Genomic DNA, 57,671 nt, shown 5'->3' with positions numbered 1-57,671 from the left:
GCCGGCGGAGGTGGCCGAGGCGCTGCGCCGGCACCCCGATGTCCGGGACGCGGTGGCGACGGTACGCGACGGCGTCGCCGGGCCCCGCCTGGTCGGCTACTACGTCGCCGGCACCGGGGCGCCGTCGCTCGACGCGCTGCGCGAGTTCCTCGGGGAGCGGCTGCCGCCGTACATGGTGCCGGCGGTGCTGGTGCCGATCGACGCGATTCCCACCACGCGCGGCGGCAAGGTCGACCGGGCGGCACTGCCGGCCCCGGACAGCAGCCGGCCGGAGCTGACCGCCGCGTACCAGGCGCCCCGGTTCCCGACCGAGGATGTGCTCTGCGCGGTCTGGGCGGCCGCGCTCGGCGTCGACCGGGTCGGCATCGACGACGACTTCTTCGCCCTCGGCGGTGACTCGATCCGGAGCATCCAGATGCGGGCGGTCGCCGCCGAGCGCGACGTCGCCTTCTCGGTGCAGCAGTTGTTCGAGCACCGGACCGTGCGCCGGCTGGCCGCCGCGATCGCCGCCGCACCCGAGCGGGCCGATCCGACCGCCCCGGCCCGGCCGGTCGGCCCGTTCGAACTGCTCGACGACGCGGACCGGGCGGCGCTGCCGGACGGCGTCGTGGCGGCGTACCCGCTCGCGGCGACCCAGGCCGGGATGGTCTTCGACAGCGAGTACCGCCCGGGCGCACCGGTCTTCCACAACACCCGTACCGCGCACCTGCGGGCGCCGCTCCACCCCGACCTGCTGCGCGAGGTACTCGACCAGATCGCGCGGGAGCACCCGATCCTGCGTACCTCCTTCGCCCTCACCGGATTCCGCGAGCCGCTCCAGTTGGTGCAGCAGACCGCGCGGGTGCCGCTGGAGGTGTACGACCTGCGGGACCTGCCGGCGGACGAGCGGGAGCGGGCGCTCGCCGATTTCGTCGCCGCCGAGCAGGCCCGGCGCTTCGACTGGGCCCAGGCCCCGCTGGTGCGCTTCGCGGTGCATCGCCGCACCGACGAGACGTTCCAGTTCACGCTGACGATGCACGAGGCCGTACTCGACGGCTGGAGCGTGGCGACGCTGCTGACCGACCTGTTCGGCCGCTATCTCGCCGCGGTCGGCGGCGCGCCGGTGGCGGAGCGGCCGTGTCGAGCCGCCTTCGTCGACTTCGTCGCGGCGGAACGCGACAGCGTGGCCCGGGAGGCCGACCGCGACTTCTGGCTCGACCGGCTCGCCGGCACTACCGGCACGCTGCTCTCGCCCGGGCGCGGCGGGCGCGGCGACCGGCACCGGCTGGTCGACGTGCCGGTGGACCCGAAGGTCGCGGAGGGGCTCGCCGGGGTGGCCCGGTCCCTGGCGGTGCCGCTCAAGAGCGTGCTGCTCGCCGCGCACGTCCGGGCCACGACGCTCGCCACCGGCGAGGCCGACGTCGTCACCGGGTTGGTCGCCAACGGCCGGATGGAGGTGGCCGACGGCGAGCGCGTCCTCGGCCAGTTCCTCAACACCTTGCCGCTGCGGGTCCGGGTCGGCGCGGGTAGCTGGGCCGAGCTGGTGCGCGCGGTCTTCGCCCTGGAGACCGCGCAACTGCCCCACCGGCGGTACCCGCTGACCCGGATCACCCGCGACCTGGGCGTCGCCTATCTGCTGGACACCGCGTTCAACTTCACCTCCTTCCACGTGTACCGGCAGATGGAGCAGGCCGGCGTCGAGGTGATCGAGACGGATCTGCGCGACCAGACCGGCCTGTCGCTGCTGGCCGACTTCGGCGTCGACCCGTACAGCGGCGCGATCCGGTTGGAGCTGAGCTGCACCGGCCTGGACGACGCCGAGGTGGACCGCCTGGTCGGCTACTACCGCGACTGCCTCGCGGCGCTCGCCGCCGACCCGGCCGGGCGGCAGGACCGGCTGCGCTCTCCGCAGGCCCGACCCAGCGGCGAGCCGGCGGACCGGGCCGGCGGCGAATCCTTCGCCCTCCGCTTCGGGCGGCAGGCCGCGCGCACGCCGCAGGCCCGGGCGGTCTCCTGCGGCGACCAGGTGCTCAGCTATGCCGAGCTGGACGAGCGCACCGCCGCCCTGGCGGCCCTGCTGCGTGGCCGGGGCGTTGGCCGGGAGAGCGTCGTCGGCGTGCTCGCGCCGCGCGGCGTGCAACTGCTGGTCGGTGTCGTCGCGGTGCTGCGGGCCGGTGCGGCGTACCTGCCGCTGCATCCGGGCGATCCGGCCCCGCGCCTGCGCGCGGTGCTCGACGGCAGCGCCCCGGCCCTGGTCCTGACCGGACCGGACTGCGCGGCGGTACTCGCGGAGGTCACCGACGGCGTCGCGACGCTCCCGATCGACAGCGGCGCAGCGGCCCCGATCGCCGGGGCGCCGCCGGCAGCCGTACCCGACCCATCGCTCGGGCACCCGGGTGACCTGGCCTGCGTCCTGCACACCTCCGGCTCCACCGGCCTGCCCAAGGGCGTACTGCTGGAGGCGGGCGGCGTGCTCAACCACCTGCTCGCCAAGATCGACGAGTTCGGGCTCGCCGGCGGCGACCGGGTGGCGCAGACCGCCCGGTCCACCTTCGTGGTCGCGGTCTGGCAGCTGCTGGCCCCACTCCTGGTCGGCGCCGAGGTGGTGGTGCTGCCCGACGAGGTGGTCGAGGACCCGACCGCGCTGGTGCCGGTGCTGGCGCGCGAGCGGATCACCGTCGCGGAGGTGGTCGCCTCGTATCTCGACGCGGCGCTGCGGCCGAGCGCCGAGCCGGTGCCGCTGCCCGACCTGCGTTTCATGATCTCCACCGGCGAGGCGCTGCCGGCCCACGTCGCCCGGCGCTGGTTCGAGCGCTACCCGGCGGTCCCGCTGGTGAACGCGTACGGGCAGACCGAGTGCAGTGACGACGTCGCCAGTTGGCACCTCGGCGCCGCGCCGGAGGGCGACAACTGCCCCATCGGCAGCGCCTACCCGCATGCCGGGCTGCACATCCTCGACGACGCGCTGGAGCCGGTCCCCACCGGCACGGTCGGTCACCTCTACGTCGGCGGCTTCGGGGTCGGCCGGGGCTACCTCGGCGATCCGGCGGGCACCGCCGCCGCCTTCCGGCCGGACCCGAGCGGGTCGGGGCGCCGGCTCTACGCGACCGGTGACCTCGCCCGGGAGCGGTTGGACGGCCTGGTGGAGCATCGTGGGCGGTCGGACCGGCAGGTGCAGGTCCACGGGGTACGGATCGAACCGGGCGAGATCGAGGCGGTACTGGCGGCGCACCCCGCCGTCGAGCGGGTCGTGGTGGCCACCGGGGCGGCGGTGGACGGTACGCCGAGGCTGGTGGCCTTCGTCGAGACCGGCGAAGCCGACGCGGCGGAGCTGACCGGACACGTACGAAGGCATCTTCCGGCGGCGTTCGTGCCGGCGGTGGTGGCGGTGACGTCGCTGCCGAGCAACGCCAACGGCAAGGTGGACCACGCCGCCCTGCCCTGGCCGTCGGCCGCGCGGCCGTCCTCCGCCGTCGCCGCCCCGCGTACCCCGACCGAGCGCGCCGTCGCCGACATCTGCGCCACGGTCCTGCGGCGCGAGTCCGTCGGTGTGCACGACGACTTCTTCGAGCTCGGCGCGGACTCTCTGACGGTAACGGTGCTGGCGTTCGAGTTGCGGTCGGTGTTCGGCGTGGACGTGCCGGTACACGAGGTCTATGACCAGCCAACGGTCGCCGGTATCGCGGAGTTTATGGAACGCGGCGGTCTCGAAACAGGGGCCGATGGTTGACGCGGCGCGGCGTTGGTGATAAAGCCGATAATCGACTTGGTGCTTTCCTAACCTGTCGTCTCCGAAACGCGCGTGTTATCGTCGGATCAGCACGGGGGTTAGGCTCTAGTCAATACTTCGTAACGGCAAAGCCGCTTTATAGTGGCGTTTGCCGCGACGCCGTGCCGTCGTTTCCAGCCACGGTCCTTCGGGGGGAGTAACGGTGGAGCAGAACGGCAGGAAGATCGTCGATCTTGCCCAGCGTATCGGGGCGGTGCCAGATGCCCTGCGTACCGATCTGGTCCGCATCGAGGAACTGAGGTCGGCGGACTCGCCCCGGCTGTCCGGCCTCAACATGGAGCACAGCCGGATGCTGGCGGAGATCGACGCGACACTGCCGCCGATCCTGGTCAGCCGCCGGACGATGCGGGTCATCGACGGGATGCACCGCCTGCACGCGGCGATGCTGCGCGGCGAGGAGTACATCGAGGTCGAGTTCTTCGACGGCAGCGAGCGGGAGGAGTTCGTCGCCGCCGTCCGCGCCAACACCGCGCACGGGCTGCCGCTCTCGCTGGCCGAACGGCAGGCGGCGGCCGCCCGGATCATCTGCTCGCACCCCGAGTGGTCGGACCGCGCGGTCGGCAAGGCCACCGGCCTCGCACCCGGCACCGTCGCCAGCGTCCGGCACCGGGCCGGCGCCGCCACGGTCTCCGCCCGGGTCGGCCGCGACGGCCGCACCAGGCCGGTGAGCAGCGCCTCCGGGCGCGTCCTGGCCAGCGAAATCATCGCCGCGCGGCCCGAGGCGTCGCTCCGGGAGATCGCCCGGGAGGCCGGCATCTCCCTGGCGACGGCCCGGGACGTGCGCGCCCGGGTGCGCCGTGGCGACGATCCGGTACCCCCTCGCGAGCGCCGCAACAACCACCTGATCGACGCCACCCGGCGCCCCCAGCCGGTCCCCGCCCGGGAGCCCTCCCGCGAGCCGACGAACATGCACCCGCAGTCCGCGCCGGAGTCCAGCCGGGCCGCCATCCTGCAGGGGCTGATGAACGACCCGTCGCTGCGCTTCACCGAGTCCGGCCGGAACATCCTGCGCTGGCTCAACCTGCGCGCCGGTGGCACCGAGGGCTGGGAGGAGGTCGCCGCCGACGTGCCCCCGCACAGCATCTACGTGCTGGCTGACCTGGGCCGTCAGTGCGCCGCCGAGTGGAGCGGCCTGGCCGACCAGCTCGAGCAGCGGGTCCGCCGGATGGCCTGACAGGCCGTCGCCGGCACACCCCGCAGCCCTCCGGGCAGCCGCCCGGCACGACGCACCCCACCACCCCTCGCAGCAGCCCGCCCGGCGCGTCGACGCCGAGCGGGCTGAGGTGTCTGGCGCCGCCGACGTCGAGTCCGGCTCGCCGATCGGGCCACCTCCGGCCGCGCTGAGGTCGTACCCGCCGGGGCGTGGACCACGCCCGGCGCACAGCTCTCCCGGTCGCCACGGATGGCCGGTCACCCTGGTCCGGCATGGTCGTGTCGTGGCCGATTTGCGGGCCGGTCACCGGCCCGAACGCGTTTTGCGACGTCCCGGATCGGGCGGGTCGAGAAGCGCGCTGGACCGGTCCGTGATTGCGGGTTAGGGTTCGGCAAGTCGCGTAACTGCCGTTGCAAGTCCTTTCGCAAGCGTATGCGCCAGTGGTCGCCGCCAACTTTGCTTGCACCTTTCACCGTCTGCATGGAGATAACGCATGCCGGATTCTGCCGTTGGATTGCAGGGCGTAACCGAAACTTTCGCTGACAATACGTATCAGTATGCATTCGGGGTGCAATCGCGAAAGGGTGCGTCATTGTGAGCGGCGAGTTGCCACCACCGGCGGCCGATCCACCAGGCATTTCGGTCGTGGTCCCGGTACGCGGGCGGGTGGCCGAACTCGCCGACCTCCTGGAGAGCCTCGCCGTGGCGGCGGCCCGCTGCCCGGCACCGGTGGAGGTGGTCGTCGTCGACGACTCCTGCGCCGAGGACGCCGCCCGGCACCGGGCCAACTGCGAGCGCGCCGGCGCCCGGTACGTGACCGGTCCCCGGCACGTCGGCGCGAAACGCAACCTCGGGGTCGCGCTGGCCCGCCACGACCTCGTGCTCTTCACCGACTCCGACTGCCAGCTCGCGCCCGACGTGTTGCAGCGGCACGTGTCGCGGCTGCACAGCGCGCCACGGCACGTCGCGGGCGTGGCCGGCCCGACCCGGGTCCGGGACAGCGACACAGCGGTCTTCCGCGTGGCACGCCGCTCGCCGTACCTGAACACCGCCTTCGACCGGCCGATCAGGTACACCCGGGTCACCTGGGCCACCACCTCCAACCTCGCGCTGCGCAAGTCGGCCTTCCAGCAGGTCGGCGGCTTCGCCGAGGACACCCTGACCGTGGTCGCCGGCGAGGACGTCGACCTCGGGCTGCGACTGAGCGCGGCCGGCTACGTCATCGAGTGCGACCCCAAGGCAGAGGTGATCCACCACCCGGGCAACAGCGAGTCGCTCCGCGCGGTGTGCCAGCGGCTCTACACGTACGGCCGGTCGGGACAGTGGCTCTCCCAGGTGCACCCGGGCCGGCGCCGCGCCAAGACGAACGCCGTCAGCGCCGTCGGCGTGGCTGCGGCGGCCGGTATAGCCGCCGCCCGGGTCACCCGGGGGCGCAGCCTGCTGGCCGCCCCACTCGTCGCCGCCGCGTTGCTGGCCCGGGACGCCTACCGCCGGTACCGGCCGGGCGACGGACCCCACCCGGTCCGCGACGCGGTGGCCTGCGCGCTGCTGGACTGGTCGAACGATGCCGGCAAGGCCGTCGCCGCCATCCAGCTCGGCCGGCCGGACTACCTGTTCGGCGAGTTCGAGTGGGTCGACGAGCCGACCCGCCGGGCGGCGACCAACGCCGATCCGTCGAGCCCCGACGGCGCGGCGGACGGGCAACCGCGATGAGTTCCGGCGCTCCCACCCCGCTGGCCCTGGCCCCGAGCCAGGAGACGGTGTGGGAGTTCACCAAGTACTTCGCGCCGGACGACCCCGGGCAGGCGAAGTTCAACGTCGTCCAGACCGTCGAACTCGACGTCGACCTGGACAGCGAGGTGCTCGCCGCCGCCCTGGCCGACGTGGCGGCGCGACACGACTCGCTGCGTACCCGCTTCCTCAGCACCGGCTGCGACCCGTGGGTCCGGGTCGACCCGGCCGTCGAGCCGCCGCTGCGGGTCGTCGACCTGCGCGACCTGGCCGGAGACGAGCAGGAGCGCGACCTCGCCGAACTCGCCTTCTCCGAGCGGTACCGGGACTTCGACCTCCTCGCCGGACCGCTCTGGCAGGTCACCCTGGTCCGCCTCGCGGCCGACCGGAACATCCTGCTCGTCTGCATGTTCCACGTGATCGCGGACGGCTGGTCGATAAGCGTGTTCCTGGACGACCTGGACGCGGCGTACCGGACGAGGAGCGGGTTGCGACCGCCGCAGCCGCCACCCGTGATCGGCTTCCAGGAGGTGGCCGAACGGCAGCGACGGCTGCGCGACCGGACGAACGGGCGGGCCGCGTACTGGCGGGCGGCGCTGACCCCGCTGCCCGGGCCGCTGCCGTTCCCGGTCGAGCACCGGAGCACCGACCTACAGGGCGAGGGACAGTACCGGTTCAGCCTCCCGCCGGAGGTCGCCGACGCGGTACGCGCCGTCGCCACCACCGCCCGCACCACGCCGTTCACGGTGCTGCTCGCGGCGTACCATCTGGTGCTCGCCGGTCGGACCGGCCAGCGGCGCCTGGTCCTCGGCAGCACCACCCTCGGCCGGGACACGCCCGACAGCACCGGCGTGATCGGCCAGTTCACCACCAACATCTACCTGCCGCTTTCGGCCGATCCGGGCCGCTCGTTCCTGGAACACGTGGCCACGGCGCACCGGGCCAACGTGGACGCGCTGCGGCACGCCGCCTCGTTCACCGAGATCGCCGACGCGGTCAACCCGACCTTCCGGCAGCAGCGACCCTGGCCGTTCATCCATCTCTTCGACGCCTGGTTCCAGTCGGCCGTACCGGCGCGGGGGGCGGTCCCGGAGGAGGGGGAGCGGGCGACCGCCGCACCCCCGGACGGCGGCGTGGAGAGCGTCCGGCCCGAGTGGTCGCCGACCGCACCACCCGAACGAATTCCACTGTGGATCCGACGGGGCGCTCCCGGCGTCGTGATCGACGCCGATCGCCGGGGCGGGGTGCTGCTCTACAACCCCAGCTTCTTCCGCCAGGAGATGGTCGCCGAGCTGGTCGGCCAGTACCAGAGCGCCGTGGCGACGCTCGCCGTGGCGCCCACCCGCCCGGTCGGCCCGACCGGCCTGCTCTAGCGCGGCCACCCGGCCCGGACGGCACCGGAGGAGACAGAAGACATGACGTTGTCGGAACGGACGCTGACGCTGGACGGTGCCCGCGTGCCGTACCGGTACGGCATCGACTGCGCCGCCGCCGTCGCGCAGTCGGTCGAGGCGGAGTGCGGCGGCAGCGGCTCGGTGCTGTTCGTCGTCGACCGGCACGCCCTGCCGCACGCCGAGCCGGTCATGCGACGGCTGGCCGGCCGGGCCCGGCTGGAGCGGTTCGTGCTGGACGCAGTCGAGCCGCGCAAGACCCTCGCCGCCGTGCAGGAGATCCTGGAGTTCGCGGTGGAACGGCGGGTCCGGCGCGGCTCGCTCGTCGTCGCGATGGGCGGCGGCCTGGTCGGCAACGTCGCCGGCCTCACCGCCGCGCTGCTCTACCGGGGTACCCGCCTGGTGCACCTGCCCACCACCCCCGTGGCGGCGTTCGACTCGGTGCTCTCCCTGAAGCAGGGGGTGAACCTCAGCGGTGGCAAGAACCTCTGCGGCACCTACTTCCCGCCCTCGCTCATCGCCTGCGACCTCGGCTGGCTGCGCTCGGTGCCGCACCCGCAGATGCTCACCGGGCTGGCCGAGATGGCCAAGAACGTGCTGATCGCGATGCCCCGCCTGGAGGACCAGTTCGTCGGGGCGGTGAAGGCGTTGGTCGACCGGCCGACCGACGGGCTGCTGGACCTGCTGGACATCGGGATCACCGCCAAGGCCTCCTATCTGGAGACCGATCCTCGGGAGCGGCGGCAGGCGCTGATCTTCGAGTACGGGCACACGGTCGGGCACGCGTTGGAGTTCACCTCCCGGGGCGGGATGGGGCACGGCGAGGCGGTCGCCTGGGGCATGCTGGTCGCCGCCACGATCAGCGCGACGGCGTACGGCCTGCCCGACCGTGAGCTGGATCGGCACCGTTTCCTGGTGTCGCTGCTGGAACTTCCCGACCCGGCGCGCCGCTTCCACGCCCTCGACCTGGCCGCCGTACGGGCGGTGCTGGCGATGGACAACAAGCGCGGCTACATCCGCTGTGCACAGCACGAGATTCCGATGGTGTTGCTCGGGGCGGACGGGCGACCGGTCTCCGCGCCCGACGGGCACCCGCTGGTGGCGGTCCCCGAGGCGATCGTCGGTACGGCACTGCGGGCGGTGGCGGGCCGGGCCGGCACCGGATGGGAGGCTTCGTGACCATGGAGACGCTGCGCTTTCTCGACCGGGCCGCGGTGAGCGCGTGCCTGCGCGAGATCGATCCCGTGGAGGTCGTCGCCGACCTGGTCCGGGCGCACACGCTGGGCCGCACCACGATGCCGGCCGAGGGCTACCTGAGCTGGACGAACGGGGAGGGCGCCTACAGCCGGGCGATCGCCATGCTCGGCGCGGTCCCGGCGGCGGGCGGCGGCACGGCGTACGGGATGAAGCTCATCAACGCCGCCGTGAGCAATCCGAAACACGGCCGTGAACGGGCCGGCGGGCTCAGTTTCGTCTTCGACCCGGAGACGGCACGACCGGTGCTGGTCGCCGAGGCGGCCCGGCTCAGCGCGGTGCGTACGGCCGCCTACACGCTGCTCAGCCTGCGCGAACTCGGCCCCGTCGAGCCGGACGCGGTCACCTTCCTCGGTGCCGGCGTACTCGCCAGCACCCACCTCGAACTGATGGTCGCCGGCTTCCCCACGCTGCGCCGGGTGTACGTCTTCGACGTCGTACCCGACCGGGCCGAGGCGTTCGCCGACCGGGCCCGTGCCGCCTATCCGCGGCTCTCGGTCGAGGTGGCGCCGGACGCGCGCCGGGCGGTCGGCGCGGCACCCGTCCTGGTCACGGTGACCACCAGCGACACGCCGTACATCCCGCCGTCGTGGTTGCCCTCGGGCGGCTTCGTCGCACACGTCTCACTCGACGACCTCACCGAGGAGGCGATCCTCGGCGCCGAGGCGATCTTCGTGGACGACGCCGACCTCATCCGGGAGAACCCGCGCCGGATCATGGGCCGGCTGATGCAGGACGATAAGCTACTGTGGACGGACGAGGACGGTTCCGCCGGCACGGCGTCGACCGGCCGTCCCCTGGACGGCAGCCTCGGCCAGGTCCTGCTCGGCCACCGACCCGCCCGGCGCCCCGGCACCGGATACGTGGTCAGCAATCCGTTCGGCATGGCCGTCCTGGACGTCGGGCTGGTCGACGCGGTCGCCACCGTGGCGGCCAGAACCGACGCGGGCGTGCGGCTGGAGCTGTTCTGAGAGTCGCGTCGACGTTGGAGGCTGCCCGTGTCGATGTCCGCGCCGTTCGTCGGTCCGCCACCGCACCGGTCCGCGCCGAGCCTGCTGTCCCTGGCCGATCTGCCGTTCGCCGCCCTCGACCGGCTGGTCACCCGCTCGGTCGAGCTGTACCGCGACCCGGATGTGGTGGCCACCGGGCCGCTGCGCGGGCGCAGCGTCGGCCTGCTCTTCACGAAGACCTCCACCCGGACCCGCACGGCCTTCACCGTCGCGGCCGGGCGGCTCGGCGCCCAGGTGGTCAGCTACGGCCCGGACGACCTGCAACTCGGCACCGGGGAATCGCTCGCGGACACCGGCCGGATGTTCGGCCTGATGCTCGACGGCCTGGTCGTGCGGACCGCGGGACCCCTGGCCGACATGCGGCTGCTCGCGGCGAGCAGCGGCATCCCGGTGGTCAACGCGATGGCGGCCGAGGAGCATCCGACCCAGGCCGTCTGCGACCTGGCCACCATCGTGCTGCACCGGGGCGACGTCGCGGGCGTGCGGCTGCTCTACGTCGGGGAGGCGAACAACACCGCCACCGCGCTGGCGCTGGGCGCCGCGGCGTTCCCCGGTGTCGACCTGACGTTCCTGACCCCGCCCGGGTACGCCCTGCCGGCCGCCGTACTCGACCGGGCCGCCGAGTGCGCCGCGGCGGGCGGTGGGCGGCTCACGGAGTGCCACGACCCGGCCGAGGCGCCGCGCGGCGTGGACTTCGTCTACACGACCCGGTGGCAGACGACCGGCACCAGCAAGGCGGATCCGGCGTGGCGGGAGACGTTCCGCCCGTTCTACGTCGACCAGGCGTTTCTGGAGCGGTCGCCCGGAGCGCTGTTCCTGCACGACCTGCCGGCGCATCGCGGCGACGAGGTGGCCGGGGCGGTCCTGGACGGCCCCCGGTCGATCGCCTGGTCCCAGGCGCGGATGAAGCTCTACAGCGCGATGGCGGTGCTGGAGTCCCTGTTGGGAGCCGTCGAGGATCGTGCCGCGAGCGACGGAGGGTCAGGGCGTCGGCTCGGACCGGCCGGCTTGACGACCCCGACCGGATCGGCGCAGCAGCCTGGCCCCGACCAGGGGCAGCAGGTGCAGCACGACGACGAGCACGGCCGTCAGCGAGGCGATCTGGCCGACTGAGAGTCCCTGCGGGGCCAGCACCAGGCCGGCGCAGGCGGCGGTGAGCAGCGCGTGCAGCGCAAGGCGCAGCGCGATCTTCCGGGCCGTGTCGTCCGGGTCGGCCGCCTCGCGCTCGGCGGCACTCCGCCGCAGTGTGCCGAGCATCGCCGAGATCGCGATCAGGACGGCGAACTGTAGCGCCCAGAGGGCGGTCCGCCCGACACCGGCTCCGTCGGTCAGCGACGGCACGACGATGGTCGTGACCGCGAACGCGACGAAGACCGGCGGCCAGGTGAGGACGAAGGCGTACGTCCCCGTCAGTGTCACCCTTCGGGTCGGGCTTACCTTCGGCAGGACCTGTTGCTCGATGCGGGCGATGACCTCGTCGGAGGCCCGCACCAGCTTGCCGGTCGAGCGCCCCTCGGGCGTCGGGCGGGACATGCCGACCAGACTAGTACCCCGACGAAAGTCCACTGTGGCCGACTGCGACGCCCCGGCCACCGGAGCGCCGGGGGCGGGCGGGGGTCAGGAGGCTGTGCCGGGCTTTTCGGCCAGCTCGGTCGAGGCGGCGCTCGGCGTGGGGCGGCGGGTCAGGACCCGGGGGCCGGCAGCCGTGATGGCGACCGTGTGTTCGGAGTGCGCGGTGCGGGAGCCGTCGGCGGAGCGGATCGTCCAGCCGTCCTCGTCGAACCTGATCTTGTCGGTGGAGCGGCAGAACCAGGGCTCGATGGCGATGGTGAGGCCTGGTTCGAGTTTCAGGCCGCGCCGGGGCCGGCCCCTGTTGGAGACGTGCGGGGCCTCGTGCATGGTGCGGCCGATGCCGTGGCCGCCGAACTCGCCGTTGACGCTGTACCCGTACGAGTCGGCGACCTCGCCGATCGCGGCGGAGATGTCGCCGAGCCGGCCGCCGGGCTGGGCGGCGGTGATGCCGGCCTCCAGCGCGACCTCGGTGGCCTCGATCAGCTTCAGGTCGGCCGGGTCGGGGGTGCCGACGATGACGGAGAGCGCGGAGTCGGCGACCCAGCCGTCGATGCCGGCTGCCATGTCGATGCTGAGCAGGTCACCGTCGCGCAGAACGTAGTCGTGCGGCAGGCCGTGCAGCACCGCGTCGTTGACCGACAGGCACAGCACGTTGCGGAACGGACCGCGACCGAACGACGGGGCGTAGTCCCAGTAGCAGGACTCGGCGCCGCGTTCGGAGATCCGACGCCGGGCGTGGTGTTCGAGGTCCAGCAGGTTGACGCCGACCGCGGCGACATCGCTCAGTTCGGCGAGCAACTCGCCGACGAACTGGCCGGCCACCGCCATCCGGCCGATCTCCTCGGCGGACTTGAACTCGATCACCACAGCCTCCCTCTCCACGTGCCGGTATTTTTATACCACGCCGGGTCGGGGTTGCTCCGGGGGTATCCTGCGGGCATGGTTCGCCAGCCGCTCACCGCCGAACAGATCGCCGCCGGCCAGCGCCTCGGAGCCGCGCTCCGGGCCGCGCGGGCCGACCGCAGCCTCGTCGAGGTGGCCCTGGCGGCCGGCATCTCTCCGGAGACACTGCGCAAGATCGAATCCGGTCGCCTTCCCGCACCGGCCTTCGGCACCGTGGTCTGCCTCAGTCAGGCCCTCGGCGTCCCGCTCGGCGACCTGGCCGACGTCTGGCTGGCCGACATGCCGGTCCGCCAGGCGTCCTGGAGACCGGCCGCCGCCCAGGCACTCGGGTAGGAAATCTGGTTCAGGAGTACCTGGGCGGGCCCGCCGGATTCGGGTCCGCATTACCGGCCCGGCGGCGGACGATCAGGAATCCTGCTCCCGTGAGGTGCGGGGAGCCGGAACGTGCGCGGAATATCCGAGAAGCTCGACGAGGTCACCCGTCGCCGCGACAAAAGCCTCCTGGACGTCGTCGTCGAAGTGATTGCGCCAGTCGCCGGAGCGTCCCTTCCGGTAGTGCGAGATCGTTCCCGCGCCCTCCGGGGCACTGCGCATCTTGGAGAAGCTGTAACGGGACAGCAGCGCCTCCAGCTCGGGCGGTGGAATGGCGATCCCGCAGTGCCGCATCAGCCGGCCCATCTCGTCCATCTGCCGCTCCCCGGTCAGGTCCTCGTACCGGAACAACTGGATGGTCTCCGCGTCCGGGGCGGTCGCCCAGGCACGGAGCGATCTGAAGGTGCCCTTCTCGGCGAGGTGGCTGATCATGTGCAGCAGCCCCTCCTTCGGAGACTTCTCCTGCAGAACCCGCCTGACCTGCAGGATGTCGCCCATGGCGGTGTGCGAGTTCCGGTAGGAGAAGTAGCTGGAGACGACGATGTCGCGCGGATCCCGCATCACGAAGAAAGCGCGGTATCGGTCCGGCTTCGGAATGTTCATGAAGCCCTTGTAGGACACGAACAGGGAGGAGACCACGCGGCCGGGTGGGAACGCCTGCGGATAGCGCCACTTGTAGGGGCGCGGATCGTAGGGGAGCAGGCCAGAATATCGATACACGGCGGGGTCGTTGAACACCGCCTTGACCCACTGGCTGGCTGATTTGCGAATGGTGCAGTGGTACAGGTTTTCGTACTCACTGCGGGACTCCACCGGGACCGCGACTCGCAGTCTGGCGTTGTGCGCGTCACACATGACCCGTCGCGCCACCACGCGTACGGAATTGGGTGTGTGACGCTTGGTGAACGTAACGGCACGACTCATCATCGCCTAAATCCTCTCCACACCTGCGCGGCCGGGGGACCGCCAGGACTGTCGGGGCGTGTATTCAGGTGGTCCGGGTCGGGGCACGATCCAAGCTGCTGGGCACCGCAGATGCGCCTCCGGCGGTCGCGCCGGCCGACCGGCAGCTGGCCCGGGGTACGCCACGGCGGGCTACTCCCCGGCCGTCGAGCCGGGCAGTACGCCCGAGGCGCAGCAGGTGAGCCACACTCCGCCACCGTCGGATGCCGCATCTTCGCCCAAGAGATTACATCGGGTTCACATCACGTTCATCGGCCCACCGGCGTCCCTCGGCCGCCCGCCCGGAGCATCCGCTGTGGATCGTCCCCGGTTCACAGGCATGCGCGGCCGCCGGACGGGCACATGACGGCATGGCGGTGATACTGATGACCGGCGCCTCGGGATCGATCGGGCGGATGCTCCGGCAGCGGCTGGGCCAGCACGAGCTGCGGCTCACCGACGTACGCGCCGGGGAGGGTGTCGAGGCGCTCGACGTCACCGACGCCGCCGCGGTCGACCGGGCATGCCGGGGCGTCGACGCGGTCGTACACCTCGGCGGGATCTCCGGGGAGGGCCCGTTCGAGGAGGTGCTCGCGGTCAACGTGCGCGGCACCGAGCGGATCCTGCAAGCCGCGCACCACAACGGGGTACCCCGGGTGGTGCTGGCGTCGAGCAACCACGCGGTCGGGCTGTACGAGCGTTCCGACGCCGGCCCGGACGGCCTGCCCGACGACGTACCGCCCCGCCCCGACTCCTACTACGGCTGGAGCAAGGCGGCGATGGAGGCGCTGGGCAGGCTGTACCACGACCGGCACGGCCTGCACGTCGTCTGCCTGCGCATCGGCTCCTGCGCCGAGCGGCCCGCCGACCCGCGTGACCTGTCGGTGTGGCTCTCCCCGGACGACGTGGCGCGGCTGGTGGAGGCGTCGCTCACCGCCACCGGCTGGCGGCTCGTCTGGGGCGTCTCGGCGAACACCCGCCGCTGGTGGTCGACCGCCGGGGGCCGGGCGATCGGCTACGTCCCGCGCGACGACGCCGAGGAGTGGGCGGCGGAGGTCGGCGAACCGGACCCTGCCGCGCCGGAGCACCGCCTGGTGGGCGGCACGATGCCGACCGGGCCGCTCGGCGCGGCCTGACCGGACGACCCCACCGGCGTACCGCCGAGACCGGACCCGGCTCGCGTTACCAGCGTGCCGGGTGTGGTTGTCGAGTTTGTCGCGGGGGCCGGGGGGTAGTTCGGGCGTACGGCCTCGGTGGACGTGGCCGTCGACGGCGTTGAGCAGCGGCGAGATCCAGGGGAGTGGTATGAAGGCGATGGTCTACCGGGGCCCGTACCGGATCCGGGTCGAAGAGAAGGAACAGCCCTCGATCGAACACCCCAACGACGCGATCGTCCGGGTCACCCGGGCGGCGATCTGCGGATCCGACCTGCACCTCTACCACGGGATGATGCCCGACACCCGGGTCGGGATGACGTTCGGGCACGAGTTCATCGGCGTCGTCGACGAGGTCGGGCCGTCGGTGCGGAACCTCAAGCCGGGCGACCGGGTCATGGTCCCCTTCAACATCTACTGCGGCTCCTGCTTCTACTGCGCCCGGGGCCTCTACGCCAACTGCCACAACGTCAACCCGAACGCGACCGCGGTCGGCGGCATCTACGGCTACTCGCACACCTGCGGCGGCTACGACGGCGGGCAGGCGGAGTACGTCCGGGTGCCCTTCGCCGACGTCGGCCCGAGCCTCATCCCGGACTGGCTGGACGACGAGGACGCGGTGATGTTCACCGACGCGCTCGCGACCGGTTACTTCGGTGCCCAGCTCGGCGAGATCGCCGAGGGCGACGTGGTGGTGGTGTTCGGGGCCGGCCCGGTGGGGCTGTTCGCCGCGAAGTCCGCCTGGCTGATGGGCGCCGGCAGGGTGATCGTGATCGACCACCTCGACTACCGGCTGACCAAGGCGGCCGAGTTCGCCCACGCCGAGACCTACAACTTCACCGAGTACGGCGACATCGTCGTGCACCTCAAGAAGATCACCGAGTTCCTCGGTGCCGACGTCGCGATCGACGCGGTCGGTGCCGAGGCCGACGGCAGCTTCGTCCAGCAGGTGACCGCCACCAAGCTGAAGTTGCAGGGCGGATCACCGGTGGCGCTCAACTGGGCGATCGACTCGGTACGCAAGGGCGGCACGGTCTCGGTGCTCGGCGCGTACGGCCCGATGTTCAGCGCCGTCAAGTTCGGCGACGCCCTGAACAAGGGGCTGACCCTGCGGATGAACCAGTGCCACGTCAAGCGGCAGTGGCCCCGCCTGTTCGAACACGTGCGCAACGGCTATCTGAAACCGAGCGACATCGTGACGCACCGGGTCCCGCTGGAGCACATCGCCGAGGGCTACCACATGTTCTCGGCGAAGCTCGACGGCTGCATCAAGCCCATCATCGTGCCCGACGGCGCCTAGACAGACCGGAGACGAGCAATGGCGTACACGCCGGAGAAGCCGAAGCTGACCGAGTCCAGCGACGAACTCCGTAGCCGGATCCCGGGCTGGGGCGTCGACCTCGATCCGCGCGACCGGCCCTCGGTACCGAAGGAGAAGTTCGACCCGAACCTCAGTGGCGCGCACTGGACGTTCCCGGAGCGGCAGCCGGAGAGGTGGCCCCGGGAGCGGTCGGTGGAGCACCGGTTCCTGACGCCCGTCTTCGGCACCTCCTGCCCGCCGAAGGGGATCTCCGGGGTGATCCGCCGGCACGCCTACCGGCGGTACAGCGAGGGGCGGGCGGCGCACTGGCTGCTGCTGCTCGCCGCCGACCGGGTCGACGTGGCGGAGAACAGGGTGCAGGCGCTGCTGCGGGGACGGCCGGACAATCCGATCACCGAGAGCGGGGTGCTCAGCGAGTTCAAGCGGCACGGGGTGGCCTCGCGCTTCGGCCGCAAGCGCGCGGACCTCTCGCACCAACCGATCGACGTGATCATCAACGTCGCACCGTGGCTCGTCGTCGGATACGTCGGCTACCGGGCCGTCAGGCTGGTCACCACGCGTCGACGCTGACCGGGCGCCGGGACGCGCCGGCACCGGACCCGCATCGAGAGCCATGGATTGCGCCGGGGGGCGGCGCGGCGTACCGTGCGTCCACGAGCCGGATCATCCAGTAACGAGCCAGCGGACTGTGCCCACCCACCCCCGAGAGCAGGGCAGCGATCGTCGGGGGCTCAGGCCCGTGGCCACCCCGCCCTGCCCCGGTACCCGGGGCCTCAGTTCGAGGTAGGTCATGAGAAGACGACTCGCTGCCTTCGGCGCCGTCCTGCTCGCGGTAGCCGGATCAGTCCTGCTCTCCGTCGGGCCGGCGGATGCCGCCGTCGGCCTGCACGTCAGCGGCCGGAACATCGTCGAGGCGAACGGCCAGACGTTCGTCATGCGCGGCGTCAACCACCCGCACGTCTGGTTCACCGGCCAGACCCGATCGTTCGCCGACATCAAGGCGCTCGGTGCCAACACCGTGCGCGTCGTACTCGGCAGTGGCAAGCGGTGGGGTCCGTCCACCGACGTCGCCGAGGTGATCTCGCTCTGCAAGCAGAACCGGCTGATCTGCGTACTGGAGGTGCACGACACCACCGGCTACGGCGAGGAGGCGGCGGCCGCCTCGCTCGACGAGGCGGTCGACTACTGGATCAGCCAGAAGAGCGCACTGGTCGGCCAGGAGAACTACGTCGTCATCAACATCGGCAACGAACCGATCGGCAACACCAACGCCGGGCAGTGGACCGCCGCCACCGCCTCGGCCATCGCCAGGATGCGCAGCAACGGCTTCCAGCACCTGCTGATGGTCGACGGGCCGAACTGGGGCCAGGACTGGCAGTACGTCATGCGGGACAACGCCCAGACGATCCTGGACGCCGACACCCAGCGCAACACCGTACTCTCGATCCACATGTACGCGGTGTTCAACACCGCCGCGAGCATCACCGACTATCTCAACCGCTTCCAGGCCAACGGCTGGCCGCTGGTGATCGGCGAGTTCGGCTGGCGGTTCAACTCCGGCGAGGTGGACCACGAGACGATCCTCGCCGAGGCGAACGCCCGCGGCCTGGGCTATCTCGGCTGGTCGTGGAGCGGCAACACCGACCCGATCCTCGACATGGCCACCAACTTCGACCCGAATCAGCTCACCACCTGGGGCCAGCGGATCTTCAACGGCGCCAACGGCATCCGGGCGACCGCCCGGCAGGCCGCCGTCTACGACAGCGTGACACCGGGTCCGACCACTCCGCCGGTCACGCCCACCGCCACTCCGCCGGTGACCCCCACGACCACCCCGCCGGGCGGGAACGGCGCCTGCACCGCCACGTACGCCGTGACCGGCCAGTGGTCCGGCGGCTTCCAGGCCGAGGTACGGGTGACCGCGGGTTCCCGGGCGGTCACCGGCTGGACGGTGACCTGGACCTTCGGCAACGGCCAGCGCGTCTCGCAGGCCTGGAACGCGACCGTGACCAGCAGCGGGTCGAGCGTGACCGCCCGGAACGTGAGCTACAACGGCAACCTCGCCGCCGGGGCGAGCACCGCCTTCGGCTTCCTTGGCTCGTGGACCGGCACCAACAGCGCACCCACGCTGTCCTGCGCCGCGAACTGAAGCCCCCGGCCGGTACGGCGAGGCTCTCCCGGCCCCGCCGTACCGGCCCTCGGGGTCGAAAGCCGCGAACGTCCCGCCGCCGCCCCGGCTACCGGTACGGCTGCTGCCGCCCGCCCGCCGCCGGGTAGACCCGGGTCTCGGTGGCCTTGACCGCGGCCCAGAGCGGCTGCCCCGGGGTGAGCCGCAGTTGCGTGGCGGCCGCCGGGGTGATGTCGGCGGCGACCTGGATCGGCCCGGCCAGTTGGATCCGCAGGTTGTCGCCGTGGCGTTGGATCGCCGAGATGGTGGCCGGCCAGATGTTGCGGGGGCTGCCCTCGGGACGGCCGGGATAGAGGGCGACGGCGGAGGGCGGGAACGCGACGAAGACCTCCCCGCGCGGGTGGTCGGTGGTGGTGAGGGCGAAGCCGTCGCTGATCCGTACGGCCTCCCCGTCGGCGACGCCGCGATAGAGGTTGAGCCCGACCAGTCGGGCGACGTAGTCGGTGCGGGGCTGTCCGGTGATGGTGGCGGCGTCGCCCTCCTGGACGACCCGGCCCTCCTCCACGATCACCAGCCGGTCGGCGAGGACGAGGGCGTCGAGCGGGTCGTGCGTGACCAGCAGCGTGGCGCCGGGGTGCTCGCCGAGGTGGCGTTGCAGTTCGGTACGGGTGTCGAGTCGGGTCCGGGCGTCGAGCGCGGCGAGTGGCTCGTCCAGGAGCAGGAGCGCCGGGTCGACGGCGAGGGCACGGGCCAGGGCGACCCGCTGGGCCTGGCCGCCGGAGAGCTGCCGTGGTTTGCGCCGGGCCTGCCCGGCCAGGCCCATCCGGTCCAGCCACTCGGTGGCGCGTCGTCGGGCCTGCCGGCGGTCGACACCGTGCCGGCGCGGCCCGAAGGCGACGTTGTCGAGGGCGGTGAGGTGCGGAAAGAGCAGGTAGTCCTGGAAGACCACCCCGATCGGTCGCCGCTCGGGCGGCGTCCAGCCGTCCCGGTCGGGCCGGTCGAGGTCCCGGCCGCCGAGGGTGATGTGCCCGTCGGTCAGCGGCAGCAGCCCGGCGAGCGCCCGCAGCGCGGTGGTCTTGCCGGCGCCGTTCGGACCCAGGAGTGCGACGACCTCGCCGGGGCTGATCCGCAGCGCGACGTCGAGCCGGAAGGCGCCCCGGTCGACGACCAGGTGCGCGTCGAGCAGTGGCGTGCCGGCCTCGACACCGGCCCGGGCAACCGAGACGGCGGTCATGGGCTGGTGATCCAGCGGTCCCGGAGGCTGGCCAGGATGGCCACCGAGACGGCGAGCAGCAGCAGGCTCAACACGATCGCCGCCTCCAGGTCGGTCTCCAGCGCCAGGTAGACGGCGAGCGGCATGGTCTGGGTCCGGCCGGGGAAGTTGCCGGCGAAGGTGATGGTGGCGCCGAACTCGCCGAGCGCCCGCGCCCAGCACAGTACCGCCCCGGCGGCGATGCCGGGGGCCACCAGCGGCAGCGTGACGTGGGTGAAGGTCGTCCACCGGCCGGCGCCGAGGGTGGCCGCCGCCTCCTCGTAGCGGGTGTCGGCACCGCGCAGCGCCCCCTCGACGGCGATGATCAGGAACGGCATCGCGACGAACGCCTCGGCGAGGACCACTCCGGCGGTGCTGAACGGCAGGGTGATCCCGAAGCTGCTGTCGAGCCAGCCGCCGAGCAGTCCCCGGCGACCGAAGACCAGCAGCAGGGCGACGCCGCCGACCACCGGCGGCAGCACCAGCGGGACGGTGACCAGCGCGCGTACGACCCGGCGGCCGGGGAACTCGACCCGGGCGAGCAGCCAGGCCAGCGGTACGCCGAGGAGCAGGCAGAGCAGGGTGGCGAGGGTGGCGGTCTGCAAGGAGAGCCGGAGCGCGGTGACCACCCCCGGCTCGGTGAGCCGGTGCGGGAGGGTGCTCCACGGTGCGCGTACCAGCAGGCCGATCAGGGGCAGTACCAGGAAGAGCAGGCCGAGCGCGGCCGGGAGCAGGAGTGCCGCCGGGACCCGACCGGTACGCCGACGCCGCCGTGCCACCCCGCCCCCGCCCACCGGGGTCGTCGAGGGAGCGTCACCGGGGAGGGACACCGGCTACGGCGCCTGGAATCCGGCGGCGGTGAGTACGCCCCGGCCGGCGTCGGAGAGCACGTGGTCGACGAACGCCTGCCCGGCCGCCTTGTTCGGTGCCTCCCTGCACACCACGATCGGGTAGTCGTTGACCGCCTCGGCCGACTCGGGGAACTCGATCCCGTCGACCTCATCGGCGGCGGCCCTGGTGTCGGTCCGGTAGACCAGCGCCGCGTCGACCTCGCCGAGCCGCAGCTTGGACAGCGCCGCCTTCACGTCCTGCTCCAGGGTCACCGGCGTGACTCCCACCCCGGCCGAGGTCAGCGCCTTCTTCGCCGCCGCTCCGCACGGCACCTGCTCGGCGCAGAGCGCCACCTTGACGCCCGGCCGGGTCAGGTCGGCCAGCCCGGTCACCCCGCCGGGGTTGCCCTTCGGTACGGCGATCACGAGCTGGTTCCGGGCGAAGGTGGTCGGGGCGCCGGCACCGTTACCGGCGTCGGTCACGGTCTTCATGTTTGCCGGTGCGGCGGAGGCGAACACGTCCGCCGGTGCCCCCTGGTTGATCTGGTTGGCGAGCGCGGAGCTGCCGGCGAAGCTGAAGCTCACCCGCAGACCCGGGTGGGCCGCCTCGAAGTCCCGGCCCATTCGGGTGAACGACTCGGTCAGCGACGCCGCCGCGAAGACGGTGAGGGTTCCGCTGAGCCGGGTGCCGCTGCCCGACGGCGGCGCTTCCGCGGTGCCGTCGCCGTCGCCGCAGCCGGAGAGTCCCAGCACCGCCAGCGCGGTGAGCGTGGCCAGGCCGGTACGCGATCGTGCTGCTCTCACTGCTGACCGCTCCTTCCGCGTCCCCCGACGGTCGCCGTCGTCTTCTCCACCACCACCGTGGTCGACTTGATCACCGCCACCGCGACCGACCCGACCTCCAGGCCGAGGTCGTCGACGGCTTCGCGGCTCATCAGCGACACCAGCCGGAACGGCCCCGCCTGGATGTCCACCTGGGCCATCACCGTGTCCTTGACCACGGCGGTGACGATGCCGCGCAGCCGGTTGCGCGCGGACGACTCCTCGGTGCGCTCCTCCGGCTCGGCCGCCTGTGCCCGCACGAACCCGGCCAGCGTCTCCCCGTCGATCAGCCGGTGCCCGTACTCGTCGCGGAGCGCGGGCAGGCGTCCGGCGTCGATCCAGCGCCGCACCGTGTCGACGCTGACTCCGAGCAGTTCTGCCGTCTCGCCGATCCGGAACCTCGTCACCCGGTCAGGCTACTGTCCGGCATCTGCCGTGTAAAACTGTCCGAACGTGCCGCATCTGCCACAGTGACTAGCCGAATGCATCCGGCATCCGCATGATGTGAGGATGGCTGGCGACGTGCTGCACGTACCGGGATCGCGAGGGCTGACCGGCGAGCAGGCCCGGCGGTGGACGGAGGTCCTCGACCACCTCGCCGCCGCCCTCCCCGCCGGTGCGGTCACCGTGCTGGTCGACGGCGGCCCGCTCGCGGGCGTGGTCGCCGACCGCCTTTCCGACCACCTCGCCGCCGCCGGCCGCCCCTGCGTCCGGCTCACCGACCGCACGCCGCCGGCCGACGCGGAGACCTGGCGGGCGGGCCGAGGCCGGCCGGCGATCGCGCTGGCCGACGGGCCCGGCTGGCGGGCCCACCCGCCCAACGGCGGCTGGGACGTGGTCATCCGACTGCGCACCCGACCCAACGGATCAACCAGGCATAACGAACCCGCCCACGCCGCCGACGGCATCGACGGCGCCCATGCCGCCGACATCGCCAACACCGGGGACAGCACCAACGCCGCCGACATCGCCAACACCGCGGACGGCGCCGACAGCGCCAACGCGGCGCAGGCCGCCGACATCGTCGTCGACCTGCGCGATCCGGACTGGCCGGTGATCCGGCAGCTCGCCGAGCGGCTCGCGCCGAGGGAGCGCTGGTACGTCGGCGAGTCCCGTGCCTTCTTCGGGGTCCGTGCCGCCAGTTGGGACGCCAGGTTCGGCGACGACCTGCCCGCCTACGCCGCCGCCGTCCGGGAGGCGCGACTGCCGGCCGGGGGAGTGGCCGTGGACGTCGGTTGCGGTACCGGCCGCGCGTTGCCGGCGCTGCGGCAGGCGGTCGGGCCCGGCGGCATCGTCATCGGCCTCGACCTGACCCCGCAGATGTTGGCCGCCGCCGTCGCGCACGGCCGGGACTCGGCCGCCGCCCTACTCATCGGCGACGCCCGACACCTCCCGCTCCGGGACGCGACCGCCGACGTCGTCTTCGCCGCCGGCCTGCTGACCCACCTGCCCGACCCGGTGGCCGGGCTCCGCGAACTGGCCCGGGTCACCCGCCCCGGCGGACGCCTCGTGATCTTCCACCCGTCCGGCCGTGCCGCGCTGGCCGCCCGGCACGGCCGCGTTCTCGGCCCCGAGGAGCCGCTGGCCGAAGTCCCGCTCCAGCGGTCGGCGCTCCGTGCGGGGTGGCACCTCGACGGCTACGACGACGCGGCGCACCGGTTCCTCGCCATCGCCACCCGCCGGCCGGACTGACCCCGCGACAACCGCTCGCCAGGCGCCCGGGGCAATCCGTCCTATGTAGATCGCACCAGCTCATACCGCACTTTGTCGGTATCCCGCCCCGTTGTGTCGTCCACAGTAGTCAGACGTACGGGATGCATTGATCGCGATGGCTCGGGCGCTCTAGGATGGGCTGCGCACCGACGTGGGAGCGCTCCCGAGTGGCGCCGCGCCCACGTCCACAACGGAATACACACGGGGGAGGACGTCTATGCACGTCGGCAGAGCGGTGGCGGCTGTCGCCATATCGCTTACGGTGACTATCGCCGGCGGCAGCGCCGCATGGGCGGGCCCGGCAGACCCGTCCGGCCGGGCGGCGGTCGTCGCCCGGACGCCACTGCCGGACGCCTGGAAGTTGAGACCGACCGCGTCCGGATTCGAACTCAGCTGGTATCCGGCCCAGCCGGTCCGGACCGGCGACGCGGCGGTCGGGTTCTACGCCGGTGACCGGCTGCTCGGCCGCCCGGCGGCCGCCACCGACCAGCGCGGTTTCCACCTCTCCATCGACGACGTCACCGCCCGCAACCTCACCGATCTACAGGTACGGGCCGGCGGGCGGCGCCTCGACGTGGCGGTCGACCCGGGTGACGCGCGCGGCAGCGGGGCGGTACCGGAGCTCGCGGCAGCCCAACTGCCGCCGAACCCGGTCGACCCCGGCGTACCCGGCCCCTACTCCACGATCAGCGGCGAGTACGCGCTGCCGGACGTGCAGTTGCCGGGCTTCGCCGTACCGGTGGAGATGCGCGGCTACGTCGTGGCCCCGCAGGGCACGTCCGGCCAGCGCCCACTGGTGCTGATCCTGCACGGCCGGCACCCCACCTGCTACCAGGGCACCGCCGAGCCGACCACGGTCTGGCCCTGCCCGACCGGGTGGAACCCGCTGCCCAGCCACCGGGGGTACGAGCGGATCCAGCAGGTGCTGGCCTCGCAGGGGTACGTCACCGTCTCCATCTCGGCGAACTCCATCAACGCGCAGGACGGTGCCGGCCTGCCGCCGCAGGACGCGGGTGCGCAGGCCCGCTCCTCGCTGGTCCGGCTGCACCTGGGCCGCTGGGCGGACTGGGCCGGCACGGGTCGCCCCACCGCGCCGGAGGTGGTGCGGTCGGCCCCGGTGCCGAACATGTCCAACGTGCTGCTGGTCGGCCACTCCCGAGGTGGCGAGGGGGTCAGTCGGGCCGCCGTCGACAGCCTCACCCGGCCCCCCGCCGGCCAGGACGGCTACACCGGGACGGTCCGCTGGCAGATCCGCGGGCTGGCGCTGATCGGCCCGTCGATCTACAGCCACAACCCGGCTCCGGACGTACCGTCGATGACCATCCTGCCGAGCTGCGACGGCGACCTGACCGACCTGGAGGGACAGCTCTACGCGGACGCCACCCGTGGGGTGGGTCGCGGCTTCGCCCTGCACAGCGTCGTCCTGGCCCTCGGTGCCAACCACAACTACTTCAACACCGAGTGGACGCCCGGACTCTCCGTCGCGAAGTCCTGGGACGACTACCCCAGCCCGCACGACCCGGTCTGCCGCACCGCCTCGCCGATGCGACTGACGCCGCAACAGCAGCAGAACGTCGGCGCCACCTACGTGGCCGCCGCCGCGGCCACCTTCGTGGCCGGTAACGACCAGGTACGCCCGCTGCTGGACGGCTCCGGCTTCCGGGCACCCTCGACGGACCCGGCGACCGTGCTGAGTCACGCCGTGGGCGGCAACCGGACCCGTCTGCTGGTGCCCGAGGCGGCCACCGTGGTCAGCGGTGCCGCCGCCCGGCTCTGCGAGCAGATCACCCCGGCGGGTACGTCCAACGGGTGCGGCAACTCCAACTCCCCGCACTTCGCGACCTTCGACCCGATCGTCCCGGAGGCGGGCCGGTACGCGATCGAGGTTGACTGGCGGGCGCCGGGTACGCCGGTCAGCCTCCGGCCTCCGGCGGCGGTCTCGCTCTCCACCGCCGAGCAGGTGGCGTTGCGGGTGGCGGTTCCGTCGGGCTCCCCGGGTACCCAGTTCGACGTCGCCATCACCGACTCGGCGGGCCGGCAGGCCACCCTCGGCACCACCACGCTGGACCCGCTGCCGGCGCCCACCCAGACCGCCGACGACTGGGCGCAGGAGGTGCGGATGCCGCTGACCAACGCCAGGACGGCCGGGCTGAACCTCGGCCAGATCACCACCCTGGTGCTGGTGCCGCGCGCCGGTGAGACCTGGGCCAGGATCTGGTTCATCGACGCCTGGGGCTGGCGACCCGGCACCCCCGCACCGCAGCCGGTCTCGCTGCCCCGGGTCGACCTGGGGGAGCGGACGGTCCAGGAGGGCAACTCGGGGACGGTCACCTACCAGGTGCCGGCGCAGGTCTCCGGCAGCGGTACCGGACAGGTGCGGGTCTTCGTGGTGAACCCGGTGACCGGGCTCGCCACGGCCAGCGTCGTGACGGTGACGCCCGGCAGTACCACCATCGCCATCCCGATCGCGGTGACCGGCAACACCCAGCCCGGGGACGGCCGGCGCTACGTGGTCGCGGTGAAGGCGGTCCAGGGGGTCTCCGTGGGCGACGCCTACGGCATGCTGACCGTCCAGGACGACGACGCGTGACCTGACCCGTCGACGGCAAGCCGCTGGGGGCGTCCCTGCTGACCAGGGGCGTCCCCGGCACCGTCCCGGCGGGTCCGGCGGCTACGACCGCCCGACGCGGTGATTTCCGACCTCGACCGAGGATTGCGCGGGCGCTGCTTCCGGCCCGTACCGTCACTCGGGGGCGTCGGTGCGGGCGGCCACGACCACCGTGCGGTACTGCATCGTGAAGCTGCCGCCCAGCGCGTCGACCGTGGCTCCGGCGCCGTCGAGCAGCGCCGCGAGCTTGTCCGGCGCCAGCCGGGTCGCGAGGCCGGAGGTGGGCAACTGGTCCAGCCACTCGTCGCGGGTGTAGGTCCTGGTCCAGTCGAATCGCCACTGCTCGGGTTCGCCGAAGCCGCCCACATGGCGGATCCTGTCGGCGGCGGTGGCGAACATCGGCTGATAGGCGTCCAGGGTCGACTCCGGCGCCGGGACCCGGGACGGCGTGTCGGGCACCACCCGGCGGTAGATCTCGGCGAAGGCGGTCGCCATCTCGGGTGGGAGCTGGAAGGTGTGCCAGAACGGCGCCAGCAGGCCGCCGGGACGCAGCACCTGTCGCGCCCGGGTCGCGCCCGCGACCGGGTCCACCCAGTGCCAGGCCGTGCCGGCGACGACCGCGTCGAACCGCCGCCCGGCGGGCTCCCAGGTCTCGAAGGTGGCCACCTCGACCTCGATCCCGGTACGCCGGGCGAACTCGGCCATCCGGGCGTCGGGCTCGACTCCGAGCACCGTGCAGCCGGCGGCCTGGAGTTGCCGGCTCGCCGTGCCGGTGCCGCAGCCGACGTCGAGCACCTCGGGACCGGGGCTGGCGGCGACGATCCGCTCCACCAGCGCGTCGGGGTAGCGGGGCCGGGTCCGGTCGTAGCGTTCCGGGTCGGTGCCGAAGGACTCCGCCACCTGGCGGTGCCGGTGCGGCTCGACCGGCTCCGGATGCTTCCCGGCTAGAGTGGGCATGCGCCCACGCTAGTGGGCAGACGCCCACTCGTCAATCGGGTGGGCCCACATCGAGGAGGGGAGCGGACGCCGGTGCCGACCGGGGTGGCCATCCGCGACGTACGCACGCAGCTGTTCGAAGCCGCCGACCGCATCCTGTTGCGGGACGGGCCGAGCGGGCTGACCAGCCGGGCCGTCACCACGGAGGCGGGCTGCGCCAAGGGAGTCCTGCACCGGCACTTCGACGACTTCGACGCCTTCCTCGCCGAGTTCGTGCTCGACCGCGTCGGCAGGCTGGCCCCCGAGGCCGCCGCCCTGCGCGAGTCGGCCGGCACCGGCACCGTCGCCGACAACCTCACCGCCGCGCTGGAGGGCCTGTTCGGGTCGGTCGCGGTCGCCATCGTCGCCCTCGTCACCTTCCGGGACGAGTTGCGCCTGCGGCTACGCCAGACCTGGCCGGCCGGCGTACCCGTGCTGACCGAGGCGGCCGTCCTGCTCGCCGAGTACCTCGGCGCGGAACGTGACCTGGGGCGGCTGGCGGCCGACGCCGACGTCGAGATCCTCGCCTACACGCTGATCGGTGCCGGACACCTGCTCTTCGCCGACCGGACCGGTGCCCCGCCGGAGACCACCGCCGTGCGCAAGATGGTGAGCACGGTCATCGCCGGCACGCTACCCGCGCCGGGCGCCTGACCGGTACGCGCCAGCGCACGCCCGCCGGCAGCCGGCGGCGGCAGCCCGCGACGATCGCCCGGGGTGTCGCCCCGGGACGGGCGGGCCGATGCGTCAGCGCGCGACGAGCGCCCGGAGCACCGTGGCGATCTCCCCGGGTGCCTCCTCCGCCATGAAGTGCCCCGCCGAGGTGGTCTGGTGCACCAGGTCCGGGGCCCAGGCCCGCCACAGCGCGGCGGCGTCGTAGCCGAGCGCCGCACCCCAGTCCTGCTGGACGACCGTGACCGGCATGCCGAGCCGGCGCCCGGCCGCCCGGTCCGCCTCGTCGTGTGCGACGTCGATCCCCGCCGAGGCGCGGTAGTCGGCGACGATGGACGGCACCGCCTCCCGGGACGCCCTCAGGTACTCGGCCCGCACCTCGGCCGGAATCGCCTGCGGGTTCCCGGCCCAGCCGTCCAGGAAGTAGCCGAAGAAGGCGTCCGGGCTGGCCGAGATCATCTGCTCCGGCAGGCCCGGCGGCTGGGCCATCAGATAGAGGTGGAAGGCGACCGCCGCGCGGGCCCCGTGCAGGACGTCCCACATGTCGAGGGTCGGCAGCACGTCGAGCGCGGCGAGGTGCGAGATCGCCTCCGGATGGTCGAGACCGGCGCGGACGGCGACCAGGGCGCCCCGGTCGTGACCGGCGAGCGCGAAGCGCGGGTGGCCGAGCTGCCGGGCCAGGGTGACGATGTCGGCGGCCATGGTCCGCTTCGCGTACGTCTCGGCGTCGCGCTCGGCGGGCTTGTCGCTCGCACCGTACCCGCGCAGGTCGGGGCAGATCACGGTGTGCTCGGCGGCGAGGTCGGTGGCGACGTGCCGCCACATCAGGTGCGTCTGCGGAAAGCCGTGCAGCAGCACGACCGGGCTGCCCGAGCCGCCCACCGCCACGGAGAGCGTGACGTCGTCGTCGACCCTGACACGCCGGTAGTCGAAGCCGGGAATGGTCACAGCCATGGTTGGATCCTCCTGATCGGTCCTGCCCGGGGTGGGCAGCCCGTCCAGCCTGCCGATCGCCGATGAGCAACCGATGAGCGACCGACAAGCACGATACGTTGGTCGCCGCGGCGTGGAAGGGTGGATCGGTGCAGGTCACGTTCGGGGTGCTCGGACCGGTGGTGGCCTGGGACGACTCCGGCGCGCCGATCGACGTGAAGGGGCCGAGACACCGCGCCGTGCTGGCCCGGCTCGTCGTCGCGCGCGGCCGGGTCGTCCCGGTCGGCCGGCTCGTCGACGACCTGTGGGCAGCGCCGCCGCCGGGCGCGGTGAGCGCGGTCCGGACCTTCGTGGCGGCGCTGCGGCGCGCGCTGGAGCCGCACCGGCCACCGCGTGAGCCGGCCCGGCTGCTGGTCACCGAGGGACCCGGCTACGCCCTGCGGGCGGCGCCGGACGCGGTCGACGCCTGGCGGTTCGAGGAGGCCGTCACCGCCACCCCCGCCGGACCGCCGGGATCGACCCTCGACCGCCTCGACCGGGCGCTGGGCTGGTGGCGCGGCCCCGCGTACGCCGGCTTCGACGACGAGCCGTGGGCCCGCCCGGAGCGCAGCCGGCTCGAACAGCTCCGGCTGCACGCGATCGAGTCGCGGGCCGAGGCGCTACTGGCGCTCGGGCGGGCCGCCGAGGCCGTACCGGAACTCGACGGCCACGTCGCCGAGCATCCCTGGCGGGAGGAGGCGTGGCGGCTGCTGGCCCTGGCCCTCTACCGCACCGACCGGCAGGGGGACGCGCTGGCCGTGCTGCGCCGGGCCCGCGCGCTCCTGCTCGACCAGCTCGGCGTCGACCCGGGGCCACGGCTGCGCCGGCTGGAGACCGACATCCTCCGGCAGGTCGAACCGGCGGAGCCCGGCCAGGCTCCCTCCACGGCCGACCGGGTCTGGGCGGAGGCCGCCGCGGCCTACGACCGGACGGTCGCCTCCGGCGCCCGGGCCCGGCTCGAGTCCACGGTCGGCCTGCTACGCAGCCTCGCGGTGGCTGGCGGAGGCGGACTCGAAGCCGCCCGGGAACAGCGGTTCGCGGCCATCGCCGCCGCCGAGCAGCTCGGCGACCCGGAACTGACCGCGCGGGTGATCGGCGGGTACGACGTACCGGCGATCTGGACCCGGTCCGACGACCCGGAACAGGCGGCCCGGATCGTGGCGGCCGCCGAACGTACCCTGGCCGCCCTGCACCCCGACGCGCCCGCCGCCACCCGGGCCCGGCTGCTGGCCACGATCGCCGTGGAGTCGCGCGGCACCCGGGCGGCACGCGGGTCCGAGGCGGCCCGGGAGGCGGAGCGGATCGCCCGCCGGCTGGGTGACCCGGCGCTGCTCGCCTTCGCCCTCAACGGCGTCTTCATGCAGAGCTTCCGGCGCGCGGGGCTGGCCCCGGAGCGCGACGAGGTCGGCGCCGAACTCGTCGCGCTCGCCGTCCGGCACGGCCTGCCGACGTTCGAGGTGCTCGGCCACCTGATCCGACTCCAGGCCCGCAGCGCGCTCGGCGACTTCGCGGTCGCGGACCGGCACGCCGCCGCCGCGGACCGGGTCGCCGAGCGGGACGAACGACCACTGGTCGCCGTCTTCACCCGGTGGTACCGCGCGCTGCGGCTGGCCGCGACCGGGGCGTCGGCGGCGACGGCGGAGGCCGCCTACCGGACGGCCGCGGCACAGCTCGCCGGCACCGGCATGCCCGGCGTCGAGCGGGGGCTCCTGCCGCTCGCCCTGCTCTGCCTGCGGGTCTGGCACGGCCGACCGGCGGACAGCGACGAGCGCACCGACTGGGGCCCGTACGCGCCCTGGGCCCGGCCACTGGTCCTGTTGGCGCGGGACCGCCCGGCCGACGCCGCCGTGGCGCTGCGCCGGACCCCCGAGCCGCCACACGACCTGCTCTTCGAGGCTCTCTGGTGCCTCACCGGCCAAGCCGCGATCGCGCTCGGCGACCGGGCGGTGCTGGAACGCGCCCACGCCGTACTCGCACCGGCGGCAGCCGAGCTGGCCGGTGCCGGCAGCGGCATGCTCACCGCCGGCCCCGTCGCCGAGCACCTCGACCGCCTCGGCACCGCCCTCGACCGCACCGCCGCATAACCGTCCGGCGGGGGAACACCCGATACTCACGCCTCCTCTAGAGTCGTCTGCCATGACCGCCCTGGAGGCATCCCTGGCCGCCCCGACGCCGACCGCCAACGGGGCGGTACCCCCGGCGGAGCCGTACCGGAACAGCCCGCGTCCGCTGGGCCTGGTCGGCTGGCCGCGTGTGGTCCGTACCCTGATGATGATGGCCGGGGCGGCGACGGCGGTCGGGATCGCCTTCTCCAATCCGGACCGGCAACTGCCGGAGTTCCGCAACCAGTGGCTGCTCTGGGCGTCGGTCGCCGGACTGCTCGGCGCGCTGAGCGGGTCGACGATCGGCTCCGGGGTGGCCCGCTGGCACGACCTGCAACGGATCCAGCCGGTACCGGTGCGCCGGGTCGTACCGTCGGTGCTGGCCTTCCTGGTGCTGGTGGCCGGCAGCGTCGTCACCGCGCACGCCGTCATCGGCAGCGGACTCACCTGGCGGGCGGTGGCCTTCGTCTCCATCGTGGTGCTCGGGGCGCTGCCGGCCGGCGCGACGCTGGCCGGCGTCCGGGTCGTCTCGATGCGCGGTCTCACCGGTACCCCGGGCGAGCAGTTGGCCGCACTGATGCGACTGCGCCGGATGCTGGCCCGGCTGTTGCAGATGATGGGTTCGTTGCTGCTGTTGATGGTGCTGGTCTGCGCGGCGGCCGTCGGGTGGGGAAGTTCGGAGAAGATTCCCCAGTCGACCGCGTTCGTCATCGGTGCGGCCGGCTCGATCCTGATCGCGCTGATGCACGTGCCGGCCGCCACCCTGCTGCGGCGGCGCTGTCAGGTTTACATCGACGAGTTCTCCGACATCGCGCACGTGCCGAAGGCGGAGCTGATCACCGCGGCCGAGGACCGGATCAAGCTGGAGGAGATCCTTGGCGTCAACCGCACCACCGTGAGCGAGTTGCAGTCCGGCCTGGTGATCGTCGGCCCGCTCGTCGCCACCACGATCGCGGCGGTCATCCCGAAGATCTGACGCCGCCTCGCCGGCCACGGGTGCCGGCCTCGTCGTAGGCGCCAGCGTCGTCACAGGTACCGGCCTCGTCGTAGGCGTCGGCGTCGTTACAGGTACCGGCGCGCTCCGGCGTACTCGTGGGCGTACCGGTGCTCGTCGAGCCGCACGTACTCGACGCCGCTCTCCTCGGTGTCGGTGTTGGTCGGGGCGTCGACGATGTAGCCGTCGCCGGCGTACATGCCGACGTGGTGCACGCGTCCGGTGCCGTTGTTCCGGGCGAAGAAGACGAGGTCCCCGGGGGCGAGCTGCTCCCTGGTGACCGGGGTGCCGGCGTTGGCCTGGTCCTGCGCGTCCCGCGGGATGGTGATGCCGTGCGCGGCGTAGACGGAGTGGGTGAGGCCGGAACAGTCGAAGCCGAAGCCGGCGGTACCCGCCCACAGGTACGGCAGACCGAGGAACATCCGGCTCGCCGCCACCAGTTCCGGGCCGGTCGGCCGGGGGATGTCGGCGGCGGAGGCGTACACCGAGACGTCCGAGGCGGCCAGCCACTTCGGGCCGTCGCTGGGGGTGGCCACCAGTACCGCCCGGTCGAGTCGGGCCAGCACCGGCAGCCGGGTGTTGTAGCTCAACTCCATCGCCCGGCGGGTCCGACGCGGATCGTCGTAGAGCCAGGCGGTGGGCGTCTCCACCAGTGCGAACGGACGGCCGGCGAGGTGCCCGAAACTCCTGCCGTCGGTCAGCTGCACCTTCGGCAGCCAGCCGGGGTAGCCCCACTCGTGCCGGGGCGTCGGCTGACCGGGTACGACCACCTGCGCCCAGTCGCCCGACTCCGCCAGGACCAGCACCCGCTGACCGTACGTGGCCTGGGTCTCCAGGTCGCCGATCAGCCAGCGCCGCTCGGCGAGGGTCATCCCCGCCGTCCAGGCCCGAGGGTCGGCCGGGTTCGTCATGGAGGGCAGGTCGACGGGACGTTGCCGACCGGGCTCCACCCAGAGGGTGGCCACCGAGACGTCGACGTAGGCGGTGCGAGGCTCGACGGGTTCGGTCGGGCTCGCGGCGCGGGCGACTACCGGTGCTGTTGCGAGCGGTGCTGTTGCCAGCGGTGCTGCTGCGCGCGTTGCTGCTGGGGCCGGTGCTGCTGCGAGCGGTGCGCCGAGCGCCAGCAGCAGTGCGCCGAGCACCAGCGGGGCGGCCAGGGGGAGGCGGCGCGACAGTCGGGTCACGGCGATATCTTCCACCGGCTAGGCGCCGTCTGGCAAGAAGCTACATCGATGCGGGCCGGTTGTCCGGTGCCGGACGCTGGCACGACGCGAGGCGCTCGGCCGGGATCTCCCGGCCGAGCGCCTCGTCGAACACCCGCCGCCGTCGCGGGTCGATCCGTCGTACCGGCAACGCCCCGCGAGCCGCACCGGGACCCGGACCGGCCCCGCTCAGAAGACCGGTACGCCCTCCCGGACCAGTCGCCAGTTCGGCTCGAAGAAGTCGGCCGGATCGATGCTGCCCTTGGCCTGCGCCCAGTCGATCAGCAGTTGCCGGATCTCCTGCTGCTCGTTGTAGATCTGCGGCTTGACGATGCCGGGGAAGTTGCCGCCGCCGCTGCGCCGGTAGTTGTTCACCGCGATCACGAACTGGTCGGTGTCGACGACCGCCGCTCCGCCGCCCGGGTGGGCCAGCCTGGTGATCCGCTGGCCCACCGGCCTGCTGATGTCGATGTCGTAGTCGACCCCGGAGACGGTGTCGTAGTTGTAGTCCGGCACGGTCGGATCGTTGAGCTGCGCGGGGTCGACCGGCGCACCCGGCCCGAGGGTACGGAAGTACTTCGCCGAGTACTCGAGGTAGGCGCGCAGTTCGGCCCCGTTGACGAGTACCGCCTCCAGGGTGTTGTCGTAGATGTAGAGCCCGGCCACGTCCTTGATCCGTACGTCCCCGGCCGGGAAGATCGCGGTACGGCTGAACGGCGCGGCGATCGACAGCACCGGAAGGCTGGCGTACGGGCCGCCGGCCAGCGCGGCGGCGACCGTGTCGGTCTGCACCCTGTTGATGTAGTCGAGGATCGGCGTGTCCCGGTAGCGCGACTCCGCCGCCGACAGTTCGACCGCCGAGGTGGCGACCACCTGGTTGACGTAGGCGACCGTCTTGGCGTGCTGCCGGCGTACCGCCGCGAGCACCTTCGGGTCCTCCGGCACGGTGTTGCTGTTCAGCATCGTGGCCCGCTTGCCGGTGATCCGCCAGCGGTTGCGGTCCCGCTCCAGGGTGAAGTCCATCCGGGTCAGCCGCTGGCCCCACTTGGACGGCTCCGACAGCAGCACCCGCTCGCCGGTCCGGGTGTTGGTGACGAACCGCTCCACCACCTCGGCGTGGGCGTGCCCGAACAGGATGGCGTCGATCCCGGGTACCTGCTCGGCGATCATCGCGCACGGGTTCTCGTTCGGCAGTTCGGGCCCGTAGCTCGACGTACCGCTGTCGCCGCCGTGCGCGGAGATCAGCACGATGTCGGCGCCGCGCTGGCGCATCACCGGTACCCACTTCGCGGCGGTCGCGACCATGTCCTCGAAGCGGAGCCTGCCCTCGACGTGCCCCCGGTCCCAGATCGCGGTACCGGGGTTGGTCAGGCCGAGGATGCCGACCCGCAGCGTCGGTGCGCCGCGCCCGAGCGACACCTTCTTGATCAGGTACGGGGTGAAGGCCGGCTTGCCGGTGCGTTCGTTGACGGCGTTGGCGGCCAGGGCCGGGAAGCCGAGCTGCCTGATCCACCTGTCCAGCAGCGGCAGCCCGTAGTTGAACTCGTGGTTGCCGAGCGTCACCGCGTCGTAGTCGAGGATGTTCATCGCCCGGGCCATCGGGTGCGTCTCACCGGTTTCGGTGATCGGCTCCTGCTTGGCGTAGTACGTCGCCAGCGACGTGCCCTGGATGGTGTCACCGGCGTCGAGCACCAGGGTCGCCCTGCCCCGCCGCTCGGCCCGGATCTGCTTGACCAGGCTCGCCAGCTTCGCCACGCCGACGTCGTTGTGCGCGCTGTCGTCGTATTCGGCGTCCCGGTAGTAGTCCCAGTTGTAGACGTTGCCGTGGGTGTCCGAGGTGCCCAGCACGGTCAGGTCGTAGGTCTTCGGCCTGCTCTGCGGGTGTGCCTGTGCCGGTACGGCCCCGACGAGCGGTGCCGCCGCGGCCGCCGCGGCGACGGCGAGCACCTGGCGTCGAGAAGGGCCGGGAAGAGGGGTCATGCCGCGCCTTTCCTAGACATTGGACCTTGTGCCACCTGAGCGGCCGGCGTATGCGCGCTGACTGCCACCCGGGGCCGTGACGGACCGCCGGGGGAGGTCGAGCAAGGTCCACCGGGGTGCGCCGGGTAGGCGCGCCGACGGCACCATAACGACCGGTCGCGGGTCACGCCAGCCGAGCCACCACCCGACAACCACCCGTCATCCAGGCACCTACCGGCCGACGGCTGCCGGACATCCGACCGCCCCTTTCCGGTCATCCCGCTCCGCCGACCGCCCGCCCGCTCCCGGCCATCCCGCTCGCCGACCGCCCCTCTCCGGCAGCCCCTCTCCGGCCGTCCCGATTCGTGCGTGGCCCGGCCGGCGCGGTCGTCGGCGTTCCGGCGTGCCGTTCGTCACGTCCGGCGAAGGGCCATGATCATGACACTTGATCATCCTGGCCGGCTCCGTAAGATCTCGGATATCCCCGAGGCGGGGCGCGGACCAGCCACGACGAGGCGTCCGGCAGACACCTCGGCGGCAGCGGCCACGGCGGTACGACCAGGGCGGGGGAGACGCATGAGCCTGCGTGAGGATGCGGCGGAGATCCAGGACGAACTGGCCGGGCTGCGCCGGGAACTGCACCAGGTTCCGGAGGAGGGCCTGCACCTGCCGCGTACCCAGCAGCGGGTGCTGGCCGCCCTCGAACCGCTGCCGTTGGAGATCAGCACCGGCGCCGGACTCTCCTCGGTCACCGCCGTGCTGCGCGGTGGCAGGCCCGGTCCGGCGGTGCTGCTCCGGGGTGACATGGACGCCCTGCCGATCACCGAGAGCAGCGGAGTCGACTACAGCTCCCGGCACGACGGGGTGATGCACGCCTGCGGGCACGACCTGCACACCGCCGGCCTGGTCGGCGCCGCCCGGTTGCTCGCCGCCCGCCGCGACGAGCTCGCCGGCGACGTGGTCTTCATGTTCCAGCCCGGCGAGGAGGGCTACAACGGCGCCGGACACATGATCGACGAGGGGGTGCTGACCGCCGCCGGCCGCCCGGTCGAGGCCGCGTACGGCCTGCACGTGCTCTCGTCCATCCTGGACCGGGGAGTCTTCTCCTCCCGCCCCGGCCCGCTGATGGCCGGTTCGGCGGGTCTCTTCGTCACCGTGGTCGGGGCGGGCGGGCACGGCTCCCGGCCGCACGTGACGCTGGACCCGGTACCGGCGGCCTGCGAGATGGTCACCGCGTTGCAGACGATGATCACCCGCCGCTTCGACGCGTTCGAGCCGGTGGTGCTCACCGTCGGCACCTTCCACGCCGGCACCCGGCGCAACGTCATCCCGGACGAGGCGAGCTTCGAGGCGACGGTACGGGCCTTCGACCCCGCCGTGCACGCCGAGTTGGGCCGGCACGCCGTACAACTCTGCGAGCAGATCGCGGCGGCGCACGGCCTGCGCGCCGAGGTGCGGTACGAGCCGGAGTATCCGGTCACGATCAACGACCCGGACCAGCACGAGTTCGCCGCCGCGACCGTGCGGGAGCTGTTCGGCGCGGAGCGGTTCGTCGACATGCGCCACCCGATGACCGGCTCCGAGGACTTCTCCCGGGTGCTCGGGCGGGTACCCGGCGCCTTCGTCTTCCTCGGTGCCTGCGCCACCGGTGACCCGGTGACGGCGCCCGGCAACCACTCGCCCCGGGCCGTCTACGACGACAGCGTGCTGGCCGACGGCGCCGCACTGCTCGCCGAGCTGGCCTACCGGCGCCTCGGTCAGCCGACCGACCGCCCACTCGCCAGCCCGGCCTGACCCAGCTCAGGACGACGCGGATACGATCCCGCCCGCCGTATCCGCCCGCACCGCCCCTCCCGTCATACGACCTATCTTCCTAGGATGCCTTACGGGTGGGGTCCGCCGTCACACCACCAGGTGAGTGCGTCGGCGAAAGCCGCCGCCGGGGGCGGGCAGACGCAGATCGTCGGCCCGGTTGCCCCTCGGCGCCGCCTCCAGTTGCCGCACCGCCGCCGAGGGCATATCAAGGACGCAACCTGACCGTGGAGGGGCAATGAGGCTCACCAAGAGGGCAACAGCCCGGATGGCGGTGGCCGGCGTCGTGGCCGTCACCCTGGTCGTCACGTCGGCGCCGGCCAGCGCCGCACCGGCCGCCGCCGGCCACTCCGGCGAACCACCCAAGACGCCGACCGCGCACGGGTACGGCGGTGCCGTGTCCACTGTCGACCCCACTGCTACCGCCGTCGGCCTGGACGTACTCCGTCGCGGTGGCAACGCGGTCGACGCGGCGGTGGCGGCGGCCGCCACGCTCGGCGTGACCGAGCCGTTCTCGGCCGGTATCGGCGGTGGCGGCTTCTTCGTCTACTACGACGCGCGTACCCGCCGGGTGCACACCATCGACGGCCGGGAGTCGGCACCCGCCTCCATCCGAGCGGACTCCTTCGTCGACCCGGCCAGCGGCACTCCGTACCCCTTTCAGCAGGCCCGGGTCAGCGGCCTGTCGGTCGGCGTACCCGGGACGCTGTTGACCTGGCACGAGGCGTTGCGCAGGTGGGGCAGCCGGCCGCTGTCGGCGGCGCTCGCCCCGGCCGCCGAGGTGGCCGGGCGGGGGTTCGTGGTCGACGCGACGTTCCGGCAGCAGGTGGCGGAGAACGAGGCGGCGTTCGCCCAGTTCGACGCGACCCGGCAGCTCTATCTGCCGGGCGGCCAGCCACCGGCGGTCGGTTCCATCCAGCGCAACCGGGACCTGGCCGACACCTACCGGCAGATCGCCCGGCGCGGCGTCGACGTCTTCTACACCGGCCCGATCGGCGCGGACCTCGTCGAGGCGGTGCGCCGCCCGCCGGTCGCCGCCGACCCGACCGTGCCCTGGCGGTACCCGATCCAGCCCGGCGGGATGACCCGGGCCGACCTCGCCCGCTACGAGCTGCGGTTCCCCGCGCCGACCCGGTCCGACTACCGGGGCTACCAGGTGTACGGCATGTCGACACCGTCCAGCGGCGGTGTCGCCGTCGGCGAGGCGCTGAACATCCTGGAACGGTTCGACCTGGCCGGGATGACGGTGACGGAGGCGCTGCACCACTACCTGGAGGCGAGCGCCCTGGCCTACGCCGACCGGAACCGGTACGTCGCCGACGGCACCTCCCGGCGGATCCTCGACGAACTGCTCAACGACCGGTACGCGGCCGAGCGGGCCTGCCAGCTCGACCCCGGCCGGGCCGCGCCGAAGCCGGTACCGCCCGGCGAACCCGACGGAAGATACGGCGACTGCGCGACCGGCGCGGCGGGTGCCGAGCCCAACCCCGGGCAGAGCACCACGAACCTGACGGTGGCCGACCGGTGGGGCAACGTCGTCGAGTACACCCTGACGATCGAACAGACCGGCGGGAACGCGATGGTGGTACCCGGACGCGGCTTCCTGCTCAACAACGAGTTGACCGACTTCACGTTCGCACAGACCCCGGGTGCCGCGCCCGATCCGAATCTGCCGGCCCCGGGCAAGCGCCCCCGCAGTTCGATGTCGCCGACGATCGTGCTCGACGACGGCCGCCCGTTCCTGGCGCTCGGCACCCCCGGTGGTGCCACCATCATCACCACCGTGCTGCAGGTACTGGTCAACCGGATCGACCTCGGGATGTCTCTGCCGGAGGCGATGGCGGCACCCCGGGCCTCACAGCGCAACAGCGCCGCGCCTCAGGCAGAACCGGCGTTCGTCAGCGCGTACGGCAGTGCACTCGACGCGCTCGACCATCCGCCTTTCACGAGTACCGCCGAACTCGGTGCGGCCACCGCGATCGAGTTCACCGGTCGGCACGGCCTGGTGGCGTCGGCGGAACCGGTACGGCGCGGCGGCGGGGCGGCGGGTGTCGTCCGCCCTGGGCGTTGACCCGAGAGGGTTCTTGACCGGCGGGTGTCCCCATCGCTCTTGACCGGCGGGTGTCCCCATCGCCCTTGACCGGCGGGTGTCCCATCGTCCCGGTCCGGTGGCGGTCGCACCGAGCGACCGTTGCGGCTGCTCGATTCCGGCGTGATCGTCGATCTCACCGTCGTCGGGCAGCCGCTCGTCGCCCTCACTGCTTCCGAGGGACGATCCGCGCGGCCAGGACGTGGGGCCCAGGCGGGCTCGATGGTTGTCCGGCACGTGTGTCGGGTCCGGGTGACGTTTCGACGCGACGGCTTTCTTGTCCGACCCGAACTCTCCACCTTCGCTTGATCAACTTGGTGCGGTGGAATGCCGTTGGGCAGTCGGTCGTTACATATCGCGTACGGCCGAGTAGCACCGCCTGTGACCTGGGCTGGTGGCCGGGCCTCGGGGAATGATCCGGGGCCGCCGGTCGTTACATATGGTGTTCGCCTGAGTACCAGCACCCCCCGTGCATGTGTGCCAGGCGAACCTTCTTCTGTCCCTGGAGGCCGTGACGGTCTCGGGACGTGTGATTTCCAATGACACCCCGGTTTTCCCCCCGTGGGGTGTTGTTCCCCCGATTGGAAGGCAGACCATCATGAACACGACTCTGTTCAGCCGATGGCTCCCGGCCATCGAGCAGACTTCCCTGGTTCGTAAGACCGCTCTGGGTGTTGCTGGTCTGGCGTTCGTCGGTGGCGCTGTCGCCGGCCCCGCCGTGGCCGCCCACGCCGCCCCCGAGCACGTCGCCTCGCCGGTGTCGCAGTCGGTCATGGCCGACAAGGACCACAAGGGTGACAAGAACGACCAGGACCGTAAGAGCGACAAGCGTGACAAGCGCGAGGGCAAGGATCGTAAGCCGTCGCGGGACAAGCTGGTCCCGCACGGTGCGCAGGGTAAGCAGTCGCGGATCTCGCTGTCGGGTGAGCAGTCCGACAACGTCAAGGCGATCGTGAAGGCCACCAAGAAGGCCGGTCTGGACGAGCGTGCCGCTGTGATCGCCGTGGGTACCTCGTTGCAGGAGTCGAAGTTGGAGAACCTGGGTCACCTGGGTGACCGCAACGACCACGACTCGCTGGGCCTGTTCCAGCAGCGACCGTCGTCGGGTTGGGGCTCGCCGGAGCAGATCACCGATCCGGAGTACTCGACCATCGCGTTCCTCAAGGGCCTCAAGCAGGTTGACGGTTGGCAGGACCTGCCGCTGACCGTGGCCGCGCAGAAGGTACAGGTCTCGGCCTACCCCGACGCCTACGCGCAGTGGGAGGACCTGGCCGCCGACCTGGTCGCCAACACCTGGAACAACAGCTAAGACAACCACACAACACGACCGCACCACCCGCTGGCCGGGTCCCCACCACAGGGGACCCGGCCAGCGGCATTTCCGAATCCCGAGCGCCTGCCGAGCAGGCGCGCCGATACCCGAGCAAGAGTGCGATCGAGGAAGGGTTACGTCGTGATCTCTCCCTGGACGGGGGCGAAGGCGTCTCGGCTGTACCGGACCAGTCGAGCAAGGGCAGGGCTCTGCGTGGGTTTCCAAACCAGTGCCAGTAGCGCCGGGACGTCAACGTCGCTCACCCGGAGCGCGGTCAGCCGGTCCTCGTACTCGTCAGCCATGGACTCGCTGAGGATCGCGACTCCGAGCCCTCGGATCGCCAGGTCGGCGATGGTGGTGGCGGCACTAGCCTGCAAGGCGATGGTCGGCTGGACGCGGCGGTTGGCGCAGGCTCGGTCGAACACGGTTCGGATCCCGGTACCCTCCGGCATGCAGATGACCGGATGCTCCGCGATGTCGGCCAACCCGATTTTCTTCCGCGCCGCGAGTGGATGTTCCGGCGGTACCAGCGCCACCAGTCGTTCGCTGACGATCGTCAGCGCGTTCAGCCCGACCGGCGTGGCTTCGGCCGTACCGATCAGGGCGAGGTCGATCGCGGCGGACCGGACACCCTCGACGAGTCGGTCGGAGTTGTCCTCCAACAGGGTCAGCTCGACCTGCGGATGGGCCCGGTGGAACGCCTCGAGCGCCTCGAAGAGCGGGGTCACCGTGCACCCGACGATCATGCCGACGGTGAGTTGGCCACGGATCAGGCCGGTCACCTCGCTGACGGTTTGCCGTAGCGCGGCGGCGGAGGCGAGCGTGGCGCGCGCGTACTCCAGAGCGACCCTGCCCGCGGCCGTCAGGGTCGCCGTCCTGGTCGAGCGGTCGATGAGGGTCGCCCCGAGTTCGCGTTCGAGTTGCCGGATCTGCGCGCTCACCCCGGACTGGCTGATCCGAACGCGCTCTGCGGCCCGGGTGAAGCTTGCCTCCTCGGCAACCGCTACGAGGTACTCCAGCTGCCTCAGCTCCATAACTGCTGATTCTAGATGTCATCAGAATTAGCTGTTGTACTTCTGATTTTGCTCCGTGCATGCTCGATCCGTCAGGGGATACAGCAGGAATCGAGAGGATCCACATGGCGGATTACGAGAAGGCAATGCGACCGGAGGAGATCACCCGGCTGTTCGTCGAGCGTTCCAACGCGGGAGACGCCGAGGGCGTCGCGGCGCTCTACGCCGAGGATGCGGTGCTGGCGTACCCGCCCGGCGGCCAGACTGTCGGCCGGGCCGCGATCCAGGCGCTCTGGACGAAGGTACTCGCGAACCGCCCACACTTCGAACCGGAGGAGCACTTCCGACGCTCGTCAGCGGCGATCTCGCACTCACTTCGACCGTAGCCAAGGACGGTGCCGGCGCCCGGGCACAGGTGGTACGCCGCCAGCCTGACGGATCCTGGCTGCGCGTACTCGACCAGCCCGAATTCACTCGGCCCATGTCCGGCTGAGGGTGCGCCCACCGCCGGTGGGCGAGTCCCGCGAGGTCCGTGACCTCACTGCACCGGGAAACCTGTTCGCCGGGCGGACTGCGTGCGAGTGGGACAGCGGTGGGAGTTCCTCCGAACGGCGAAAGTCGACTCGGATGGTGCGTAACGCGCAGGCAGCCCGGTCGTGCCTGGTCGCGCTCGGGAACACCGGAGTGGCCAGTTGGCCGTTCTGCCAGCAGCGCCTGAGACACTGCACGCGTGATCCGTGACCTGCGCGTCTGCTTCGTCGGCGACTCCTTCGTGCTGGGCGTCGGCGATCCGCGCTGCCTGGGCTGGGTGGGCCGGCTCGCGGCACGAACCTGCGCCGACGGACAACCGCTCACGACCTACAACCTCGGCGTACGGCGGCAGACCTCCGTCGACATCCTCGCCCGTTGGCGTGCAGAGTGTCTGCTGCGGCTACGGGACGGCAACGACCTCCGTGTCGTGATGTCGTTCGGGGTCAACGACACCACCGAGGAGAACGGCCGGCCCCGGGTGACGCCCGAGCGATCGGCGGCCACCCTGACCCGGATGCTCGACCAGGCTGCCGGCCAGGGCTGGCGCGTCCTTGTCGTCGGTCCGCCACCGGTCGACGATGACGCTCAGAATGTACGGTTGGCCTCGCTCGACGACGCGTTTGCGCGGACCTGTCGCGAAGCGGGCGTACCGTACGTCGCGGTGCAGTCCTCGTTGCGTAAGAGCGCCGTGTGGACCCGCGAGGTTCGTACCGGTGATGGCGCGCACCCGGGTTCGGCCGGCTATGACGAGATCACCGCCCTCATCACACCTCGTTGGCGTGCCTGGCTAACCGTCACGTAGAGCTGGAACGCGCAGGCGCCGATCTGCCCCGCATTCTGAGGTGTCCCCTCGGATATCCGGGTTTAGTTTTTTGATCAACTGCTGGCGGTGGAATGTTGGCGGGCTCGCGGTCGTTACATCTCGCGTACGGCCGAGTAGCACCGCCTGTGACCTGGGCTGGTGGCCGGGCCTCGGGGAATGATCCGGGGCCGCCGGTCGTTACATATGGTGTTCGCCTGAGTACCAGCACCCCCCCGTGCATGTGTGCCGGGCGAACCTTCTTCTGTCCCTGGAGGCCGTGACGGTCTCGGGACGTGTGATTTCCAATGACACCCCGGTTTTCCCCCATGGGGTGTTCACCCCCGATTGGAAGGCAGACCATCATGAACACGACTCTGTTCAGCCGATGGCTCCCGGCCATCGAGCAGACTTCCCTGGTTCGTAGGACCGCTCTGGGTGTTGCTGGCCTGGCGTTCGTCGGTGGCGCTGTCGCCGGCCCCGCCGTGGCCGCCCACGCCGCGCCCGAGCATGTCGCCTCGCCGGTGTCGCAGTCGGTCATGGCCGACAAGGGCAACGACCACAAGAACGACAAGGACCACAAGAACGAGAAGGACCGTAAGAGCGAGAAGCGTGACAAGGACCGTAAGGGCAAGCCGTCGCGGGATCGTTTGGTGCCGCATGGTGTGCAGGGTGGTCAGTCGCGGATTGCGCTGTCGGGTGAGCAGTCCGACAACGTGAAGGCGATCGTGAAGGCGACGAAGAAGGCGGGTCTGGACGAGCGTGCCGCGGTGATCGCCGTGGGTACGAGTCTTCAGGAGTCGAAGTTGGAGAACCTGGGTCACCTGGGTGACCGCAACGACCACGACTCGCTGGGCCTGTTCCAGCAGCGACCCAGTTCGGGTTGGGGCTCGCCGGAGCAGATCACCGATCCGGAGTACTCGACCATCGCGTTCCTCAAGGGCCTCAAGCAGGTCGACGGCTGGCAGGACCTGCCGCTGACCGTGGCCGCGCAGAAGGTACAGGTCTCGGCCTACCCCGACGCGTACGCCCAGTGGGAAGACCTGGCCGCCGACCTGGTCGCCAACACCTGGAACAACAGCTAAGACAACCAAACAACACGACCGCACCACCCGCTGGCCGGGTCCCCACCACAGGGGACCCGGCCAGCGGCGTCTCCGGACATGTTCCGACTCCACCGTGAGCCTGCGCGGTTACGACCGGGCGCGGGTGGAGAGTCACCTCGGCGAACTGGCGGACCGACTGGCAACGACGGGTCAGGCCGAGTCCTGCCGATCATGGCGGCCGGATGGACAGTCAGGTGGGTAGGGTGCTCGTCATGATCGAGGTCGCTACATGCCGTTGACGAACCCCTGGCTGTCCGGGCCCACGCCGACGAAGCGACTCGATCGTCAACCGCTTGAGGAGCGCATCCTCAACCTCCTGTCGTCGCAGAACATGTGCGTGCTCGCGACCACGGGTCCGGACGGGCCGCTGGCCACCCCGGTGCGGTACTACTCGCTTGGCTTCGCGGTGCTCTTCACCGCTGCACCGCGTTCACCGAAGATGCGCAACCTCGCTGCGGATCCGCGGGTGTCCATCGGAATCTTCGCGCCGCTGGTCGGGCTGGCCAGCAGCCGTGGCGCTCAACTGTTCGGAACTGCAAGGGTGCTTGACCCGGAGCACCCGGACCGCGCGCACTACTGGACGGCGTTCCGGTGGGAGAACGAGCACGCCGAGCGGGGACGACCGTTGTCCGAGCCGCCTCAGGACACACTCGTGGTCGTCGAGGCGGAACGTGTCGTTTATACCGAGCACTGGCTGCGACGTGAAGGGTTCGCGCCACGCCAATTCTGGCGTAGCGAGCGACCAGGCCCTGTCACTGCTTGAGCGCCAGGATGCCGGCCGTGGGGGTACCGGAATCGCCGTAGTCGCTGGACGGCCCCCTTCTTACGGCTCCAGGGTGCTGGAGTACCGGCGTGATCGCACGTCGACGCTGATTGTCCACTGCCCAAGATCGGCAGGATTGGCTCCGGACGATATTCCACAAACTCGACCGAGTGATCTTGTTAGGGTGCTTGAATGCCTTCTCAGCGCACCCTGCTGCCGCGCTCGACACCGGCTGCCATGGGGGTGTCGGCCCGCGCAGTTGCCGCGCTACTGGACCGGCTCGAAGCGCAATCCGTCGAGTGTCACTCCATCATGGTCGTACGCCACGGTCACGTTGTCGCCGAAGGCTGGTGGGCGCCGTACTCCGCCGAACGCCCGCACCTTCTCTACTCGCTGACCAAGTCGTTCACCTCGGTCGCCGTGGGGCTTGCGATCGCCGACGGACTGCTCTCGCTGGCTGATCGAGTGGTGGACGTGTTGCCCGACCACGTCCCGGCGGAAATCTCGGAGCAGGGACGTCGCCTGACCGTTCACCACCTGCTGTCCATGACAACCGGACACCGCACGGACAGCCTCGCCGAGGCCTGGCAACTGGAACCGGGCGACCTGGTGAAGGGCTTCCTACGCGTACCGTTCCCCGAGGTCGAGGGAACACGGCACGCCTACGACAATCCGACTACCTTCATCCTGGCCCGGATGGTGGAGCGGGTCACGGGCCGCAGCCTCCCGGAACTGCTCGACGACCGCCTCTTCAAGCCGATGGGCGTCGACCACGCCGAATGGGACCGGGTGGCGAGCGGGGCCACCTTCGGCTTCCACGGACTGCATCTCACGACCGAGGCCGTCGCCGCCTTCGGCGAACTGCTGCTGCGCGAGGGCCTCTGGAGCGGCCGGCAGCTCGTCCCGCGCGAATGGGTGCGGCTCGCGACCAGACGGCACATCGAGACGCAGCAGATCGAGGACTGGTCGGAGAACCCCGACATGCTTTGCGGGTACGGCTACCAGTTCTGGATATCGCGTCACGGTTACCGTGCCGAAGGAGCCTTCGGTCAGCAATGCGTGGTCGTCCCGTCGCACGACCTCGTGGTCGTCGTGACCGGTGCGATAACGCAGGGTGAGGTAATGCCGGCCGTCCTGTGGGATTGCCTGCTGCCCGGCCTGGACGAGCCGGTAAGTGCCCGGGAGGACGAGATCCTCGCCGAGCGGTTGCGGCGGCTCTCACTCACACCCGTGCCGGGCGCGGCCGCCCCTGAGCGTTCCATCAAGGCGGAACTCGACGCCTCCGTCGAGAATTCGGCGCTACCCGACGGCACCACGGTGATCCTCGATCCGGTAGACCGTGGGTGGCTCCTGCGACTCGGGTCGCTCCTCACGGTCGAGGTCGGCCACGGCGCATGGCGGGAAAGCTCACCGCTCGGCCGCCCTGTCGTCGCAACCGGCGCCTGGCAGGGCAACACGTTCGTCGCCGACCTTTACGTCATCACCACCCCGCACCGGGTGCGGCTGGTGGTCGACGCCGGGACGGGGACAGCGGTCGCGACGTGGAGCACCGTGCCCCTGACCGGCCCTGATCTGGCGTTGCACCTGCGGTCGCCGCTGATGACCCGGCCCGACGTCGCCTAGGTTGACCAATGCCCGATCGACGTATGAGGCGTCACTCAGGCGCCCAGTCAATCCCTATGGATGCGATTTCACCCGTACGAGCCTGAGCGTACGTGGTCGCCGGTCAGAGCGGGGCTCCGCCGAATCCGATCTCGTTTCCGTCGGGGTCGACGTACGTGGCCTTCCGCACCCCGTTGGAGTACGTCTCCCGTCGCGCCGGTTGGAGTCTCCGCTCAGCCGTCTCGGCCAACAGGGCGTCGAGGTCGTCAACGAAGACGGTGTGCAGGGCGTGACCGGCATGCTCGGGTCGATGTTCGATGGCGAGGGACCGATGCTCGGCGAGTTCCCACACCGCCTCGCTGTCGCTGGCGACGAACGTCGGCGGTGACCCAAGCAGCTTTTCGTACCAGGCCAGTGCCGCCGGGTAGTCGTTGACCGGTATACCGGCAAACAGGTCGAGCGCCATCTCGCCATGCTAGTGGGACATTGGAGGTGCCTCCGTCACCAATGTCCGGTTCGATTGGTGATCAACTGCTGGCGGTGGAATGTTGGCAGGCTGGCGGTCGTTACATCTCGCGTACGGCCGAGTAGCACCGCCTGTGACCTGGGCTGGTGGCCGGGCCTCGGGGAATGATCCGGGGCCGCCGGTCGTTACATATGGTGTTCGCCTGAGTACCAGCACCCCCCCGTGCATGTGTGCCGGGCGAACCTTCTTCTGTCCCTGGAGGCCGTGACGGTCTCGGGACGTGTGATTTCCAATGACACCCCGGTTTTCCCCCATGGGGTGTTCACCCCCGATTGGAAGGCAGACCATCATGAACACGACTCTGTTCAGCCGATGGCTCCCGGCCATCGAGCAGACTTCCCTGGTTCGTAAGACCGCTCTGGGTGTTGCTGGTCTGGCGTTCGTCGGTGGCGCTGTCGCCGGTCCCGCCGTCGCCGCCCACGCCGCGCCCGAGCATGTCGCCTCGCCGGTGTCGCAGTCGGTCATGGCCGACAAGGACCACAAGGGTGACAAGAACGACAAGGACCGTAAGAGCGAGAAGCGTGACAAGCGCGAGGGTAAGGATCGTAAGCCGTCGCGGGACAAGCTGGTCCCGCATGGTGCGCAGGGTAAGCAGTCGCGGATTGCGCTGTCGGGTGAGCAGTCCGACAACGTCAAGGCGATCGTGAAGGCGACGAAGAAGGCGGGTCTGGACGAGCGTGCCGCTGTGATCGCCGTGGGTACCTCGTTGCAGGAGTCGAAGTTGGAGAACCTGGGTCACCTGGGTGACCGCAACGACCACGACTCGCTGGGCCTGTTCCAGCAGCGACCGTCGTCGGGTTGGGGCTCGCCGGAGCAGATCACCGATCCGGAGTACTCGACCATCGCGTTCCTCAAGGGCCTCAAGCAGGTTGACGGTTGGCAGGACCTGCCGCTGACCGTGGCCGCGCAGAAGGTACAGGTCTCGGCCTACCCCGACGCCTACGCGCAGTGGGAAGACCTGGCCGCCGACCTGGTCGCCAACACCTGGAACAACAGCTAAGGCAGGAACGAAGGCCGGATCCGACTCGGGTCCGGCCTTCGGCATGTCCCGTGCCGGGTCGGGGGAGAGGCCCGGGTCAGCGTGGCCAGCCGGCGAGCTTCGCGCGGATCGACCGTACCTGTGCGGCGTCCCGGCCGTACCGGGCGAAGCGCTGGTCGGGCAGTCGGTCCAGGTAGCGGCCGGCGGCGGCGATGTCCTCCGGCTCGATCGCCGGGTCGTACTCGGCGGCGAGCCGGATCAGGTCGGCGACGGCGTACCGGTCGAGCGCTGCCGCGACGTCGATGTAGTCCCGGACCTCGCGGCGGGTGACCAGGGCGGCGGTCTTGCTGGCCACCAGGTCCTGGACGTGCATGACCGGCCCGAGGTCCATCACCACCGGGCTGCGGTGTCGATCCAACCGGCCGAGGCTGAGCCGTAGCCGCCGGCCGCCCCGGCTGACCAGGAAGTCCTTCATGTCCAGCTCGAACCCGCTGAACAGGCCGGCCAGGTCGCTCGACGGGTCCTCGTCGGCGACGGTGAAGCCCGCCGCCTCCAGCGCGGTCCGGACCTCCGCCTCGGCGCTGGCCGCCGCGCCGTCGACGTCGGCGAAGAGGTCGACGTCCTCGGTGGGCCGGGACACCAGCCCGTGTGCCGCCCAGGCCACGCCACCGCCGAGCACGAACCCGTGCTTGTCGGCCACGGAGAGGGCGACCCGGGCGACCTGGCGGTAGAAGTCGTCGAGATGGGTGGTGGTCATGCCGCCCGGCGATCACCGGCGGCCAGCGACGGGTGCCGTCGCTCCCAGGCCGCCCGTACCCCGCGGGGCAGGTTCAGCGCGGACCAGACCCGGCGGAGCACCCGGCCGTTGAGATAGCGGCGCAGGTCGTCGGAGCGGGTGGTCTCGCGCAGGACGTTCTCGTACATCCAGAGCAGCTGGTCGGGATCGTCCAGGTCGAAGCTGCGCTCCGGACCCCACATCAGCCGCAGTGGCAGCACGACGGTGCCCCGGGTCGGGCCGGTCAGCTCGGCCACGGTCGGGCTCACTACGGCAGGCCGGCCCGGGCGGGCCAGATAGGCGACGCCGGTTCCGGCCGCAGCGGCGTACTGCATGTGCTCAGGGTAGCCGGAAGGAGGCGGGTCCGGATCGTCCGTACCCGATTTTGCTGGTCTGTCCGGCCTGCCGCCGGCCCTGCACGGGCCCGAGCCGGACGGAACCCGGGCCGGACCGGCGGCGGGCACCGGGCGGGCGAATCCGGAATGCCGGACTGGCCCGGCTCGTTGTTCATGTCGGTACGCCCGCGAGGTCAGCCCCCTGGATCGCGGGCGTACCTCCTTGTCCGCGGGCCGAGCGGCCCAGGACGGCAGCAGTCCCTCCCGGAATCTCCCGGAATCCCAGATCGAAAGGGGTAACCATGAATCCGATCTTCGGACGATGGCTCCCCGCCATCGCGGAGACCGCTCGTACGCGCTGGCTCCCCGCCATCGCGGCACATCCGGTGACCCGGCGGCTGCCAGCCGTCGCGGAAACCCCGATCGCCCGCCGGTCCGCACTGGCGGTCGCGGGCCTCACCTGCGCGGCCGCCTGCTCGGCGGTGGCCGGCCCGGTCGGCGTGGTCGCCGCCGCCGGTGACCCGGGCGCGCAGTCGGCGGCGTACAGCCAGTCGATGCGGGACGACGACTCGCATCGCGACGGCTACCGCCCCGCCGACCGGGGGAACTCGGACGCCAGGGCATCCCGGGACAAGTTGATCCCGAACGGGGTGCAGGGCTACCAGTCGCGGATCGACCTCGACGACGAGCAGCGGGACAACGCCCGGGAGATCGTCCGGGTGGCCCGCAAGATGGACATGGGTCAGCGTGGCGCCGTGATCGGCGTTGCCACCGCCCTCCAGGAGTCGAAGCTGCGCAACCTCGACCACCTGGGCGCGTGGAACGACCACGACTCGCTGGGGCTGTTCCAGCAGCGGCCGTCGTCGGGCTGGGGCTCGCCGGACCAGATCCGGGACCGTGACTACTCGGCCGCCGCGTTCTTCGAGGGTCTCAAGCGGGTCGACCGCTGGTGGGACCGGCCGCTGACCGACGCCGCCCAGGCGGTGCAGGTGTCGGCGTACCCGTTCGCGTACGCCCAGTGGGAGGACCAGGCCGCCGACATCGTGCAGGACCTCTGGTCCCGCTCCCGGTAACCCGGTCGACGGAACCGTTTCGGGGAGGCACGGCCCGCAGCCGGCCTCCCCGAAGCGCGTCTGCGGCGGAGCGGGCGCCCGAAGGTGCACGCCGGGCCTCGGTCAGATCCAGCTCTTGCGGCGGAACACCACGTACAGGGCGACCGCCAGCCCGAGCGTCACGATGAGCGAGATGACGAATTCCGCCGGGGTGTGCCGCCACGGGAAGGCGAGGTTCTGCCCGAAGAACCCGGTCACCGCCGTCGGTACGGCGATCACCGCCGCCCAGGCGGTGACCTGCTTCACGATCAGGTTGAGCTGGTTGTTCTGCAACATCAGGTTCGTTTCGAGCATCGTCGTGTTCAGGTCGCGCAGCGAGTCGCTCCACTCGATCACCCGCAGCACGTGGTCGTACAGGTCCTGGTAGTACGGGAGCATCTCCTGGTCGACGGTGTGCATGGTGGGACGCATCAGCGCGTTCACCACCTCCCGCATCGGCAGGGTGACCTGGCGCAGCCGCACCAGGTCCCGCCGGGCGAGGAAGATCCGCTGCTGCACCTCGTTGCGGTCCATCACACCGACAGCGTCACCGCCCCGACCGTCACCGCCCCGCCTCTCGTCGCCGCGACTGGCGCCGGTCCGGCCGGCGCCGCCGCGACTTTCGCCGGTCCGGCCGTCACCCGGGTCGCCGGCTCGGCCGCCGGCCCGGCCGGCACCGGCCGCCTGACCACCGGGGCCGTCCTTGAACATCGCGGCCTGCACCCGCTCCAGGGTCGCGTCGAGCTGCTGCACCGCGGAGAAGTGGCCGTCGATCAGGGTGTCGAGCAGGCCGTAGAGCAGGAACGCGACCCCGTGCGGCGCGAGTTCGGCACTCTCGTCCCAGCGGGCCAGCACCTGCCGGAGATCGAACCGGTCGCTGTAGCGGACCGTCACCAGCGCCCGGGGCTTGACGAACGCCGACACCTCGTCGTCGGTCAGCCCGCCGGCCGCGCCCAGCCGCACCATGTAGGTGTTCAGGAACAGGTGTGTGTCGTACCGGTCGAGTTTTGCCCGCTGGGCCTGCTGGACGACGTCCTCGAGCGCCAGCTCGTGCATCCCGAGTTCCTCGGCGAGCAGCCTGAGGTCGTCCTCGGTCGGCCCGCAGATGTCGAGCCAGATCACCACCCGGTCGTCGGCGGCCAGCCGCTCACCGACCTCCGAGGCGGGGAAGCCCTGGTCGACGAGAGCACCGTCCCGGTACATGCGGGTGTTGCTCATCCGCCCGCCGCCGCTTCCGCCACGCTCCTGACGGTAGGCCGACGGTGACGGTCGGCGGGGTGGTTCGTCGAACCCCGTCCGGCGGGGCGGGGAGTCAGCCGGGTTCGTCCAGCGGCGCCGCGTGCCAGCGCCACCGCCGCACCCGGGGCCGGTCCGGCAGCTCGACCCGGCCGGTGGCCCAGCGCAGCGCCAGCCACGGCTCGACGACCCCGGTGAGTTCGGCGGCCTGCGGAAACATTCGAGCCAGCACCCGGGCGCAGACCTCGGCCGGCGGTGTGAGGGTCAGCCCGAGTCCCCGGGCGATGTCGTCGCCGTGCAGCAGCGTCTCGACGCAGCCCATGCCGGCGAAGCCGGCCGGGTCACCCATGCCGTACGGGTGCCACGCCCGCACCGACGCGGGGGCGGTCCGGACCATCGCGGCGAGAAGCTGCCCGCTGCCCTCGACGAACTCCAGCACCTGGGCCGGGGTCGCCGCCGGGTCGACGGTGGCCAGGAACCGCACGTACCGGTCCGCGGGGCGGGCGCCGAGCTGCATCGCGTACGACAGCAGGCAGTCGCCGAGGTGCTCCCCGGTGTGCCAGCAGTCCCAGTCCAGCCCGCCCGCCGGCACAGCCCAGTCCCGATCGGTGCCGGGGCGGAGCGTGCCGGCGACACTGGCCACCGCCAGCTCCAGGTCGTCCGCGCTGACCGTCATCGCCACCCCCGTACTTCTGAATCGGTCGCCGGAGACCGGACCCGCTCCGGCCGACGGCCGGGCGCCCGCCCGTTCGCGGGACCGTCCCGACCGCCGACCGCAGGACGTCCGCGGGTCAGTTCGGCATGGTCACGCCGAGCGGTTCGTGCGGGGTGAACGTGGCCGGCATGCTGACGAAGCCGTTGATCACGCCGACGCTCTCGTTCTGCCTGGTGGCGTCCCGGTCGATGGCGATGTCCGGCATCCGGTCGAGCACCCGCCGCACCAGGTGCGGGAACCAGACCCGGGCGTGGTTCAGCCCGATGCAGCGGTGGATGCCGAGTCCGAAGCTGGTGTGCCGGTTGGGGGAGCGGTCCAGCCGTACCTCGTCGGGGTCGGGGAAGACCGAGGGGTCCCGGTTGGCGGCGGCGAAGGACATCATCACCCGGTCGCCGGCCCGGATCTGCTGCCCGCCGAGCACCACGTCCCGGGTGGCGGTCCGGGCGAAGCCCATCGCCGGTGGGAAGACCCGGAGGAACTCCTCGGTGGCGTGCTCCCACAGCGACGGGTCGGCCAGCAGCGCCGCCCGGTGGTCGGGGTGGTCGGCCAGCCAGACCATGGTGTGCGCGAAGAGCGCGGTGGTGGTGTGCACGCCGCCCTGGATGACCAGCAGCGCAGCGCTGACCACCTCCTCGACGGGCAGCGGTTCGCCGTCGATGGTGGCCGTGGCCAGTCCGCTCAGCAGCCCCTCGCCGGGCTCCTCGCGCAGCTTCGGCACCTGGGCGGCGATGGCACCGCCGAGCTGACCCATGATCTGCACGTTGCGCGGGAAGTCGGGGTCGCTCGGTGGCGACGCCGCGACCCGGTGCATCGGCTCGGCGTAGGTCTGCCAGTCGTCCAGCGGCAGCCCGATCAGTTTCATGGTGGCCAGTGCCGGCAGCGGGTTGCCGTAGTCCAGTACGAGGTCGATCCGGCCGCTCGCGCAGACCCGGTCGAGCAGCGCGTCGGTGGCCTGCTCGACGAAGGGCAGCGAGTCGCGGGCCGCGCTGGGCGAGAAGTACGGACTCATGATCCGCCGGTACGGGTTGTACTCCGGCGGGTCCAGCTCCAACGGTATCTGCGTGATCGGGTTCGGCGGGATGACGATGCCCTGCCGGGGATCCGACGGGTCCTCGCTGTTGCGGCCGGAGCTGAAGGTGGCGTCGTCCCGCATCACCTGGCTGACGCCGGCGTGGTCGGAGACGACCCAGAAGCCGCCGTAGGCGTCGGTCCGGGCGACCGGGCATCGGGCCAGGTGCTCGTCGGAGATGGCCCGCCAGTTGGCGCGGTACTCGGGGGAGTGGTGGTCGAAGTCGATCCGGGGGATGGGATCCGATCCGGTCTCGGTGGATTGATCGACAGACATCGCGTCAGAGTACTGCCCCAATCGCCTCGGATGTCATGATCATTCGCATTGGTGGCCGCTGTTTTGCTGCCCTTCGTCCCGTCCCCGCAGGCCGTGCCGGGCTCGCCCGGCCGGGACGGGTCGAAAAATTTTCCGGCCGTTTCCGGTCCCGCCGGGTTTCGGCGCTTTCCCTCGGGGCACCGTCTGGCTGACCTACCCTCGGATGGTCGGGCAACCGGCCTCGTCGCTGGAGGAGGTGCTGACGGTGGGGGTACGCACCTGGATCGAGGGCTGGCCGGTCTACCGGCAGCTCACCGGCACCGACCCGCTCGGCCGGGGCGCGGCCGCGAAGTCCGCCCGGTCGGCAGAGCTGACTCCGCGCACCGACAGCGCCGACTCCGTCGCCCGGTCCATCTGCCCGTACTGCGCCGTCGGCTGCGGCCAGCGGGTCTACGTCTCCGACGGTCGGGTCACCCAGATCGAGGGAGATCCGGACAGCCCGATCTCCCGGGGCCGGCTCTGCCCCAAGGGCGCCGCCAGCAAGAACCTGGTCACCAGCGAGCTGCGGCAGCAGCGGGTGCTCTACCGCCGTCCGTACGGGACGGAGTGGGAGGAGCTGGACCTGCCGACCGCGATGGACATGATCGCCGACCGGGTGCTCGCGGCCCGGGACGCCACCTGGGAGGACGTCGACGACGAGGGCCGGCCGCTGCACCGCACCCTCGGCATCGCCAGCCTCGGTGGGGCCACCCTGGACAACGAGGAGAACTACCTCATCAAGAAGCTGTTCACCGCGATGGGGGCGATCCAGATCGAGAACCAGGCCCGGATTTGACACTCCGCCACCGTCCCCGGTCTGGGGATCAGCTTCGGTCGCGGCGGCGCGACGGACTTCCAGCAGGATCTGCTCAACAGTGACTGCGTCATCATCCAGGGCTCGAACATGGCCGAGGCGCATCCGGTCGGCTTCCAGTGGGTGATGGAGGCGAAGGAGCGGGGCGCCAAGATCATCCACGTCGATCCCCGCTTCACCCGGACCAGCGCGCTCGCCGACACGTACGTGCCGATCCGGGCCGGCACCGACATCGCGTTCCTCGGCGGGATCGTGCGGTACATCCTGGAGAACGAGCTGGACTTCCGGGAGTACGTCGTCGCCTACACCAACGCGGCCACCATCGTCAGCGAGGACTTCCAGGACACCGAGGACCTCGACGGCCTCTTCTCCGGCTACAACCCCGACCGGACCAGCTACGCGCAGTCCAGTTGGCAGTACGCCGGGCAGGAGGATGACGGCGGGAACGACACCGCGACCGAGCGGGACAGCGCGGCCGGACTGCGGCACGAGTCGCACGGCCCGCCGGTCTCCCGGCAGGCGGAACGGGACGAGACGCTCCAGCACCCGCGCTGCGTCTACCAGATCCTCCGGCGGCACTACGCCCGCTACACCCCGGAACTCGTCGAACGGGTCTGCGGGGTGCCCCGGGAGAAGTTCGAGGAGGTCGCCCGGGCCTGGGCGGAGAACTCCAAGCGGGACCGCACCACCATGCTGGTCTACTCGGTCGGCTGGACGCAGCACAGCGTCGGGGTGCAGTACATCCGGACCGGGGCGATCATCCAGCTGCTGCTCGGCAACATCGGCCGGCCCGGCGGCGGGATCCTGGCGCTGCGCGGGCACGCCAGCATCCAGGGCTCGACCGACATCCCGACGCTGTTCAACCTGCTGCCCGGCTATCTGCCGATGCCGAACCACATGGAGCATCCGACCTTCGACAAGTGGATCGAGAGCATCCAGCACCCGGGCCAGAAGGGCTTCTGGGGCAACGCCCGGGCGTACGCGGTGAACCTGCTGAAGGCGTACTGGGGTGCGGCGGCGACCCCGGAGAACGACTTCTGCTACGACTACGTGCCCCGGATGAGCGGCGACCACGGCACGTACCAGACCGTCTTCAACATGATCGACGGCAAGGTCAAGGGGTACTTCCTGCTCGGCCAGAACCCGGCGGTCGGCTCGGCGCACGGCCGGGCCCAGCGGCTCGGCATGGCCAACCTGGACTGGCTGGTGGTCCGCGACCTCTTCATGATCGAAAGTGCGACGTTCTGGAAGGACAGCCGGGAGGTGGAGACCGGCGAGATCGCCCCGGAGCGGTGCAGGACCGAGGTCTTCTTCCTGCCGGCCGCCTCGCACGTGGAGAAGCCCGGCACCTTCACCCAGACCCAGCGGATGTTGCAGTGGCGGGAGAAGGCGGTCGAGGCACCCGGCGACTGCCGCTCCGAGCTCTGGTTCTTCTACCACCTCGGCCGGATCATCCGGGGCAAGCTCGCCGGCTCCACCCGGCCCCGCGACCGCGCCCTGCTCGACCTGGCCTGGGACTATCCCACCGAGGGCCCGCACGCCGAGCCGGAGGCCGAGGCGGTGCTGCGGGAGATCAACGGGTACGAGGTGGCGACCCGCCGCCCGCTGAACTCCTTCGTGGAGATGAAGGACGACGGTTCGACCCTCGGCGGCTGCTGGATCTACACCGGCGTCTTCGCCGACGGGGTCAACCAGGCGGCCCGGCGCAAGCCTGGCGGCGAGCAGAACTGGGTCGCCGCCGAGTGGGGCTGGGCCTGGCCGCTCAACCGGCGGATCCTCTACAACCGCGCCTCGGCCGATCCGGAGGGACGGCCGTGGAGCGAGCGGAAGCGCTACGTCTGGTGGGACGAGGAGCGCGGTGAGTGGACCGGGCACGACGTACCCGACTTCGAGAAGACCAAGCCGCCCTCGTACCGGCCGGACCCGGACGCGACCGGGGTGGCGGCGCTGGCCGGCGACGACCCGTTCATCATGCAGGGCGACGGGAAGGGCTGGCTGTACGCACCGTCCGGAATCCTCGACGGGCCGCTGCCGACCCACTACGAGCCGGTCGAGTCCCCGATCCGCAACCCGCTCTACGGGCAGCAGGCCAACCCGGTCCGCAAGACGTACGACCGGCCGGACAACCCGACCAACCCGAGCCCGCCGGACCCGCACGCGGACGTCTTCCCGTACGTCTTCACGGTCAGCCGGCTCACCGAGCACCACACGGCGGGCGCGATGAGCCGCAACGTCCGGTACCTGGCCGAACTGCAACCGGAGATGTTCGTCGAGGTCGGGCCGGAGCTGGCCGTCGAACGTGGACTCACCCACCTGGGCTGGGCACACCTGGTCACCAGCCGGGGCGTGGTCGAGGCGCGGGTGATGGTGACCGACCGGCTGACCCCGCTGCGGATCGAGGGGCGCCTGATCCACCAGGTGTGGCTGCCGTACCACTTCGGCGGCAACGGGCTGGTCCAGGGCGAGCCGGCCAACGACCTCTTCGGGGCCACCCTCGACCCGAACGTGCTGATCCAGGAGAGCAAGGTCGGCACCTGCGACATCCGGGCCGGCCACCGGCCGAGGGGGCCGGAGCTGCTCGACTACCTCGCCGACTACCGGCGGCGGGCCGGCCTCGACGGGCACTACCCGCCGATCCTCACCGCCGGCCGGGGCGGCACCGGCGCGGACGGTGCCGGCGAAGCACCGGGGCAGCTGCCGGACGGCGGCGACACGGAACGGGAGGCATGAGCATGGTCGAGACGCGGCGCTCGGACGCGCCGGTCAACCCCGCCGAGGAGTCCGGTCACCTCGATCCGCCACCCCGGATGGGGTTCTTCACCGACACCAGCGTCTGCATCGGCTGCAAGGCCTGCGAGGTGGCCTGCAAGGAGTGGAACCTGGTGCCGGAGAGCGGGCTCGACCTGCTCGGCATGTCGTACGACAACACCGGGGCGCTGACCGCGAACTCGTGGCGGCACGTCGCCTTCGTCGAGCAGCCCCGACGGGTGGGCTGGCAGTCGTCGCCGCCGATGGCCGGCACCCCGAGCGGGCCGCCGATCAGCCCGGCGACCGCCGAGGCGGCCGCCCGGGTCGGTACGGACCAGGGGACCAGCCCCGGCCTGCCGCCGGGCCCGGATCCCGCCCCGGCGGGCCGGATGGCGGAGGGGACCCAGTTCCTCGGCATGCCCGGCACCGAGCTGCCCGGCCGGGAGGCGGGCCGGGACGGGCGGGCCGACCTGCGCTGGCTGATGATGTCGGACGTCTGCAAGCACTGCACCCACGCGGCCTGCCTGGACGTCTGCCCGACCGGCTCGCTGTTCCGTACCGAGTTCGGCACGGTGGTGGTGCAGGAGGACATCTGCAACGGCTGCGGCTACTGCATCCCCGCCTGCCCGTACGGCGTCATCGACCAGCGCAAGGGCGACGGCCGGGCGTGGAAGTGCACCCTCTGTTACGACCGGATCGGTGCCGGGCGTACCCCGGCCTGCGCCCAGGCCTGCCCCACCGAGTCGATCCAGTACGGCGAACTCGACGAGCTGCGCGACCGGGCCCGGGCCCGGGTGGAGCGGCTGCACGCCGACGGCGTTCCCGAGGCCCGGCTCTACGGGCACGACCCGGACGACGGGGTGGGCGGGGACGGTGCGTTCTTCCTGCTGCTCGACGAGCCCGAGGTGTACGGGCTGCCACCGGACCCGGTGGTGACCACCCGCGACCTGCCCCGGATGTGGCGACGGGCCGGGCTGGCCGCGCTCACCATGACGGCCGCCGCGGTGGCCGCCTTCGTCGGGCGGCCCCGGTGACCGGCCGGACCGGGCCCGCCGGCCGTCCGGCGGCGCCGGGTCGGCACGACGAGCGAATCTCGGAGGCGTCATGACCGGGCCGGCACCGGACGGCGGCGGGCCGCTCGGGGAGCGGCTCCGGGAGGTCGCGGACGGCCTCGGTCAGCACAACGGCGGGGAGCTGCGACGCCGGTCCGGGCGGCAGGGCGGGGCCGGGCCGGGGGTCGTCTCCGGACAACCGGTGGTCG

Annotated in this window: 46 protein-coding genes and 2 pseudogenes (2 of these 48 cut by a window edge); 30 read left to right on the top strand and 18 right to left on the bottom strand. The window is 71.8% G+C overall.

Annotated features, from left to right (window positions below):
• The 7 genes and pseudogenes from C6W10_RS00770 to C6W10_RS00740 all read left to right on the top strand — a co-directional run.
• Nucleotides 1–3,709: the 3' portion of a non-ribosomal peptide synthetase gene (locus C6W10_RS00770; RefSeq protein ID WP_107255887.1), read on the top strand. It extends 2,609 nt beyond the left edge of the window; only the last 3,709 of its 6,318 coding nucleotides appear in the window; the start codon falls outside the window, past its left edge; it ends in the stop codon at nt 3,707–3,709.
• A gap of 202 nt (nt 3,710–3,911) precedes the next feature.
• Nucleotides 3,912–4,943, top strand: coding sequence for a ParB/RepB/Spo0J family partition protein (locus C6W10_RS00765; protein ID WP_199853233.1), 1,032 nt, complete (start codon nt 3,912–3,914; stop codon nt 4,941–4,943).
• A gap of 573 nt (nt 4,944–5,516) precedes the next feature.
• Nucleotides 5,517–6,635, top strand: a complete 1,119-nt coding sequence (locus C6W10_RS00760; RefSeq protein ID WP_159104397.1) for a glycosyltransferase family 2 protein — start codon at nt 5,517–5,519, stop codon at nt 6,633–6,635.
• Entirely contained in the window at nt 6,632–8,026 is a 1,395-nt protein-coding gene (locus C6W10_RS00755; RefSeq protein WP_107255885.1) for a condensation domain-containing protein, read from the top strand. The genes C6W10_RS00760 and C6W10_RS00755 overlap by 4 nt, the downstream gene beginning before the upstream one ends.
• Nucleotides 8,027–8,068: 42 nt before the next feature.
• The gene (locus C6W10_RS00750; protein ID WP_107255884.1) at nt 8,069–9,223 is read left to right on the top strand and encodes a hypothetical protein; all 1,155 of its coding nucleotides are present in this window, start codon (nt 8,069–8,071) and stop codon (nt 9,221–9,223) included.
• A 2-nt stretch (nt 9,224–9,225) separates the two neighbouring features.
• Complete coding sequence (locus tag C6W10_RS00745; RefSeq protein WP_234361847.1) at nt 9,226–10,269, top strand: hypothetical protein; 1,044 nt, start codon at nt 9,226–9,228, stop codon at nt 10,267–10,269.
• A 33-nt stretch (nt 10,270–10,302) separates the two neighbouring features.
• A pseudogene (locus C6W10_RS00740) lies at nt 10,303–11,259 on the top strand (ornithine carbamoyltransferase); the annotation flags it as partial.
• A 30-nt stretch (nt 11,260–11,289) separates the two neighbouring features.
• Here the strand turns inward: C6W10_RS00740 and C6W10_RS39580 are convergent.
• Entirely contained in the window at nt 11,290–11,841 is a 552-nt protein-coding gene (locus C6W10_RS39580; protein WP_369937601.1) for a hypothetical protein, read from the bottom strand.
• A gap of 84 nt (nt 11,842–11,925) precedes the next feature.
• Complete coding sequence (gene map, locus C6W10_RS00735; protein ID WP_107263535.1) at nt 11,926–12,744, bottom strand: type I methionyl aminopeptidase; 819 nt, start codon at nt 12,742–12,744, stop codon at nt 11,926–11,928.
• Nucleotides 12,745–12,819: 75 nt separating this feature from the next.
• On the opposite strand from map, the gene C6W10_RS00730 reads away from it, so the two are divergent.
• Nucleotides 12,820–13,116 (top strand): helix-turn-helix domain-containing protein, encoded by a 297-nt coding sequence (locus tag C6W10_RS00730; RefSeq protein ID WP_107255881.1) that lies wholly within the window; start codon nt 12,820–12,822, stop codon nt 13,114–13,116.
• Nucleotides 13,117–13,188: 72 nt separating this feature from the next.
• Here C6W10_RS00730 and C6W10_RS00725 read toward each other — a convergent pair whose 3' ends face one another.
• Nucleotides 13,189–14,082 carry a sulfotransferase domain-containing protein gene (locus C6W10_RS00725; protein WP_107255880.1) on the bottom strand — a complete coding sequence of 298 codons (894 nt, stop codon included), beginning with the start codon at nt 14,080–14,082 and terminating at the stop codon, nt 13,189–13,191.
• 386 nt (nt 14,083–14,468) lie between these two features.
• Between C6W10_RS00725 and C6W10_RS00720 the strand changes: the two genes are divergently transcribed.
• The 4 genes from C6W10_RS00720 to C6W10_RS00705 all read left to right on the top strand — a co-directional run bounded on the left by C6W10_RS00720 (nt 14,469) and on the right by C6W10_RS00705 (nt 18,721).
• Nucleotides 14,469–15,233: an NAD(P)-dependent oxidoreductase gene (locus C6W10_RS00720; RefSeq protein ID WP_107255879.1), complete on the top strand. Its 765-nt coding sequence runs from the start codon at nt 14,469–14,471 to the stop codon at nt 15,231–15,233.
• Nucleotides 15,234–15,402: 169 nt separating this feature from the next.
• A complete protein-coding gene (locus C6W10_RS00715; protein WP_107255878.1) occupies nt 15,403–16,551 on the top strand; it encodes a zinc-dependent alcohol dehydrogenase in 1,149 nt (382 codons plus the stop codon).
• Between the two features lie 18 nt (nt 16,552–16,569).
• Entirely contained in the window at nt 16,570–17,142 is a 573-nt protein-coding gene (locus C6W10_RS00710) for a hypothetical protein (protein WP_107255877.1), read from the top strand.
• A gap of 220 nt (nt 17,143–17,362) precedes the next feature.
• Nucleotides 17,363–18,721 carry a cellulase family glycosylhydrolase gene (locus tag C6W10_RS00705; RefSeq protein ID WP_107255876.1) on the top strand — a complete coding sequence of 453 codons (1,359 nt, stop codon included), beginning with the start codon at nt 17,363–17,365 and terminating at the stop codon, nt 18,719–18,721.
• Nucleotides 18,722–18,809: 88 nt separating this feature from the next.
• Here the strand turns inward: C6W10_RS00705 and C6W10_RS00700 are convergent, their stop codons facing one another.
• Genes C6W10_RS00700 through C6W10_RS00685 form a run of 4 tightly spaced genes read right to left on the bottom strand, consistent with a single transcriptional unit; the run spans nt 18,810 to nt 22,011 of the window.
• Nucleotides 18,810–19,934: an ABC transporter ATP-binding protein gene (locus tag C6W10_RS00700; protein WP_107255875.1), complete on the bottom strand. Its 1,125-nt coding sequence runs from the start codon at nt 19,932–19,934 to the stop codon at nt 18,810–18,812.
• Nucleotides 19,931–20,731 carry an ABC transporter permease gene (locus tag C6W10_RS00695; protein WP_234361553.1) on the bottom strand — a complete coding sequence of 267 codons (801 nt, stop codon included), beginning with the start codon at nt 20,729–20,731 and terminating at the stop codon, nt 19,931–19,933. The genes C6W10_RS00700 and C6W10_RS00695 overlap by 4 nt, the downstream gene beginning before the upstream one ends.
• Nucleotides 20,732–20,785: 54 nt before the next feature.
• On the bottom strand, nt 20,786–21,586 hold the full coding sequence (gene modA / locus C6W10_RS00690) for a molybdate ABC transporter substrate-binding protein (protein WP_107255873.1): 801 nt from the start codon (nt 21,584–21,586) through the stop codon (nt 20,786–20,788).
• The gene (locus tag C6W10_RS00685; protein ID WP_107255872.1) at nt 21,583–22,011 is read right to left on the bottom strand and encodes a molybdopterin-binding protein; all 429 of its coding nucleotides are present in this window, start codon (nt 22,009–22,011) and stop codon (nt 21,583–21,585) included. Before C6W10_RS00685 ends, modA begins: the two co-directional genes overlap by 4 nt.
• A gap of 103 nt (nt 22,012–22,114) precedes the next feature.
• Between C6W10_RS00685 and C6W10_RS00680 the strand changes: the two genes are divergently transcribed.
• Complete coding sequence (locus C6W10_RS00680) at nt 22,115–23,296, top strand: class I SAM-dependent methyltransferase (protein ID WP_107255871.1); 1,182 nt, start codon at nt 22,115–22,117, stop codon at nt 23,294–23,296.
• 283 nt (nt 23,297–23,579) lie between these two features.
• On the top strand, nt 23,580–25,907 hold the full coding sequence (locus C6W10_RS00675; protein WP_107255870.1) for a hypothetical protein: 2,328 nt from the start codon (nt 23,580–23,582) through the stop codon (nt 25,905–25,907).
• Between the two features lie 153 nt (nt 25,908–26,060).
• Here C6W10_RS00675 and C6W10_RS00670 read toward each other — a convergent pair whose 3' ends face one another.
• Nucleotides 26,061–26,882: a bifunctional 2-polyprenyl-6-hydroxyphenol methylase/3-demethylubiquinol 3-O-methyltransferase UbiG gene (locus tag C6W10_RS00670; protein ID WP_107255869.1), complete on the bottom strand. Its 822-nt coding sequence runs from the start codon at nt 26,880–26,882 to the stop codon at nt 26,061–26,063.
• Nucleotides 26,883–26,954: 72 nt separating this feature from the next.
• On the opposite strand from C6W10_RS00670, the gene C6W10_RS00665 reads away from it, so the two are divergent.
• On the top strand, nt 26,955–27,554 hold the full coding sequence (locus tag C6W10_RS00665; RefSeq protein ID WP_107255868.1) for a TetR/AcrR family transcriptional regulator: 600 nt from the start codon (nt 26,955–26,957) through the stop codon (nt 27,552–27,554).
• A 93-nt stretch (nt 27,555–27,647) separates the two neighbouring features.
• Here the strand turns inward: C6W10_RS00665 and C6W10_RS00660 are convergent, their stop codons facing one another.
• On the bottom strand, nt 27,648–28,526 hold the full coding sequence (locus C6W10_RS00660; protein ID WP_107255867.1) for an alpha/beta fold hydrolase: 879 nt from the start codon (nt 28,524–28,526) through the stop codon (nt 27,648–27,650).
• Nucleotides 28,527–28,654: 128 nt separating this feature from the next.
• Here C6W10_RS00660 and C6W10_RS00655 point away from each other — a divergent pair, with 128 nt between their 5' ends.
• Both C6W10_RS00655 and C6W10_RS00650 read left to right on the top strand, forming a co-directional pair.
• A complete protein-coding gene (locus C6W10_RS00655; protein ID WP_107263534.1) occupies nt 28,655–30,628 on the top strand; it encodes a BTAD domain-containing putative transcriptional regulator in 1,974 nt (657 codons plus the stop codon).
• A gap of 52 nt (nt 30,629–30,680) precedes the next feature.
• Nucleotides 30,681–31,622, top strand: a complete 942-nt coding sequence (locus C6W10_RS00650; RefSeq protein WP_107255866.1) for a hypothetical protein — start codon at nt 30,681–30,683, stop codon at nt 31,620–31,622.
• An 86-nt stretch (nt 31,623–31,708) separates the two neighbouring features.
• Here C6W10_RS00650 and C6W10_RS00645 read toward each other — a convergent pair whose 3' ends face one another.
• Together C6W10_RS00645 and C6W10_RS00640 are read right to left on the bottom strand one after the other, a co-directional pair.
• Nucleotides 31,709–32,824: a C40 family peptidase gene (locus C6W10_RS00645; protein ID WP_199853819.1), complete on the bottom strand. Its 1,116-nt coding sequence runs from the start codon at nt 32,822–32,824 to the stop codon at nt 31,709–31,711.
• Between the two features lie 207 nt (nt 32,825–33,031).
• Nucleotides 33,032–34,822 (bottom strand): bifunctional UDP-sugar hydrolase/5'-nucleotidase, encoded by a 1,791-nt coding sequence (locus tag C6W10_RS00640; protein WP_107255865.1) that lies wholly within the window; start codon nt 34,820–34,822, stop codon nt 33,032–33,034.
• 555 nt (nt 34,823–35,377) lie between these two features.
• Here C6W10_RS00640 and C6W10_RS00635 point away from each other — a divergent pair.
• The 3 genes from C6W10_RS00635 to C6W10_RS00625 all read left to right on the top strand — a co-directional run bounded on the left by C6W10_RS00635 (nt 35,378) and on the right by C6W10_RS00625 (nt 40,011).
• Nucleotides 35,378–36,595: a M20 family metallopeptidase gene (locus C6W10_RS00635; RefSeq protein WP_107255864.1), complete on the top strand. Its 1,218-nt coding sequence runs from the start codon at nt 35,378–35,380 to the stop codon at nt 36,593–36,595.
• A gap of 256 nt (nt 36,596–36,851) precedes the next feature.
• Nucleotides 36,852–38,684, top strand: a complete 1,833-nt coding sequence (ggt, locus tag C6W10_RS00630) for a gamma-glutamyltransferase (RefSeq protein WP_369937593.1) — start codon at nt 36,852–36,854, stop codon at nt 38,682–38,684.
• 616 nt (nt 38,685–39,300) lie between these two features.
• A complete protein-coding gene (locus C6W10_RS00625; RefSeq protein ID WP_107255862.1) occupies nt 39,301–40,011 on the top strand; it encodes a hypothetical protein in 711 nt (236 codons plus the stop codon).
• Nucleotides 40,012–40,148: 137 nt separating this feature from the next.
• Here C6W10_RS00625 and C6W10_RS00620 read toward each other — a convergent pair whose 3' ends face one another.
• Nucleotides 40,149–41,048 carry a LysR family transcriptional regulator gene (locus C6W10_RS00620; protein ID WP_107255861.1) on the bottom strand — a complete coding sequence of 300 codons (900 nt, stop codon included), beginning with the start codon at nt 41,046–41,048 and terminating at the stop codon, nt 40,149–40,151.
• Nucleotides 41,049–41,173: 125 nt separating this feature from the next.
• Here C6W10_RS00620 and C6W10_RS00615 point away from each other — a divergent pair.
• The 5 genes and pseudogenes from C6W10_RS00615 to C6W10_RS00595 all read left to right on the top strand — a co-directional run bounded on the left by C6W10_RS00615 (nt 41,174) and on the right by C6W10_RS00595 (nt 45,849).
• Nucleotides 41,174–41,520 (top strand): annotated as a pseudogene (locus C6W10_RS00615) (nuclear transport factor 2 family protein).
• 237 nt (nt 41,521–41,757) lie between these two features.
• On the top strand, nt 41,758–42,360 hold the full coding sequence (locus C6W10_RS00610) for a GDSL-type esterase/lipase family protein (protein WP_107255860.1): 603 nt from the start codon (nt 41,758–41,760) through the stop codon (nt 42,358–42,360).
• 362 nt (nt 42,361–42,722) lie between these two features.
• The gene (locus C6W10_RS00605; protein ID WP_107255859.1) at nt 42,723–43,442 is read left to right on the top strand and encodes a hypothetical protein; all 720 of its coding nucleotides are present in this window, start codon (nt 42,723–42,725) and stop codon (nt 43,440–43,442) included.
• Between the two features lie 250 nt (nt 43,443–43,692).
• Nucleotides 43,693–44,226 (top strand): pyridoxamine 5'-phosphate oxidase family protein, encoded by a 534-nt coding sequence (locus tag C6W10_RS00600; protein WP_107255858.1) that lies wholly within the window; start codon nt 43,693–43,695, stop codon nt 44,224–44,226.
• Nucleotides 44,227–44,418: 192 nt separating this feature from the next.
• Nucleotides 44,419–45,849 (top strand): serine hydrolase, encoded by a 1,431-nt coding sequence (locus C6W10_RS00595; RefSeq protein WP_234361552.1) that lies wholly within the window; start codon nt 44,419–44,421, stop codon nt 45,847–45,849.
• 103 nt (nt 45,850–45,952) lie between these two features.
• On the opposite strand, the gene C6W10_RS00590 is transcribed toward C6W10_RS00595, so the two are convergent.
• Nucleotides 45,953–46,294, bottom strand: a complete 342-nt coding sequence (locus C6W10_RS00590) for a VOC family protein (RefSeq protein ID WP_107255857.1) — start codon at nt 46,292–46,294, stop codon at nt 45,953–45,955.
• Nucleotides 46,295–46,643: 349 nt separating this feature from the next.
• On the opposite strand from C6W10_RS00590, the gene C6W10_RS00585 reads away from it, so the two are divergent.
• Nucleotides 46,644–47,354 carry a hypothetical protein gene (locus C6W10_RS00585; protein WP_107255856.1) on the top strand — a complete coding sequence of 237 codons (711 nt, stop codon included), beginning with the start codon at nt 46,644–46,646 and terminating at the stop codon, nt 47,352–47,354.
• A 76-nt stretch (nt 47,355–47,430) separates the two neighbouring features.
• Here the strand turns inward: C6W10_RS00585 and C6W10_RS00580 are convergent, their stop codons facing one another.
• Both C6W10_RS00580 and C6W10_RS00575 read right to left on the bottom strand, forming a co-directional pair.
• Nucleotides 47,431–48,090: a nucleotidyl transferase AbiEii/AbiGii toxin family protein gene (locus C6W10_RS00580; RefSeq protein ID WP_107255855.1), complete on the bottom strand. Its 660-nt coding sequence runs from the start codon at nt 48,088–48,090 to the stop codon at nt 47,431–47,433.
• Nucleotides 48,087–48,443, bottom strand: a complete 357-nt coding sequence (locus C6W10_RS00575) for a hypothetical protein (protein ID WP_107255854.1) — start codon at nt 48,441–48,443, stop codon at nt 48,087–48,089. The genes C6W10_RS00580 and C6W10_RS00575 overlap by 4 nt, the downstream gene beginning before the upstream one ends.
• A 302-nt stretch (nt 48,444–48,745) precedes the next feature.
• Here C6W10_RS00575 and C6W10_RS00570 point away from each other — a divergent pair, with 302 nt between their 5' ends.
• Entirely contained in the window at nt 48,746–49,516 is a 771-nt protein-coding gene (locus tag C6W10_RS00570; RefSeq protein WP_107255853.1) for a hypothetical protein, read from the top strand.
• Between the two features lie 102 nt (nt 49,517–49,618).
• Here C6W10_RS00570 and C6W10_RS00565 read toward each other — a convergent pair whose 3' ends face one another.
• From C6W10_RS00565 to C6W10_RS00555, 3 genes are all read right to left on the bottom strand, one after another.
• Nucleotides 49,619–50,752: a magnesium transporter CorA family protein gene (locus C6W10_RS00565; RefSeq protein WP_107255852.1), complete on the bottom strand. Its 1,134-nt coding sequence runs from the start codon at nt 50,750–50,752 to the stop codon at nt 49,619–49,621.
• Between the two features lie 94 nt (nt 50,753–50,846).
• Nucleotides 50,847–51,446: a maleylpyruvate isomerase N-terminal domain-containing protein gene (locus C6W10_RS00560; RefSeq protein WP_107255851.1), complete on the bottom strand. Its 600-nt coding sequence runs from the start codon at nt 51,444–51,446 to the stop codon at nt 50,847–50,849.
• Nucleotides 51,447–51,561: 115 nt separating this feature from the next.
• A complete protein-coding gene (locus tag C6W10_RS00555; protein WP_107255850.1) occupies nt 51,562–52,830 on the bottom strand; it encodes a cytochrome P450 in 1,269 nt (422 codons plus the stop codon).
• A 244-nt stretch (nt 52,831–53,074) separates the two neighbouring features.
• On the opposite strand from C6W10_RS00555, the gene fdh reads away from it, so the two are divergent.
• The 3 genes from fdh to nrfD form a co-directional block, all read left to right on the top strand.
• Nucleotides 53,075–56,392 (top strand): formate dehydrogenase, encoded by a 3,318-nt coding sequence (fdh, locus tag C6W10_RS00545; protein ID WP_199853967.1) that lies wholly within the window; start codon nt 53,075–53,077, stop codon nt 56,390–56,392.
• A gap of 2 nt (nt 56,393–56,394) precedes the next feature.
• Nucleotides 56,395–57,444 (top strand): 4Fe-4S dicluster domain-containing protein, encoded by a 1,050-nt coding sequence (locus C6W10_RS00540; RefSeq protein WP_107255848.1) that lies wholly within the window; start codon nt 56,395–56,397, stop codon nt 57,442–57,444.
• A gap of 70 nt (nt 57,445–57,514) precedes the next feature.
• Nucleotides 57,515–57,671, top strand: the 5' portion of a protein-coding gene (gene nrfD, locus C6W10_RS00535) for an NrfD/PsrC family molybdoenzyme membrane anchor subunit (protein WP_107255847.1). Its footprint extends 938 nt past the window's final position; only the first 157 of its 1,095 coding nucleotides appear in the window; its start codon is at nt 57,515–57,517; its stop codon lies off the right edge, out of view.

Origin of the sequence: Plantactinospora sp. BB1, from assembly GCF_003030385.1 — a bacterium.
Taxonomy (GTDB): domain Bacteria; phylum Actinomycetota; class Actinomycetes; order Mycobacteriales; family Micromonosporaceae; genus Plantactinospora.
Note: the sequence above shows the minus strand (reverse complement) of the source record. Positions and strands in the feature narration are given on the sequence as shown.

Bases quoted from the DNA above. Each gene is read 5' to 3' on its own strand.
- C6W10_RS00640 (WP_107255865.1), bottom strand. From the start codon at position 34,822: ATGACCCCTCTTCCCGGCCCTTCTCGACGCCAGGTGCTCGCCGTCGCC.
- C6W10_RS00720 (WP_107255879.1), top strand. From the start codon at position 14,469: ATGGCGGTGATACTGATGACCGGCGCCTCGGGATCGATCGGGCGGATG.
- C6W10_RS00560 (WP_107255851.1), bottom strand. From the start codon at position 51,446: ATGACGGTCAGCGCGGACGACCTGGAGCTGGCGGTGGCCAGTGTCGCC.
- C6W10_RS00580 (WP_107255855.1), bottom strand. From the start codon at position 48,090: ATGACCACCACCCATCTCGACGACTTCTACCGCCAGGTCGCCCGGGTC.
- C6W10_RS00755 (WP_107255885.1), top strand. From the start codon at position 6,632: ATGAGTTCCGGCGCTCCCACCCCGCTGGCCCTGGCCCCGAGCCAGGAG.
- C6W10_RS00750 (WP_107255884.1), top strand. From the start codon at position 8,069: ATGACGTTGTCGGAACGGACGCTGACGCTGGACGGTGCCCGCGTGCCG.
- C6W10_RS00725 (WP_107255880.1), bottom strand. From the start codon at position 14,082: ATGATGAGTCGTGCCGTTACGTTCACCAAGCGTCACACACCCAATTCC.
- C6W10_RS00745 (WP_234361847.1), top strand. From the start codon at position 9,226: ATGGAGACGCTGCGCTTTCTCGACCGGGCCGCGGTGAGCGCGTGCCTG.
- C6W10_RS00730 (WP_107255881.1), top strand. From the start codon at position 12,820: ATGGTTCGCCAGCCGCTCACCGCCGAACAGATCGCCGCCGGCCAGCGC.
- C6W10_RS00705 (WP_107255876.1), top strand. From the start codon at position 17,363: ATGAGAAGACGACTCGCTGCCTTCGGCGCCGTCCTGCTCGCGGTAGCC.
- C6W10_RS00540 (WP_107255848.1), top strand. From the start codon at position 56,395: ATGGTCGAGACGCGGCGCTCGGACGCGCCGGTCAACCCCGCCGAGGAG.
- C6W10_RS00600 (WP_107255858.1), top strand. From the start codon at position 43,693: ATGCCGTTGACGAACCCCTGGCTGTCCGGGCCCACGCCGACGAAGCGA.
- C6W10_RS00565 (WP_107255852.1), bottom strand. From the start codon at position 50,752: ATGAGCAACACCCGCATGTACCGGGACGGTGCTCTCGTCGACCAGGGC.
- C6W10_RS00590 (WP_107255857.1), bottom strand. From the start codon at position 46,294: ATGGCGCTCGACCTGTTTGCCGGTATACCGGTCAACGACTACCCGGCG.
- C6W10_RS00650 (WP_107255866.1), top strand. From the start codon at position 30,681: ATGACCGCCCTGGAGGCATCCCTGGCCGCCCCGACGCCGACCGCCAAC.
- C6W10_RS00595 (WP_234361552.1), top strand. From the start codon at position 44,419: ATGCCTTCTCAGCGCACCCTGCTGCCGCGCTCGACACCGGCTGCCATG.
- C6W10_RS00570 (WP_107255853.1), top strand. From the start codon at position 48,746: ATGAATCCGATCTTCGGACGATGGCTCCCCGCCATCGCGGAGACCGCT.
- C6W10_RS00670 (WP_107255869.1), bottom strand. From the start codon at position 26,882: ATGCCCACTCTAGCCGGGAAGCATCCGGAGCCGGTCGAGCCGCACCGG.
- C6W10_RS00635 (WP_107255864.1), top strand. From the start codon at position 35,378: ATGAGCCTGCGTGAGGATGCGGCGGAGATCCAGGACGAACTGGCCGGG.
- C6W10_RS00625 (WP_107255862.1), top strand. From the start codon at position 39,301: ATGAACACGACTCTGTTCAGCCGATGGCTCCCGGCCATCGAGCAGACT.
- C6W10_RS00575 (WP_107255854.1), bottom strand. From the start codon at position 48,443: ATGCAGTACGCCGCTGCGGCCGGAACCGGCGTCGCCTATCTGGCCCGC.
- ggt (WP_369937593.1), top strand. From the start codon at position 36,852: ATGAGGCTCACCAAGAGGGCAACAGCCCGGATGGCGGTGGCCGGCGTC.
- C6W10_RS00660 (WP_107255867.1), bottom strand. From the start codon at position 28,526: ATGGCTGTGACCATTCCCGGCTTCGACTACCGGCGTGTCAGGGTCGAC.
- C6W10_RS00700 (WP_107255875.1), bottom strand. From the start codon at position 19,934: ATGACCGCCGTCTCGGTTGCCCGGGCCGGTGTCGAGGCCGGCACGCCA.
- C6W10_RS00585 (WP_107255856.1), top strand. From the start codon at position 46,644: ATGAACACGACTCTGTTCAGCCGATGGCTCCCGGCCATCGAGCAGACT.
- C6W10_RS00555 (WP_107255850.1), bottom strand. From the start codon at position 52,830: ATGTCTGTCGATCAATCCACCGAGACCGGATCGGATCCCATCCCCCGG.
- C6W10_RS00715 (WP_107255878.1), top strand. From the start codon at position 15,403: ATGAAGGCGATGGTCTACCGGGGCCCGTACCGGATCCGGGTCGAAGAG.
- C6W10_RS00620 (WP_107255861.1), bottom strand. From the start codon at position 41,048: ATGGAGCTGAGGCAGCTGGAGTACCTCGTAGCGGTTGCCGAGGAGGCA.
- C6W10_RS00710 (WP_107255877.1), top strand. From the start codon at position 16,570: ATGGCGTACACGCCGGAGAAGCCGAAGCTGACCGAGTCCAGCGACGAA.
- C6W10_RS00680 (WP_107255871.1), top strand. From the start codon at position 22,115: ATGGCTGGCGACGTGCTGCACGTACCGGGATCGCGAGGGCTGACCGGC.
- C6W10_RS39580 (WP_369937601.1), bottom strand. From the start codon at position 11,841: ATGTCCCGCCCGACGCCCGAGGGGCGCTCGACCGGCAAGCTGGTGCGG.
- C6W10_RS00605 (WP_107255859.1), top strand. From the start codon at position 42,723: ATGAACACGACTCTGTTCAGCCGATGGCTCCCGGCCATCGAGCAGACT.